This is a genomic window from Pseudomonas sp. LAIL14HWK12:I10 (assembly GCF_900184205.1).
Classification (GTDB): Bacteria; Pseudomonadota; Gammaproteobacteria; order Pseudomonadales; family Pseudomonadaceae; genus Aquipseudomonas; species Aquipseudomonas kermanshahensis.
In genome coordinates, this window is the sequence record NZ_FXWU01000008.1 from 57,672 (window position 1) to 112,424 (window position 54,753).

The 54,753-nt window shown below is 63.2% G+C and carries 55 protein-coding genes and 1 riboswitch (2 of these 56 running past the window's edge); of the genes, 25 read left to right on the forward strand and 30 right to left on the reverse strand.

Going from position 1 to position 54,753, the window contains the following annotated elements; all coding sequences use genetic code 11:
- Window positions 1-987: the 5' portion of a methyl-accepting chemotaxis protein McpP gene (gene mcpP / locus QOS90_RS18325; RefSeq protein WP_027594775.1), read on the reverse strand. The gene continues 648 nt to the left of window position 1, outside the view; only the first 987 of its 1,635 coding nucleotides appear in the window; its start codon is at window positions 985-987; its stop codon lies beyond the left edge, outside the window.
- A 296-nt stretch (window positions 988-1,283) separates the two neighbouring features.
- Between mcpP and QOS90_RS18330 the strand changes: the two genes are divergently transcribed.
- Window positions 1,284-2,114 carry an undecaprenyl-diphosphate phosphatase gene (locus QOS90_RS18330; RefSeq protein ID WP_027594776.1) on the forward strand — a complete coding sequence of 277 codons (831 nt, stop codon included), beginning with the start codon at window positions 1,284-1,286 and terminating at the stop codon, window positions 2,112-2,114.
- Window position 2,115: 1 nt separating this feature from the next.
- Window positions 2,116-2,520, forward strand: a complete 405-nt coding sequence (locus QOS90_RS18335) for a DUF1294 domain-containing protein (RefSeq protein ID WP_027594777.1) — start codon at window positions 2,116-2,118, stop codon at window positions 2,518-2,520.
- Between the two features lie 3 nt (window positions 2,521-2,523).
- On the opposite strand, the gene QOS90_RS18340 is transcribed toward QOS90_RS18335, so the two are convergent.
- Window positions 2,524-2,883 carry an MmcQ/YjbR family DNA-binding protein gene (locus QOS90_RS18340; protein WP_027594778.1) on the reverse strand — a complete coding sequence of 120 codons (360 nt, stop codon included), beginning with the start codon at window positions 2,881-2,883 and terminating at the stop codon, window positions 2,524-2,526.
- On the reverse strand, window positions 2,876-3,778 hold the full coding sequence (locus QOS90_RS18345) for a LysR substrate-binding domain-containing protein (protein WP_027594779.1): 903 nt from the start codon (window positions 3,776-3,778) through the stop codon (window positions 2,876-2,878). The genes QOS90_RS18340 and QOS90_RS18345 overlap by 8 nt, the downstream gene beginning before the upstream one ends.
- A 132-nt stretch (window positions 3,779-3,910) precedes the next feature.
- Between QOS90_RS18345 and QOS90_RS18350 the strand changes: the two genes are divergently transcribed.
- Window positions 3,911-4,522, forward strand: a complete 612-nt coding sequence (locus QOS90_RS18350; RefSeq protein WP_027594780.1) for an FMN-dependent NADH-azoreductase — start codon at window positions 3,911-3,913, stop codon at window positions 4,520-4,522.
- Between the two features lie 121 nt (window positions 4,523-4,643).
- On the opposite strand, the gene QOS90_RS18355 is transcribed toward QOS90_RS18350, so the two are convergent.
- The 4 genes from QOS90_RS18355 to QOS90_RS18370 all read right to left on the reverse strand — a co-directional run bounded on the left by QOS90_RS18355 (window position 4,644) and on the right by QOS90_RS18370 (window position 9,618).
- On the reverse strand, window positions 4,644-5,849 hold the full coding sequence (locus tag QOS90_RS18355; RefSeq protein WP_027594781.1) for an NAD(P)/FAD-dependent oxidoreductase: 1,206 nt from the start codon (window positions 5,847-5,849) through the stop codon (window positions 4,644-4,646).
- An 81-nt stretch (window positions 5,850-5,930) separates the two neighbouring features.
- Complete coding sequence (locus QOS90_RS18360; RefSeq protein ID WP_027594782.1) at window positions 5,931-6,986, reverse strand: GlxA family transcriptional regulator; 1,056 nt, start codon at window positions 6,984-6,986, stop codon at window positions 5,931-5,933.
- Between the two features lie 38 nt (window positions 6,987-7,024).
- The gene (locus QOS90_RS18365) at window positions 7,025-7,627 is read right to left on the reverse strand and encodes a cupin domain-containing protein (RefSeq protein WP_027594783.1); all 603 of its coding nucleotides are present in this window, start codon (window positions 7,625-7,627) and stop codon (window positions 7,025-7,027) included.
- 38 nt (window positions 7,628-7,665) lie between these two features.
- Complete coding sequence (locus QOS90_RS18370) at window positions 7,666-9,618, reverse strand: oxidoreductase (RefSeq protein ID WP_027594784.1); 1,953 nt, start codon at window positions 9,616-9,618, stop codon at window positions 7,666-7,668.
- A 177-nt stretch (window positions 9,619-9,795) separates the two neighbouring features.
- On the opposite strand from QOS90_RS18370, the gene QOS90_RS18375 reads away from it, so the two are divergent.
- From QOS90_RS18375 to QOS90_RS18400, 6 genes are all read left to right on the forward strand, one after another.
- Window positions 9,796-10,839, forward strand: coding sequence for an ABC transporter substrate-binding protein (locus tag QOS90_RS18375; RefSeq protein ID WP_085273495.1), 1,044 nt, complete (start codon window positions 9,796-9,798; stop codon window positions 10,837-10,839).
- Window positions 10,840-10,880: 41 nt separating this feature from the next.
- A complete protein-coding gene (locus QOS90_RS18380) occupies window positions 10,881-11,636 on the forward strand; it encodes a class II aldolase/adducin family protein (RefSeq protein ID WP_027594786.1) in 756 nt (251 codons plus the stop codon).
- A 141-nt stretch (window positions 11,637-11,777) separates the two neighbouring features.
- Complete coding sequence (locus QOS90_RS18385) at window positions 11,778-12,665, forward strand: EamA family transporter (RefSeq protein WP_085273494.1); 888 nt, start codon at window positions 11,778-11,780, stop codon at window positions 12,663-12,665.
- 61 nt (window positions 12,666-12,726) lie between these two features.
- Entirely contained in the window at window positions 12,727-13,047 is a 321-nt protein-coding gene (locus QOS90_RS18390) for a YbjQ family protein (RefSeq protein WP_027594788.1), read from the forward strand.
- A gap of 139 nt (window positions 13,048-13,186) precedes the next feature.
- Complete coding sequence (locus QOS90_RS18395; protein ID WP_027594789.1) at window positions 13,187-13,375, forward strand: hypothetical protein; 189 nt, start codon at window positions 13,187-13,189, stop codon at window positions 13,373-13,375.
- A gap of 144 nt (window positions 13,376-13,519) precedes the next feature.
- Complete coding sequence (locus QOS90_RS18400) at window positions 13,520-13,825, forward strand: hypothetical protein (RefSeq protein ID WP_027594790.1); 306 nt, start codon at window positions 13,520-13,522, stop codon at window positions 13,823-13,825.
- A gap of 46 nt (window positions 13,826-13,871) precedes the next feature.
- Here the strand turns inward: QOS90_RS18400 and QOS90_RS18405 are convergent, their stop codons facing one another.
- Both QOS90_RS18405 and ampC read right to left on the reverse strand, forming a co-directional pair.
- Window positions 13,872-14,204, reverse strand: coding sequence for a hypothetical protein (locus tag QOS90_RS18405; RefSeq protein WP_027594791.1), 333 nt, complete (start codon window positions 14,202-14,204; stop codon window positions 13,872-13,874).
- A gap of 324 nt (window positions 14,205-14,528) precedes the next feature.
- On the reverse strand, window positions 14,529-15,671 hold the full coding sequence (gene ampC, locus QOS90_RS18410) for a class C beta-lactamase (protein WP_085273493.1): 1,143 nt from the start codon (window positions 15,669-15,671) through the stop codon (window positions 14,529-14,531).
- Between the two features lie 119 nt (window positions 15,672-15,790).
- Between ampC and QOS90_RS18415 the strand changes: the two genes are divergently transcribed.
- Window positions 15,791-16,783 carry a bile acid:sodium symporter family protein gene (locus tag QOS90_RS18415; protein WP_027594793.1) on the forward strand — a complete coding sequence of 331 codons (993 nt, stop codon included), beginning with the start codon at window positions 15,791-15,793 and terminating at the stop codon, window positions 16,781-16,783.
- A 195-nt stretch (window positions 16,784-16,978) separates the two neighbouring features.
- Here the strand turns inward: QOS90_RS18415 and QOS90_RS18420 are convergent, their stop codons facing one another.
- Both QOS90_RS18420 and QOS90_RS18425 read right to left on the reverse strand, forming a co-directional pair.
- Window positions 16,979-17,572 (reverse strand): eCIS core domain-containing protein, encoded by a 594-nt coding sequence (locus tag QOS90_RS18420; protein ID WP_027594794.1) that lies wholly within the window; start codon window positions 17,570-17,572, stop codon window positions 16,979-16,981.
- Entirely contained in the window at window positions 17,559-18,122 is a 564-nt protein-coding gene (locus QOS90_RS18425) for a TetR/AcrR family transcriptional regulator (RefSeq protein WP_027594795.1), read from the reverse strand. Before QOS90_RS18425 ends, QOS90_RS18420 begins: the two co-directional genes overlap by 14 nt.
- Window positions 18,123-18,211: 89 nt before the next feature.
- Here QOS90_RS18425 and QOS90_RS18430 point away from each other — a divergent pair, with 89 nt between their 5' ends.
- Window positions 18,212-18,943 carry an SDR family oxidoreductase gene (locus QOS90_RS18430; protein ID WP_085273492.1) on the forward strand — a complete coding sequence of 244 codons (732 nt, stop codon included), beginning with the start codon at window positions 18,212-18,214 and terminating at the stop codon, window positions 18,941-18,943.
- 28 nt (window positions 18,944-18,971) lie between these two features.
- Window positions 18,972-19,586 carry a 2-hydroxychromene-2-carboxylate isomerase gene (locus QOS90_RS18435; RefSeq protein ID WP_085273491.1) on the forward strand — a complete coding sequence of 205 codons (615 nt, stop codon included), beginning with the start codon at window positions 18,972-18,974 and terminating at the stop codon, window positions 19,584-19,586.
- On the opposite strand, the gene QOS90_RS18440 is transcribed toward QOS90_RS18435, so the two are convergent.
- The 5 genes from QOS90_RS18440 to QOS90_RS18460 form a co-directional block, all read right to left on the reverse strand.
- Window positions 19,559-19,858 carry a DUF7693 family protein gene (locus tag QOS90_RS18440; protein WP_238214913.1) on the reverse strand — a complete coding sequence of 100 codons (300 nt, stop codon included), beginning with the start codon at window positions 19,856-19,858 and terminating at the stop codon, window positions 19,559-19,561. The two genes, QOS90_RS18435 and QOS90_RS18440, sit on opposite strands and share 28 nt — an antisense overlap.
- Window positions 19,859-19,860: 2 nt before the next feature.
- The gene (locus QOS90_RS18445; protein ID WP_027594799.1) at window positions 19,861-20,406 is read right to left on the reverse strand and encodes a cupin domain-containing protein; all 546 of its coding nucleotides are present in this window, start codon (window positions 20,404-20,406) and stop codon (window positions 19,861-19,863) included.
- Between the two features lie 79 nt (window positions 20,407-20,485).
- Window positions 20,486-21,691 carry an MFS transporter gene (locus QOS90_RS18450; protein ID WP_085273490.1) on the reverse strand — a complete coding sequence of 402 codons (1,206 nt, stop codon included), beginning with the start codon at window positions 21,689-21,691 and terminating at the stop codon, window positions 20,486-20,488.
- A gap of 85 nt (window positions 21,692-21,776) precedes the next feature.
- Window positions 21,777-22,310 (reverse strand): cytochrome b, encoded by a 534-nt coding sequence (locus QOS90_RS18455; protein WP_085273489.1) that lies wholly within the window; start codon window positions 22,308-22,310, stop codon window positions 21,777-21,779.
- Entirely contained in the window at window positions 22,307-23,359 is a 1,053-nt protein-coding gene (locus QOS90_RS18460; protein WP_085273488.1) for a catalase family peroxidase, read from the reverse strand. The genes QOS90_RS18455 and QOS90_RS18460 overlap by 4 nt, the downstream gene beginning before the upstream one ends.
- 124 nt (window positions 23,360-23,483) lie before the next feature.
- Here QOS90_RS18460 and QOS90_RS18465 point away from each other — a divergent pair, with 124 nt between their 5' ends.
- Together QOS90_RS18465 and QOS90_RS18470 are read left to right on the forward strand one after the other, a co-directional pair.
- Window positions 23,484-24,005 carry a sigma-70 family RNA polymerase sigma factor gene (locus QOS90_RS18465; RefSeq protein WP_027594803.1) on the forward strand — a complete coding sequence of 174 codons (522 nt, stop codon included), beginning with the start codon at window positions 23,484-23,486 and terminating at the stop codon, window positions 24,003-24,005.
- The gene (locus tag QOS90_RS18470) at window positions 24,002-24,754 is read left to right on the forward strand and encodes an anti-sigma factor family protein (RefSeq protein ID WP_027594804.1); all 753 of its coding nucleotides are present in this window, start codon (window positions 24,002-24,004) and stop codon (window positions 24,752-24,754) included. Before QOS90_RS18465 ends, QOS90_RS18470 begins: the two co-directional genes overlap by 4 nt.
- Before the next feature lie 331 nt (window positions 24,755-25,085).
- Here the strand turns inward: QOS90_RS18470 and xthA are convergent, their stop codons facing one another.
- Window positions 25,086-25,898: an exodeoxyribonuclease III gene (gene xthA / locus QOS90_RS18475; protein ID WP_027594805.1), complete on the reverse strand. Its 813-nt coding sequence runs from the start codon at window positions 25,896-25,898 to the stop codon at window positions 25,086-25,088.
- Window positions 25,899-26,061: 163 nt separating this feature from the next.
- On the opposite strand from xthA, the gene QOS90_RS18480 reads away from it, so the two are divergent.
- From QOS90_RS18480 to QOS90_RS18490, 3 genes are read left to right on the forward strand one after another with little or no spacing between them, the layout of a single operon-like run.
- Entirely contained in the window at window positions 26,062-26,712 is a 651-nt protein-coding gene (locus tag QOS90_RS18480) for a GNAT family N-acetyltransferase (RefSeq protein ID WP_085273487.1), read from the forward strand.
- A 51-nt stretch (window positions 26,713-26,763) separates the two neighbouring features.
- Complete coding sequence (locus QOS90_RS18485; protein ID WP_027594807.1) at window positions 26,764-28,506, forward strand: autotransporter assembly complex protein TamA; 1,743 nt, start codon at window positions 26,764-26,766, stop codon at window positions 28,504-28,506.
- Window positions 28,503-32,177, forward strand: coding sequence for a translocation/assembly module TamB domain-containing protein (locus QOS90_RS18490; protein WP_085273486.1), 3,675 nt, complete (start codon window positions 28,503-28,505; stop codon window positions 32,175-32,177). The genes QOS90_RS18485 and QOS90_RS18490 overlap by 4 nt, the downstream gene beginning before the upstream one ends.
- A gap of 9 nt (window positions 32,178-32,186) precedes the next feature.
- Here the strand turns inward: QOS90_RS18490 and QOS90_RS18495 are convergent, their stop codons facing one another.
- The 4 genes from QOS90_RS18495 to QOS90_RS18510 form a co-directional block, all read right to left on the reverse strand.
- Window positions 32,187-32,747 (reverse strand): DUF2589 domain-containing protein, encoded by a 561-nt coding sequence (locus tag QOS90_RS18495; RefSeq protein WP_027594809.1) that lies wholly within the window; start codon window positions 32,745-32,747, stop codon window positions 32,187-32,189.
- Window positions 32,748-32,807: 60 nt separating this feature from the next.
- Window positions 32,808-33,470 carry a DUF2589 domain-containing protein gene (locus QOS90_RS18500; RefSeq protein WP_085273485.1) on the reverse strand — a complete coding sequence of 221 codons (663 nt, stop codon included), beginning with the start codon at window positions 33,468-33,470 and terminating at the stop codon, window positions 32,808-32,810.
- A 40-nt stretch (window positions 33,471-33,510) separates the two neighbouring features.
- Window positions 33,511-33,918, reverse strand: a complete 408-nt coding sequence (locus QOS90_RS18505) for a Mor transcription activator family protein (RefSeq protein ID WP_027594810.1) — start codon at window positions 33,916-33,918, stop codon at window positions 33,511-33,513.
- A 249-nt stretch (window positions 33,919-34,167) separates the two neighbouring features.
- Window positions 34,168-34,626 (reverse strand): hypothetical protein, encoded by a 459-nt coding sequence (locus QOS90_RS18510; RefSeq protein ID WP_027594811.1) that lies wholly within the window; start codon window positions 34,624-34,626, stop codon window positions 34,168-34,170.
- 149 nt (window positions 34,627-34,775) lie between these two features.
- Between QOS90_RS18510 and QOS90_RS18515 the strand changes: the two genes are divergently transcribed.
- Window positions 34,776-34,964, forward strand: coding sequence for a hypothetical protein (locus QOS90_RS18515; protein ID WP_027594812.1), 189 nt, complete (start codon window positions 34,776-34,778; stop codon window positions 34,962-34,964).
- Window positions 34,965-35,000: 36 nt separating this feature from the next.
- Here the strand turns inward: QOS90_RS18515 and QOS90_RS18520 are convergent, their stop codons facing one another.
- The gene (locus QOS90_RS18520) at window positions 35,001-35,375 is read right to left on the reverse strand and encodes a fe2+ zn2+ uptake regulation protein (RefSeq protein WP_085273484.1); all 375 of its coding nucleotides are present in this window, start codon (window positions 35,373-35,375) and stop codon (window positions 35,001-35,003) included.
- 196 nt (window positions 35,376-35,571) lie between these two features.
- Between QOS90_RS18520 and pvdQ the strand changes: the two genes are divergently transcribed.
- Window positions 35,572-37,863, forward strand: a complete 2,292-nt coding sequence (pvdQ, locus tag QOS90_RS18525) for a bifunctional acylase PvdQ (protein WP_085273523.1) — start codon at window positions 35,572-35,574, stop codon at window positions 37,861-37,863.
- A 139-nt stretch (window positions 37,864-38,002) separates the two neighbouring features.
- On the opposite strand, the gene QOS90_RS18530 is transcribed toward pvdQ, so the two are convergent.
- Window positions 38,003-38,725: a UDP-2,3-diacylglucosamine diphosphatase gene (locus QOS90_RS18530; protein ID WP_085273483.1), complete on the reverse strand. Its 723-nt coding sequence runs from the start codon at window positions 38,723-38,725 to the stop codon at window positions 38,003-38,005.
- Window positions 38,722-39,225, reverse strand: a complete 504-nt coding sequence (locus QOS90_RS18535) for a peptidylprolyl isomerase (RefSeq protein WP_085273482.1) — start codon at window positions 39,223-39,225, stop codon at window positions 38,722-38,724. Before QOS90_RS18535 ends, QOS90_RS18530 begins: the two co-directional genes overlap by 4 nt.
- 249 nt (window positions 39,226-39,474) lie before the next feature.
- Here QOS90_RS18535 and QOS90_RS18540 point away from each other — a divergent pair, with 249 nt between their 5' ends.
- Together QOS90_RS18540 and cysS are read left to right on the forward strand one after the other, a co-directional pair.
- Window positions 39,475-41,178 (forward strand): glutamine--tRNA ligase/YqeY domain fusion protein, encoded by a 1,704-nt coding sequence (locus QOS90_RS18540; protein WP_027594817.1) that lies wholly within the window; start codon window positions 39,475-39,477, stop codon window positions 41,176-41,178.
- A gap of 9 nt (window positions 41,179-41,187) precedes the next feature.
- Window positions 41,188-42,570, forward strand: a complete 1,383-nt coding sequence (cysS, locus tag QOS90_RS18545; RefSeq protein WP_085273481.1) for a cysteine--tRNA ligase — start codon at window positions 41,188-41,190, stop codon at window positions 42,568-42,570.
- A gap of 45 nt (window positions 42,571-42,615) precedes the next feature.
- Here the strand turns inward: cysS and QOS90_RS18550 are convergent, their stop codons facing one another.
- A complete protein-coding gene (locus QOS90_RS18550; RefSeq protein ID WP_085273480.1) occupies window positions 42,616-43,503 on the reverse strand; it encodes an EamA family transporter in 888 nt (295 codons plus the stop codon).
- Window positions 43,504-43,616: 113 nt separating this feature from the next.
- Between QOS90_RS18550 and QOS90_RS18555 the strand changes: the two genes are divergently transcribed.
- Window positions 43,617-44,462: an AraC family transcriptional regulator gene (locus QOS90_RS18555; protein WP_085273479.1), complete on the forward strand. Its 846-nt coding sequence runs from the start codon at window positions 43,617-43,619 to the stop codon at window positions 44,460-44,462.
- On the opposite strand, the gene QOS90_RS18560 is transcribed toward QOS90_RS18555, so the two are convergent.
- The 5 genes from QOS90_RS18560 to QOS90_RS18580 form a co-directional block, all read right to left on the reverse strand.
- Window positions 44,375-45,766, reverse strand: a complete 1,392-nt coding sequence (locus QOS90_RS18560; protein WP_085273478.1) for a sensor histidine kinase — start codon at window positions 45,764-45,766, stop codon at window positions 44,375-44,377. The two genes, QOS90_RS18555 and QOS90_RS18560, sit on opposite strands and share 88 nt — an antisense overlap.
- On the reverse strand, window positions 45,744-46,424 hold the full coding sequence (locus QOS90_RS18565) for a response regulator transcription factor (RefSeq protein WP_027594822.1): 681 nt from the start codon (window positions 46,422-46,424) through the stop codon (window positions 45,744-45,746). The genes QOS90_RS18560 and QOS90_RS18565 overlap by 23 nt, the downstream gene beginning before the upstream one ends.
- 158 nt (window positions 46,425-46,582) lie before the next feature.
- Window positions 46,583-47,602, reverse strand: a complete 1,020-nt coding sequence (locus tag QOS90_RS18570) for a branched-chain amino acid aminotransferase (protein ID WP_085273477.1) — start codon at window positions 47,600-47,602, stop codon at window positions 46,583-46,585.
- 375 nt (window positions 47,603-47,977) lie between these two features.
- A complete protein-coding gene (locus tag QOS90_RS18575; RefSeq protein WP_085273476.1) occupies window positions 47,978-48,337 on the reverse strand; it encodes a hypothetical protein in 360 nt (119 codons plus the stop codon).
- Window positions 48,334-48,711 (reverse strand): glyoxalase superfamily protein, encoded by a 378-nt coding sequence (locus QOS90_RS18580; RefSeq protein WP_027594825.1) that lies wholly within the window; start codon window positions 48,709-48,711, stop codon window positions 48,334-48,336. Before QOS90_RS18580 ends, QOS90_RS18575 begins: the two co-directional genes overlap by 4 nt.
- Before the next feature lie 111 nt (window positions 48,712-48,822).
- Window positions 48,823-49,036: riboswitch (cobalamin riboswitch) on the forward strand.
- 100 nt (window positions 49,037-49,136) lie between these two features.
- On the opposite strand from QOS90_RS18580, the gene cobW reads away from it, so the two are divergent.
- The 3 genes in view from cobW to QOS90_RS18595 are tightly spaced (at most 3 nt apart) and all read left to right on the forward strand, a layout consistent with a single transcriptional unit that may run on beyond the window.
- The gene (cobW, locus tag QOS90_RS18585) at window positions 49,137-50,204 is read left to right on the forward strand and encodes a cobalamin biosynthesis protein CobW (protein WP_027594826.1); all 1,068 of its coding nucleotides are present in this window, start codon (window positions 49,137-49,139) and stop codon (window positions 50,202-50,204) included.
- A 3-nt stretch (window positions 50,205-50,207) separates the two neighbouring features.
- Window positions 50,208-53,969 (forward strand): cobaltochelatase subunit CobN, encoded by a 3,762-nt coding sequence (cobN, locus tag QOS90_RS18590; RefSeq protein WP_085273475.1) that lies wholly within the window; start codon window positions 50,208-50,210, stop codon window positions 53,967-53,969.
- A gap of 1 nt (window position 53,970) precedes the next feature.
- Window positions 53,971-54,753 carry the 5' portion of a magnesium chelatase ATPase subunit I gene (locus QOS90_RS18595; RefSeq protein ID WP_027594828.1) on the forward strand. The gene runs 228 nt beyond the window's last position, so only the first 783 of its 1,011 coding nucleotides appear in the window; the start codon lies at window positions 53,971-53,973; its stop codon lies beyond the right edge, outside the window.

Here is a 54,753-nt window from a genome sequence, read left to right on the forward strand (position 1 = left end):
CATTTCCCCGGCGGCCTGCTCGGCCGTCTTGGCCACATCCTGCACGGCGTAGGTGACTTCGTTGACGGCCGTGGCCACCTGCTCCATCTGTTGGGATTGCTGGGCACTGTGCTGTTGCGCTGCCCCGGCGTTGTCACCGACATGGCCGGCGGACCTGGCCAGGTCATGGGCGGCGCCCTGTAGCTGGCCGACCACGCCCTGAAGCTTGCCGTTGAAGCGGTTGAAGTGCTCGCCCAAGTGCGTGATTTCATCACGGCCGTGGGTGTCCAGGCGTCGGGTCAGGTCGCTTTCGCCACTGGCGATTGTGCCCATGGCCTGCACGGCCTCCTGCAAGGGGCGGGCGATACTGCGGGCAATCAGCATGACCACCAGCGCCATCAGCAGGGCAATGCCCAGGCCGACCAGCGAGGCGTCGCGCAATTGCCGGGCAAATTCGGCCTGCACGTCATCGATGTACACGCCTGAGCCGATAACCCAGCCCCACGGCTTGAACAGCTGTATATAGGAGGTTTTGGCCACCGGTTCACTGGCGCCGGGTTTGGGCCAGCGATAGTTGACCGGGCCGGCGCCCTGGCTGCGGGCCAGGTTGACCATTTCGTTGAACACGGCAAAGCCGTCGGGGTCGCGAATGGCAGACAGGTCCTGGCCGTCGAGCTTGGGGTTGGCCGGATGCATGATCATCTTCGGCCCCAGGTCGTTGATCCAGAAGTAGTCGTCGTGGTCATAACGCAGCGCGCGCACCACTTGCAACGCCTGTTGCTGGGCGGCATCGCGGCTCAGCGTGCCGGCCGCCTCCAGGCCTTGGTAATAGGCCAGCACACCGGCTGCGGTCTGCACCACGTGGCGGGTCTTTTCCGCCTTGGCGTGATACAGGTCGCCATGGATCTGGCGCAGCATCAGCAGGCCCAGTACTACCAGCATCGCCACTGCCACCAGCAGAATCAGCCACAGACGACGGCTGATCGACATCGATCTCAGGGTTTTCATCCAGGCACTCCCGCCTTGTTCTTGTTATTCAGGTGCATCCAAGCATGCTTTGCGACAAGCCCCCACTCGACTAATGGCTAAGTGCTAGTCTGGTCGTAGTCTGCAGCAACGGAGCAAGCCATTGCAAAGCGGCTTTGATAGGATTTCGGCCGCGCAAGATGAAACCTTTAGGGGGCGTGAACTTTTCCACTGGCGTTACGCCCAACAGTCGCTGTAAAACTGCCGGGCCGTGTGCGGCAACTTCAAGTAAATCAAGAACAAGGGGCCTGCAGCAGCAGCGCTCCATCGGGGGAATGATGGATTTTTGGACTGCCTTTCAGGCAATCATCTTAGGCGTGGTCGAAGGGTTGACGGAGTTCTTGCCGATCTCCAGCACCGGGCACCAGATCATCGTCGCCGACCTCATCGGCTTTGGTGGCGAACGGGCCATGGCGTTCAACATCATCATTCAGCTTGCCGCCATCCTGGCGGTGGTGTGGGAATTCCGACGCAAGATACTCGACGTGGTCTTTGGGCTCACCACCCAGCCTACGGCGCGGCGCTTTACGGGTAACCTGTTGCTGGCGTTCATGCCAGCGGTGGTGTTGGGCGTGCTGTTCGCCGACCTGATTCACGAATACCTGTTCAACCCGATCACCGTGGCTGCGGCCCTGGTGGTGGGCGGCGTGATCATGCTCTGGGCCGAGCGCCGTGAGCACCGCGTGGAGGTCGACCACGTTGACGAGATGCGCTGGAGCCATGCCTTGAAAATTGGTTTCGTCCAGTGCCTGGCCATGATTCCGGGTACCTCGCGTTCTGGCTCGACCATCATTGGTGGCCTGCTGTTCGGGCTGTCGCGCAAGGCCGCTACCGAGTTCTCGTTCTTCCTGGCGATGCCGACCATGGTCGGTGCAGCGGTGTACTCGGGCTACAAGTACCGTGACCTGTTCCAGCCAAGCGACTTGCCGGTGTTCGCCATCGGCTTCGTGACCTCGTTCATCTTCGCCATGATCGCTGTGCGCGCGTTGCTCAAGTTCATCGCCAACCACAGCTATGCGGCGTTCGCCTGGTACCGCATTGCCTTTGGCCTGTTGATCCTGGCGACCTGGCAGTTCGGTTGGGTCGATTGGTCGACGGCGCACGGTTGATATGGCCAAAGCTCAAAGCGAGGAGGGCGTACGTAATGTGCGCCTGAAACTGCTGGTGTTGGGCGTGCTGTGCCTGCTGCCGGGCCTGGGCGCGGCGCAGATGGCCTGGCGCGATCAGTCCTGGTTGCCGTTGGCGCTCTACCCGGCGGTAAGCCTGATCAGCCTGCTGCTGTACTGGCAGGACAAACAACAGGCACGCAGCCAGGCCTGGCGCACGCCAGAAAACGTGCTGCATGCCAGCGAGCTGTGTGGCGGCTGGCCGGGGGCGCTGGTTGCCCAGCAGATGTTCCGGCACAAGACGCGCAAGCTGTCGTATCAGCTGGTGTTCTGGGGGATTGTGTTGCTGCATCAGGTGTTCTGGGTGGACTACCTGTTTTTGGGGCGCCACCTGCTCTCCGCCATCTGATCATCAGATCAACAAGCCCACCTGCAACCGCTTCGCCAGCTTTCGCACCACCAATTGGTGCGAACGCTGCAGCAGGTCACACAGCTCGTCGCGCCCCATGGGGTAAGGCGGCGCCATGCTGACCCACCGCGCCCGGGCCAGGTAGGGCGCGGGCCGCACGCCGGGGCGGTCGCAGTAGCCCAGAAACAGCTCATCGGCGACCTTGAACGATAACCCTGCGCCCGCCAGGTCCAGCACCGCGAACATCTTGTTGCCTGCGACCGAAAACACCCGGATACCGCCCCATTTATAGTCCTCCCGCGCACCGGGCAGGCTCAGGCAAAAGTCCGCCACTTGGGCTTCGGTCATTTTCTGCTTAGACATAACGCTCCCCACAGGCCTCGAACGACGCTGCCAGATGATCAATCCATACCCGTACGGCCGGCAACACACCGCGCCGGTGAGGGTACACCGCCTGCAGATACCCCCCCGGCAATGACCAGTCCGGCAGCAGCCGCACCAGCTCGCCACGTTCCAGTTCCTCTTCGCAGAACATACTGGGTAGCGCAGTGAAGCCCAACCCGGCGCGGACCGCCGCATTGCGCACCACGAAATCATCAATGGCCAGGCGTGGCTCCAGGGCGATGTCCTGTTGGCGACCATTCGGGCCGAGCAGGCGAAAGTGTACCAGCCGGTCAGCTTCGGCCGCGCCCAGCACCGGCAATGAGGCCAGCTCGGCGGGCTCGCGAATGTGGTCGGCAAAGCCTGGAGCGGCGACCAGTTGCATTTGCGCCTGGCGCAGCCGGCGGGTAACCAGGGCCGGGTCCTCGTCGCCCAGGTCACGCACGCGCAGGGCTACGTCGATGCCTTCGGAAATCAGGTCGACCCGGCGGTTGAGCAGGACCATGTCCAGCTGTACCAGTGGGTACTGTGCAAGAAAACGGCTGATCACGTCCGGCAGAAACGCATGTGCCAGTGCTACCGGGCAGGACACCCGCAGCCGCCCGCGTGGTTCGCTGCTCATGCTAGCGACGGCCTCGTCGGCGGCTTCTGCCTCCAGCAGCATGGCCTGGCAGTGGTGCAGGTAGCGCTCGCCCACGGCGGTCAGCTTCAATTGCCGCGTGGTGCGCTGCAGCAGGCGTGTGCCCAGGCGCTCCTCCAGCTCGGCGATGCGCCGTGACAGGCGTGATTTAGGGATGCCCAGCTGGCGCCCGGCAGCGGCGAAACCGCCGGCTTCGACCACGCGTGCGAAGTAGAAGAGGTCGTTGAGGTCTTGCATGGGAATGTCTCACTGTTCCATCTGTGGGACAAACTAACGCATTTTTGCCTGCTTATCAGCTATTCGTCATCCCGGTAGGATTCTCCCCATCGTGATCGCCCAACGCCGCGGTCTTCATTACAGGAGAGTCCCATGAAACTGTTGCACATCGATTCGAGCATCCTGGGCGACAATTCCGCCTCCCGCCAGCTGAGCCGCGAAGTGGTCGAAGCCTGGAAAGCCACCGACCCAAGCCTGGAAGTGGTCTACCGGGACCTGGCTGCCGACGCCATCGCCCACTTCTCCGCTGCTACCTTGGTGGCCGCCGGTACCGCAGAAGACATGCGCGATGCGGCCCAGGCCTTCGAAGCCAAGCTGAGCGCCGAAACCCTGGAAGAATTCCTCGCCGCCGACGCCGTTGTGATCGGTGCGCCGATGTACAACTTCACCGTGCCGACCCAGCTCAAGGCCTGGATTGACCGCGTAGCCGTTGCCGGCAAGACCTTCCGCTACACCGAAGCCGGCCCTGAAGGCCTGTGCGGTAACAAGAAGGTGATCCTGGTATCCACCGCCGGTGGCCTGCACGCTGGCCAGCCGACGGGTGCCGGCCATGAAGACTTCCTCAAGGTGTTCCTGGGCTTTATCGGTGTCACCGACCTGGAAATCGTACGCGCCCATGGTCTGGCCTACGGCCCAGAGCACCGCAGCCAGGCCATCGATGCCGCACAGGCCCAGATTGCCAACGAGCTGTTCGCTGCTGCCTGATTGCAGTTAAAGGGGGCGCCTTGCGCCCCATCGCCGGCAAGCCGGCTCCCCACAGAGATAGCGCCAACCTCAGTTCTGGCGCTGTACCTGTGGGAGCCGGCTTGCCGGCGATTCGGCTGTGTCAGGCGACCGGGATCGTCGGGTCAGCCGCGGCCAGCGCCGCCGCACGATCGTTCGCGGCCGGTGGGTAGATCCAGACCGTGTTGATCTGCGATTTGAGCACCTTCGCCTCTGCCTTGTCTTCCGGTGGCGACACCTTGCGCTCCCAGCCTTCGGTATACACTGCGCCCCAGGCGCCCAGGTCGAGGCAGGTGACGTACTTGGGCTGGCTGTAGGTCATCGGTGCCACGCCGATCAATTCGGCCACGGCATTGTTGCCGGCGTAGCGGCCCAGCGGGATCGCATGCTGGCAAGACATCACCGCATAGTTGCCAACCTCGTCGCAGGCGGCATAAGCAACGTCGCCTGCCGCGTAGACCGCGTCGTTACCCTTGACCTTGAGGTTGCCGTCCACGTGCAGCCGGCCTTGGCGGTCCCGGTCACCGCTGATCTGCTCGGTCAATGGGTTGGCCTTGAACCCCACCGTCCAGATCACGGTATTGGCATTGATGCGCTGGCCGTTATCCAGCAGGACGCCGTCGGGGTCCACCGAGGCCACGGTTGCGCCGCAGATCCATTCCACCCCCAAAGCCTCGGATGCCTGCTCGATCGCGGGGCGAATGCCATCACCCAAGGCTGCGCCGATCCTGGCGCCACGGTCGATGACCAGCACACGCAGTGTGGCCTGCTCACCGAGGATGTTGCGCAAGCGCGCCGGCAACTCGGTGGCAGTCTCGATGCCGGTGAAGCCACCCCCGGCCACCACCACGGTGTTGCGGGCAGGTGTGTCCGGCAGGCTAGCCAGGGACTTGAGGTGCGCCTCCAGGCGCGCCGCACTGTCGATCTTGTCGACATCGAAAACATGCTCGATACCGACCATGTCCGGCCGGTTGAGCACACTGCCGCAGGCCATGATCAGGCGGTCATAACCCAGCTCGCACTCGGTACCGCTTTGCGTGCGATAGCGTACGCGCCTGGCAGCTTCATCGATGTGGAAGGCCGTGCCTTGCACAAAGCGCACGTTCACCGCCTCAAACAGCGCCTCCAGCGGCGCGGCCATCGTATGTACTTCAGGTTCGTAGAAGCGCGGGCGTACATGCAGTTCGGCCTGGGGCGCGAGCAGCGTCACCTCGACATCATTGCGACCGTTCAAGTCCAGCTGGCGAACAGCGCTCAGGGCGCTCCAGAGGCCGGCAAAGCCCGCGCCAATGATCAGGATATTCTTCATCGTTGTGCTCCTGGAATGTCCGGGTACTCAAGGTAGCCCGTGTTTGAGGAGACCGATGTTACGAGCGACGAGCGTAACGCCCTAGGTCAAAGAACCCTGAATTTCGGCCAACGAAACAGAGCGTGCAAAACGGGCGCGATAGTCACGCGGTGTTACCGCCAGATGACGCTGGAAGGCCAGGCGCATGCGTTCTTCGTTGCCGAAACCGCACTGGCGCGCGACCTGCTCGATAGGGCTTTCGACGCTTTCCAGCAGGCGCCGCGCGGCTTCCAGGCGGAACACTTCGATAGCTTTGGCCGGTGTGCGGCCGGTCTTGAGCTTGTACACCCGGGTGAAGTTACGCAGGCTCATGTGCGCCTGTTCGGCCAGGTGTTCGACGCTCAGCCGCGGGTCGCCAAGGTGTTCGTTGAGCCACAGGTGCAGGGCTTCGAACTCGCTGCAATCGCGGCCCTGCAGCTTGAGCAGCTCACTGAACTGCGCCTGGCCGCCAGGCCGTTTGAGAAAGACCACCAACTCGCGTGCCACCTGCATCGCCACTTCACGGCCGCAGTCCAGTTCGACCAGGGCGAGGGCCATGTCGATGCCGGCGCTGACCCCGGCCGAGGTCCACACCGCGCCGTGCTGAACGAAGATCGACTCGTGGTCTACCTGCACCGCTGGGAAGTCGCGGCGCAGTACCTCGCACATGGCCCAGTGGGTGGCGGCGCGGCGCCCATCGAGCAAACCGGCGCTGGCCAGCAGAAATGTGCCGCTGCACACCGAGGCTGTGCGCCTGGCCTGCACGGCGGCGCGGCGCAGCCAGGCCACCAGCGGCGCGTGGTCGGGGAGGGTGCGGATGATGTCCGGGGCGCCGGGTACGATCAGCGTGTCGACAACCTGTGCCATCACGGTGTCCAAGGTTTCTGTCGCCACCACCAGGCCTTCAGCGGTTTGCTGCAGGCCGCCGTCAAGGCTGGCGGTGTGTACCCGATAGCCTGGTCGGCCGCGTTCGGCCATGGCCTTGGTGGCGGCCCAGAACACCGTCTGGGCGCCCGTGAGGTCGAGCAGGCCCATGTGCGGATAGGCGACGAAGACCACGACGCGAGGGTGGTCGACCGGTTGCAGCGCAGGCTCAAGCTGGTGGGCGTGTTCAGTCATTGGCGGATGGCCTGATCAAAAGTGACCGCTTGGCGGGCTCAAAAGGTCGGTGGCGTGATCACCCAGATCACCACAGCATCCACGTCCCCTGGGTTGCCATAGCGATGCGGCTCCTGGCTGGAGTAGCTGAAACTGTCGCCTTCGCCCAGCTGAAAATAGCGCTCGCCCACCCACAGTTCAAAACTGCCGCTGAGAATATACCCTGCCTCTTCGCCGTCGTGGCTGTAGCTCTGCTGGCTGTAGGTGCCCGGTGGAAAGCGCGAGTGAAGCATCTCCAGCTCGCGGTTGGGCTGGGGTGTCAGCAGTTGGTCGACGATGCCGTCCTCATAATGCACGCTGAGGCGGCTGTTACGGCGTACCACGTAGCCTTGGTCCTCTGGCGCAGTGCTGGCCTCGCTGGCAAAGAACCACTGGATGGTCACACCCAGGCTGCGGGCGATGTTGAACAAAGCCGGGATCGACGGGTAAGAGAGGTTGCGCTCCAACTGGCTGATGTAGCCGGCCGTCAGCTCGCTCTGTGTGGCCAACTCCGCCAGGGTCATGCCGCGGCGCTTGCGCAAGCCGCGGATGCGGGTTCCCAGAAACTGCGGCGCGGCGCTGCCGTCGTCGGTGGCGGAGGGGGGCTGCGGGAGTTGGCTCATGCACGTCGGTCCGTCGGAAAACGGCAGTATGTACAGCCTCAGAGCGCCCAGGCAACCGTCAGGCCATCGTGAATTGCCTCCTCGGCGGTACGCGGTGCCAGGCAGTCGCCGATGCGCCGAACTTCGACCAGGCCGGCCAGCTCCGTCGCCAAGGTGTCGTTTGGCTGGTGGCCCAGGCACAGCACCAAGGTGTCGATGCCTTCGAAGATCATCGGTTCGCCGCTGGCCGTGTGCTGCAAGTACACGCTGTTGTCGTCGCAGCCATAGAGGCGGGCGTAGGGCGTGATGGGAATACCCAGGCGGTGCAGCTCGCCAGCCAGTTGATCGCGCACGTACAGCGGCAGGTTCTCGCCGCAGTGGGTGCCGTTCACCGCCAATTGCACCTGATGCCCTTCGCGCGTCAGGCGTTCGGCGATACCCGGGCCGATCCAGTCGCAACGCCAGTCGATGACCAGGACCGAGCGCCCTGGGGTGACCTCGTTGCGCAGGATTTGCCAGGCATCCACTACCTGCAGTTCGCCGGCGCGTTCGAATGCCGGCCAGTAGGGCGTGGCGCCGGTGGCGGCAATCACCAGGTCGGGCCGCTCGCGCTCGACCAGTGCGCGGTCGACCCGCGTGTTGCGCACCACCTCCACGCCGGCCAAGGCCATTTCCCGTTGCAGGTTGGTGCTGGCGCCGCCGAATTCGCTGCGCCGGGGTAGCAGTTGCGCCAGCAGCACCTGGCCACCCAGTTGTGGGCCGGCCTCATACAGGGTGACGTGGTGGCCGCGCGCGGCGGCGACGGCGGCCGCCTTCATGCCTGCGGGGCCGCCGCCTGCAACCAGGATGCGCTTGGGGGCTGGGGTGGGCGTCATCTGGCCGTACTGCAGTTCGCGGCCGGTTTCTGGGCGCTGAATGCAGGAAATCGCCAGGCCGCGGTGAAAATGCCCGATGCATGCCTGGTTGCAGGCAATGCAGGCGCGCACGTCCTCAACTCGGCCATGCTCGGTCTTGGTCGGCATCAGCGGGTCGCAGATCAGTGCGCGGGTCATGCCACACACGTCGGCCTGGCCACGCGCCAGGATCAGCTCGGCCTCTTGGGGTTGGTTGATGCGCCCAGTAACGAACAACGGAATGGCCAGGCGCTGCTTGAACGTGCCGGCTTCGCGCGCCAGGTAGGCCGGCTCGATGGCCATGGGCGGGACGATATGCACCGCGCCCCCCAGGGACGCCGAGGTGCCGGCGACGATGTGCAGGTAGTCGAGCTGGCTTTGCAACGCTTCGGCGGCCGCCAGCGACTCGTCTTCGCTCAGGCCTTCACTGTCACGCTCGTCGGCGCTGATGCGCAGGCCGACGATGAAGTGTTCGTCGGTCGCGGCGCGCACCGCCGCCAACACTTCGCGCAGAAACCTCAGGCGCTGCTCCAGGCCGCCGTTGTAACCATCGGTGCGCAGGTTGACCCGCGGATTGAGAAACTGCGCAGGCAGGTAACCATGGCTGGCGACCACTTCGACGCCATCCAGCCCCGCCTGGTGCAGGCGGCGGGCGGCGCTGGCATAGCCCTGGATGATGTCATCGATCATCGGCTGGTCCAGCGCGCGCGGCATCACCCGGAAGCGCTCGTTGGGCACCGACGAGGCCGAATAGGCCACTGCCAGCAAGCCGTCGGCAGATTCCATGATCTCCCGCCCTGGATGAAACAGCTGCGACAGCACCACGGTGCCGTGTTCATGGCAGGCCTCGGCCAGGCGGCGGTAGCCGTCGATGCAGGCATCGTCGGTGGCCATCAGCACGTGGGAGGTGTAGCGGGCGCTGTCATGCACACCGGCCACCTGCAGCACAATCAGGCCAACCCCACCGGCGGCGCGGTCACGCTGGTAAGCGATGAGCTTGTCGTTGACCAGGTTGTCGGTGGGCAGGCACGTGTCGTGGCCCGTGGACATGATGCGGTTCTTCAGCCGTTTGCCGCGAATCTGCAAGGCTTCGAACAGGTGGGGAAAGGCAGTTTGCATACGGGCGGCTCCGGTGCGGTGTTGTTCTTGTTTTGTTTATGAAAGTGTACCGCCAGTAAAAAATCAACTTGTTTTTTTACTGGTGCGCGGCTAGGTTTTCTTCACCCTCACTGGTGAGGGCGTGACCTCACAACAACAAGAAATCGGGCCCTTGGGCACCGGCAGGAGGCAACCTCGATGCATGCATTCCCTCGCACAACCCACCTTTGCGCAGCGCTTCTGGCCCTTGGCTTGGGCAGTGCGCACGCTGCGCCGCAGATGGTCGTGGTCGGCTATGGCGGCGCTGGTCAGAAAGCCCAGGACGAGGCGATCTTCAAGCCTTTCAGTGCCCAGGACGGCAGCAAGTTGATCCAGAGCGAATACAACGGCGAAATGGCCCGTATTCAGGTCATGGCCGATACCGGCAACGTCGATTGGGACGTGGTGCAGATCGAGGGGCCAGACCTGATGCGCGGCTGTGAGGAGGGCATCTATGAGCGGCTGGACTGGCAGCGCCTGGGCCATGCCGCCGAGCTGATTCCGGATGCCGCGCAGGACTGCGGTTCTGCCGCCCTGGTGTGGAGCGTGGCGATTGCCTATGACCGCAACAAGCTGGCTCAAGCCCCGGCTTCATGGGCCGACTTCTGGGACGTCAGCAAGTACCCAGGCAAACGTGGCCTGCGCAAGCGTGCGGTGTACAACCTGGAGTTCGCCTTGCTGGCTGATGGGGTCAAGGTCGAGGACGTGTACACGGTACTGTCAACGCCCGCCGGGGTTGACCGCGCGTTTGCCAAACTCACTGAGCTCAAGCCCTTTATCCAGTGGTGGGACGCGGGTGCCCAGCCGGCCCAGTGGCTGACTGCCGGCGATGTGGTGATGACGTCTACCTACAGCGGCCGCATCGCGGTGGCAGCGCAGCAGGGCAGCCCGCTGGCATTGGTCTGGCCGGGCAGCCTGTATGGCATGGACTATTGGGCGATCATCAAGGGCTCGCGGCATGTCGACCAGGCCAAGCGGCTGATCGCCTATGCCAACCAGCCTGATACCCAGGTGCGTTACGTCGAGCAGATCCCCTATGGGCCGACCAACACCCAGGCAGCGGCCAGGCTCGCCCCGGCGCTGGCCGGCTGGGTGCCAACCTCGCCACAGAACCTGCAGGGGGCGCTGGCGATGAACGTGGCGTTCTGGGTCGACCATGGCGAAGAGCTGGAGCAGCGATTCAATGCCTGGGCTACGAAATAGCCTAGTGTTCACAGCTGCTTTTCTAACAGGATGAACGAGAAATGACCCCTACCGAACAGACCCTGCGTCAGGAGCTGGCGGCCTGCTACCGCCTGGTCGCTCACTTTCGCATGAGCGACCTGATCTTCACGCACATCTCGCTGCGCGTGCCTGGGCCGGAGCACCACTTTCTGATCAACCCCTACGGCTTGCTGTTCGACGAGATCACAGCCTCCAGCCTGGTGAAGATCGACTTGCATGGGCAGCCAGTCGAGGCGACCCCACACCCGGTCAACCCGGCCGGGTTCGTCATCCACAGTGCTATTCATGCGGCTCGCGAAGACGCCCACTGCGTGCTGCACACCCACACCCGGGCCGGGTGTGCGGTGGCGGCACTGGAATGTGGCCTGCTGCCGGTCAACCAGATGTCCATGGAGTTTCATGGCAAGGTTGCCTACCACGATTACGAAGGCATCGCCCTGGACCTGGATGAGCAACAGCGCTTGGTGGCCGACCTGGGTGACCGGCCGGTGATGATCCTGCGTAATCATGGGTTGCTGACCACCGGGCGTTCTGTGGCCGAAGCCTTCCTGCGCATGTACTACCTGGAAAAAGCCTGCGAGATCCAGTTGGCGGCGCAGAGTGCCGGGCAATTGATCCTGCCGCCGGCCGCCGTGTGTGAGCGTACCGAGCAGCAGTTCAATGCGCCACTGAAGGGCTTGAAGCAGGGCGAACTGTCGGACCCGGATGCAGTGGGGCTGGCGTGGGGCGCGCTGCTGCGGATGCTGGGGCGGGTGGCGCCGGGTTACCGCGACTGATGGTTGAATGCCACGGCGTATGAAGACTGCAACAGTGACACTGTTGCGCAACCCTGCGCCCTAACTGTGCTGGTCCCTGGAAAAGGAATAGCCTTATGCTGTAACGAAATATGTCTAGAAAGCCTGAAGAAGGATGTCGCAATGCCGCTCAAGGACCTGCTGATCGCCCTGGTGGTGATTGTTGCGTGGGGAGTCAACTTCGTGGTCATCAAGGTCGGCCTGGATGGCCTGCCGCCGATGCTGCTGGGGGCGTTGCGCTTCTTGTTGGTGGCCTTCCCGGCGGTGTTGCTGGTAAAGCGGCCCAAGCTGCCCTGGCGCTGGTTGATCGCTTATGGCGCGACGATCTCCTTGGGGCAGTTCGCCTTCTTGTTCCAGGCCATGTACAGCGGTATGCCGCCGGGGTTGGCGTCGTTGATCCTGCAATCCCAGGCATTCTTCACCTTGGGTTTCGCTGCGTTGTTCCTGGGTGAGCGGTTGCGCCTTGCCAGCCTGCTGGGGCTGCTGGTGGCGGCCAGCGGGTTGGCGTTGATCGGCAGTGAAGACGGCGGCCATGTGCCTATGCTTGCGCTGTTGCTGACCCTATGCGCGGGCGCGATGTGGGGCGTGGGCAACATCATCACGCGGCGTTTCGGGTCGGTCGACCTGGTGGCACTGGTGATCTGGGGCGGGCTGATTCCACCGTTGCCATTCTTGGCTTTGTCGTGGTGGCTGGAAGGGCCTGAGCGCATCGGCCATGCCTTGGCCAACATCGGTTGGAACTCGGTACTGGCGTTGGCCTACCTGGCATTCGTCGCCACCATGCTCGGCTACAGCCTGTGGAGCAAGCTGTTGTCGCGCCACCCGGCGGGCAAGGTCGCGCCATTCTCGCTGCTGGTCCCCGTGATTGGCTTGAGCTCCTCGGCCTGGTTGCTGGGGGAACGCCTGACCATGTTGCAGGGGTGGGGCGCGTTGCTGGTGATGGTCGGGCTGCTGGTGAATGTGTTTGGCGCGAAGATCGGCCAGCGGTTACGTGCGGCCAGCGTCTCCTGACGCCGGGCTGCCAGTGCTCTGTTAGAATTGGCGCTTTTCGCCAGGCCAACGGAGCACTTTCATGATCATCTCCACTACCAGCCAGCTCGAAGGCCGTCCGATTGCCGACTACCTGGGCGTCGTCAGTTCTGAGTCCGTGCAGGGCATCAACTTTGTGCGGGATTTCTTCGCGCGTTTCCGCGACTTCTTCGGTGGCCGTTCACAAACCCTGGAGAGCGCACTGCGCGAGGCCCGCGAACAGGCTACCGAAGAGTTGAAAGCGCGCGCACGGCAGTTGAATGCTGATGCCGTAGTCGGTGTGGATTTCGAAATCAGCATGCCGTCGGTGCAGGGCGGCATGGTGGTGGTGTTCGCCACTGGCACGGCAGTCCGCCTGAAGTAAGGCGATGTGCCACTGGTCGGGGGTAAAGCGTTTGGCCGGGCAGTCTGCAAATGACCAGCTAGTCTCACTTTTACCGGCCGCGTTCACCTAGGCAATACATCTGCTTGCCGGCGCGACCACCACTGGAGGGAGACTGGGCATGAGCGAATCCTTTTTTGAAGACCTGAACGACGCATTCCCGATCAACAGCCAGGTGCGTTGCGGCCAGTCGGCATTCCGTCTGGGCTTCGCCAACATGACGCTGGATGATTCGGAACAGCTTCAGCCTGCACATCTGCAGCGCACCAAGAAGGGCCGCTTCATGCCGCGGGTTCCGCTGAAAAAGTGATCCCGCTCCAGCAACCCCGCCAAACGGCGGGGTTTTTATTGCCATTCGTTGACGCCGCTCATGGCATCGCTGGGTTGCGCTCGCAGGGCTTGCGAAGATGTGGTTTTCTGGCGCGGCATTTCAGCAAACGGAGATTGAACGCTCATGCGAGTCAGGGAAGAGACCTATTGGCAGTGGGCCGACGCTCAACTGCACAGCCGCAGCCACGATGAAGCACTCAGTGACGGCACCACGCTGGATGTGCAGGTGCGGTTGTCGCGCCTCGGCGCCACCCAGTTGTTCCTCGGTGTGTACGCCGGCAATGGCCGGGCAGTGCTGGAAGAGTATTACCCCTCGCGCCCTGGCGAGACCATGACCCGTGCGCTGGTCTGGGGTGTCGAGCGGGCCCGGGCACTGGCTACCGGCGCCTTGCCGCTGCCAGCCATGGCGCAACCGCGCAGGCGCGCATGAAAAAGCCCGGCCTTTTGGGGCCGGGCTTGAGGGTGCGGGTAGCCACTCAGTTGAGCGGTTCGATCACCTTGACTGCCTGCCGCTCACGGGCGGCGGGCCATTCTTGTTGCAGGGTCTGCAGCACGCGGCCAACGAACTCGGTGTCGGCAGCGGCCTTCTTGCCGACGTAGCCTTGGCCACGGCGGTAGACCTTGAAGCGTGCACGCATGCTGGGCAGGTGCTCTTCGAATTCAGCTTCGATGGTGTTCGGTGGCAGGCGGTCGAGACGCACCTCACCGGTCTGGCTGACCCACAGCAGATGGTCGTCGAGGCTGTCCTTGCGCACGGCGAACAGCTGGGCCAATTGGTCGATTGTGGGATTGTTGTTCAAGTTCATCATAAAGCCCCCATTACCCATTCGTAGGTGATTTTCACAGTTGGCGCTACCACGGTGTAGCGCACTACCAAGGCTGCTACAGCAGCATCGCAACAGGGGCTTTCACACGCTGCCTTTTGGACAGTTCCCTCTCCACGGACGGCCTGCGTTACCGCGCAAGCCGTCTGGAACACCCTTGCCACCGCTCCCGATCGGGGAGACGACTCAATCATGCCCAAGCGCGATGAATGGCGTCAACAGTTTTGTAGTGAATATTTTTAGGCACTACATTTTTGTCATGTTGTTCGACAATCCAGCGGCTGGCCGGCGTAAAACCGGCCGATGCCTTTACAGCCCCTCAAGAATCTGGAAGGCCGCACGCACGCGGGCTTCGTTGGGATAATTACGATTGGCCAGCAACACCACGGCCATGTTCTTGGCAGGAATAAAAGCGGCGTACGCGCCAAAACCACTGGTTGCGCCGGTCTTGTTGTACCAGGCCTCACGCAGGGCAGGGCTGGCAGGGACGAGGCGGGTGGTGGCCTGAGGCTCACGGATCAGGCGAGGGTTGTTGCCATCGATCAGGGTGCCTAGCGCAACCGGATAAGGGTAATGCTCCCAGCCAAGGCCCTGGGTCATGGCGCCGACCTGGAAGTAGCCCTTATGGGTGATCGCGATGGCGTTTTGCAGTGCAGCGGGCAGGCCGTCTGCTTTCATCTGCAGGCGCACGTAGCGCAGCATGTCGCTGGCGCTGGTCTTGATGCCATAGGCTTCATCGGCATAAGGGCCTGGGCTGACGCGTACCGGGCGGTCTTCTGCGTCGTAGCCTTGGGCATAAAGCCCTTGGGCGCTGGCGGGTACTTGCAGGTAGGTGTGTTTCAGGCCCAGTTGCACCAGCAGGCCCTGGCTCATCAGCTCCGCGAAGGGGCGCTGCTGCGCGCGTGCCGCCAAATCGCCGAACAGGCCCAGGCTTGGGTTGGAATAGCAGCGCTGGGTGCCCGGCGCGGCGCGAGGCTTCCAGTGGCGGAAGAAGTCCACGACCTGTTGCGGCGTCTGCACTTCATCGGGGAACTGCAACGGTAGGCAATCGGCGCTGTAGGCCCCCAGTTCCAGCACGCTGGCGTCTCCCAGTGGCACCCCGGCCAGTGCGGGCTGATAGCGTTTTGCCGGGGCCTGAAGGTCCAGTTTGCCTTCGGCGCTGGCCAGGGCAGCGAGGGTAGCCGTGTAGGTCTTGCTCAACGAGCCGACCTCGAACAGGGTGTCTTGGGTAACCGGCGTGCCCTCGGCCTTGCTGGCCACGCCATAGTTGAAATAGTGCGCCTGGCCGTGGGCGTACACCGCCACGGCCATGCCGGCGATGCCTTGCTCTTGCATCAGCGTGCGAATGAGGGGGTCGACGCGTGCTTGCAGCGTGTCGTCAGCCTGAGCGGCTGCGTGGCCCATGGCGAATGTGATGGCGGCAGCAAGTGCGGCCAGGCGAGGGAGCAACATGGGCAGGTCCTTTGTGGGATTGTGTCCGTTCATCGACACCTGTGGGGGTTCCGGCGTTAGCGAAGAAAAGCCGCAGACCTTATCGTCTGCCCTTGCACAATGACAAGACGGAACCTGTGATGAAGTATTTGCGGATGTTATTCGACAATTTCACCCTGGCGTTGCTCGGGGTGGTGCTGATCGCCACCGTGCTGCCCTGCTCGGGTGACGGTGCAGTGTATTTTGGCTGGCTGACCAACCTGGCCATCGGCCTGCTGTTCTTCCTGCACGGCGCCAAGTTGTCGCGCGAAGCGATCATCGCCGGGGCCGGGCACTGGCGCCTGCACGCGTTGGTGTTCTCCTGCACCTTTGTACTGTTCCCCTTGCTGGGGTTGGCGTTCAAGCCGCTGTTCGTGCCGCTGGTTGGCAACGAGCTGTACCTGGGCGTGCTGTACCTGTGTGCATTGCCGGCCACTGTGCAGTCAGCCATCGCGTTCACCTCCCTGGCCCGCGGCAACGTGCCGGCCGCCATTTGCAGCGCTGCCGCTTCGAGCCTGCTGGGCATCTTCCTCACGCCGCTGCTGGTGATGATGTTGCTCGGCGCCAGCGGTGACACCGGGTCGGGGTTGGATGCCGTACTGAAAATCACCCTGCAGCTGCTGGTGCCCTTCGTGGCCGGGCAGATCGCACGCCGCTGGATTGGTGCATGGGTCAAGCGCAACGCGCGCTGGCTCAAGGTCGTGGACCAGGGTTCGATCCTGCTGGTGGTGTATACCGCGTTCAGTGAAGCGGTGGTGACGGGCCTGTGGCACACGGTATCGCCACAGCATCTGGCGGGGCTGTTCGTGGTCTGCGGGATTTTGTTGGCGGTGGTGCTGTATGGCACCCGTTTCCTTGGCAAGGTGCTGGGCTTTGACCTTGAAGACCGCATCACCATTCTGTTCGCCGGTTCGAAGAAGAGCCTGGCGACCGGCGTGCCGATGGCTCAGGTGCTGTTCGTGGGCAGTGGCATTGGCGCGATGATTTTGCCGCTGATGCTGTTCCATCAGATCCAGCTGATGGTGTGCGCGGTGCTGGCGCAACGTTATGCCAGCCGTGAGGATGTGGGTGAGAAGGCCCCTCTATCGTCCTGATAGATAAGGGGTATACCTACCGCTGACTGTGTGAGAGCAACTGTTTTGTGGTGCGTGTTCCGGCCTCTTCGCGGGCAAGTCGGACCGCCGCACCGCCGCTCCTACAGGTAATTGCGCAGGCTCAGACCTTGTGTTCTCCAACAAATACCTGCTGAGTCAGGTAGTTATGTGCTGTTCTTGAGGTGCTTTATCACTTCACCGGGCCTGGCCGGAGCTGCGCGCTCTTAACGCCTTGGCAACCTCCGCCTCTATCTTGTAGGCCGGGCCTTCCAGCTCATTGAAGTCACGCGTGTAGCGCCGGGCGAACTCATCGACGCCTAATGCCTGGTACTGCTGCACGTGCTTGAGCTCGTGCGCCCACAGCGCCACATTGTCTTCAGCATCGCTGGCATGGCGGAAGATGATCGTGTCGATCAGTGTCACGGCATTCACATCGGGGTTTTGCAGCATCGCGTTGGCTGCGCTCATCTGCTGTTCATCGCCAACCCTGAAGCGCGCGGCATCGAGCACGGCAAAGTCATACCAGGGTTCGAGCTGGGCGCGGATGTGCAGCGGGATCGGCTCACTGCCGCTGGCGCTGGCTTCGTCGCGGGCCTGGCGCAACGCGTAGGCCAGGCTGGTTGAGGCCATGGTTTCGACGTCCTTGAGGATCTGCCCGGCCTGGCCTGGGTCGACCGGCGCACAGAAACAGCCCATCAGGCACACTTGGTACTGGCCCGGAGGGCAGGTCTGTTCAGCAAACACGGGCACGCTCAAAAACAAGCCAAGCAACAGGTTAACGGCTTTCATTCAAGGCCTTTTCGACGAAGCTGCGGCTGGCATCGAGTACTTCGGACTGCACGGCTTCGCTGGCGAGCATGCGCCCGATCAGCAACGCACCGACGCACTGGCTGATCAACACCCAGGCCAGTTGTTCATCCTCCAGTGTTGTGCTCCAGGCTTTGTGCAACTCGACCAGCCAATGTTCGGCCACCTCACGCACCGGTTGATCTGCCCGGGCGATTTCCACCCCAAGCGGCGGCAAGGGGCAGCCCCCTTCGGCATTGTGCAGGTGGGCCAGGCTCAAGTATTGCTGCAGACAACGGCCAAGGCGCTCGCGGCTGGCACCTTGATTGGCCAGGCGCGCCAGCGGGCTGTTGCACAGCTCCTGGCGAACGACTTCGGTGAACAGGTCATCTTTGGAAGGGAAGTGATTGTAAAAGGCACCGCCGGTCAGCCCGATGGCTTTCATCAGCCCGGCTACGCCAGTGCTGGTAAAACCGCCGCGTTTGGCCAGTGCACCGCTGGTGGCCAGCAGCTTTTCGCGGGTTTGTTGCTTGTGGTCGCTGGTATAGCGCATTCAATTGCCTCTGCGCACTTGGCTTGACGATGGGGGCGATCATAACATAGCGTTCGTTTACTAAACGATCATTCACCAAAGGGGCGCACATGACTCAACCACAAAAAGTAGTGCTGGTGATCGGCGCAGGGGATGCCACGGGGGGCGAGATCGCCAAGCGCTTCGCGCGGGAGGGCTACGTGGCCTGCGTCACTCGCCGTCAGGCGGACAAGCTGCAACCGCTGCTGGACGAGATCCGCGCCGAAGGTGGCCAGGCTCATGGCTTTGGCTCCGATGCGCGTAAGGAGGAAGAGGTGGCCGCGCTGGTTGAGACCATCGAGCGTGATATCGGCCCGATCGAGGCGTTTGTCTTCAATATCGGCGCCAATGTGCCTTGCAGCATTCTCGACGAAACGCCGCGCAAATACTTCAAGATTTGGGAGATGGCCTGTTTTGCCGGGTTTCTGACAGCGCAGGCGGTGGCTCGGCGCATGGTGGTGCGTGAGCGCGGCACGATTCTGTTCACAGGCGCTACTGCAGGTACCCGTGGCGCTGCTGGCTTTGCCGCATTCGCCGGTGCCAAGCACGGCCTGCGGGCGTTGGCCCAGAGCATGGCGCGTGAGCTGGGGCCGCGCAATATCCATGTCGCTCATGTAGTGGTGGATGGGGCAATCGATACCGCGTTCATCCGCGACAGTTTCCCCGAGCGCTACGCCCTCAAGGACCAGGATGGCATCCTTGCCCCGACCCATATAGCCGACAGCTACTGGTTCCTCCACGCCCAACCGCGAGATGCCTGGACATTCGAACTGGACCTGCGCCCCTGGATGGAACGCTGGTAAGCCCCCTCGTCGACCAAGGACCCTACCCATGACCAAGACCGTCGAATTTTTCTTTGACCTCGGCAGCCCCGCCAGTTACCTGGCGTGGACCCAGCTGCCGGGTATCTGTGACCGCCATGGCGCGGCGCTGCATTATCGGCCCATGCTGTTGGGTGGGGTATTCCAGGCCACCGGCAATGCCTCGCCGGCAATGATCCCAGCCAAGGGCCGCTACATGTTTACCGACCTTGCACGCTTCGCAGCGCGCTACGGTGTGCCGTTTGGGCTTCCACCGGGCTTCCCGATGAATACCCTGATGCTGATGCGCGGTGTAATTGGCACACAGTTGCAAGCACCGGAGCGCTTCGAGGCACTGTTGCGGGCATTGTTCAACGGCCTGTGGGCCGAGCGACGCAACCTGGGGGACGCGGCGGTGTTGCAGCAGACGCTGGAACAGGCCGGCTTTGACCTTGCCGCGCTCACTGCCCTGGCAAGCGACGCGCAGGTGAAGGCGGCCCTGAAGCAGGCGACCGAGGAAGCCGTTGCGCGCGGTGTATTTGGTGCGCCGACCTGCTTTGTCGGTGATGAGATGTTCTTTGGGCAAGACCGCCTGGATTTTGTCGAGGACGCGCTGCGTCAACCGGCCAGGCGTGCTTCCAGCTGAGTGCGTTCCCACAGGCTGAGCAGGTCGGTGGGGTTGGTGCCGTAGCGGTGCCAGTCTTCAAGGCCGGCCTGATCACCGTTGGGGGCCACGCACTGGACGCATTGAGCAAGGCCTTCGGCATCCACGGCCAGGGTCAACTGCCAGCCTTCGATCAGCACATCGACCAGCCCTTCGGCGCGCTGGGCGGTGATGTGCACGGGATGGACGCCCAGGGCTGCGTCACGCAAGCGCTGATACGCGGCCCGTGTGTTCACGGTGCCTGGGCGGTTCACGGTCAGAAGTTCGCCGGGGTGTTGGCGCTGATGATTTCGGCCTCATCCTGGCCAATGTTCTTGAAGCTGTGCGGCAGGGTAGTGGGGATGTAGTAGCCATCACCCGAATTGAGCACGCTGACCTGGCCATCGACCCACAACTCGACGGTGCCGCGGGTGACCAGGCCGCACTCTTCGCCTTCTGCATGCACGATCGGCTCGCCCGAATCGGCGCCCGGTGCGTACAGTTCACGCAGCATGCGCATCTGACGGGCCTCGACACTGGCACCTACCAACAGCATGCGCAGGCCGTTACGGCCCAAGTCTGGCTGCTCGCTGGCGCGGAACACGAAGCGCTCTTCCCGCACCGGCTCGTCGAAGCTGAAAAACTCCGCCAAGCTCATCGGGATCCCTTCGAGCAGTTTTTTCAGGGAGCTGACCGAAGGGCTGACGCGGTTCTGTTCGATCTGCGAGATCGTCGAGTTAGTCAGCCCGCTGCGGCGGGCCAGTTCCCGTTGGGAGAGGTTGTTGCGTTCACGCACCAGTTTGAGTCGCGTCCCCGTGTCCATAGCCGCCTTGTAATCAGAGGTGTCAAAAATAATGAGCGACGCATTAAAACACACTCTGCACGCTTGCGCGCTGTGCTTATCAGGCACGTGGTTCGCGTGGCATCGGCCATAGCCCGACCAGCAGCAACAGCGCGGCTACCGCCAGGAACGGCAAGCGTGGGTCAAGGGCATACACCAGGGTGCCGGCCAGTGGCCCAATTACTGCGCCCATGCCTTGGGCGGCGCCGATCGAGCCCGCTGTGGCGCCTTGTTCCGAGGCCTGCATGGCATTGGCCGCCAGCGCCGAAAACGCCGGGAACACAAAGCCCATGCCGGCCGCAGCGACGAAGAAGCACGCCCACAGCCAGGGCGCGGTGGTCGCCAGTGCACCGCAGGCAAAGCCCACGGCCGACACGCTGGCGCCCACCCGGATCATCTTCAGCGGCGGCCATTCCAGTTGGCGCAGCACAACTTGGGCCAGGATTAGCGCCACACCGACCGTGGTCAGGGCAATGCCGGCGACCTGAGCCGCGTCAGCCGGGCCCAACTGCAAGCGGTCCAGGGCGAAGAACCCGACAATGATCTGTGACACGGTGACGCTAAGCATGGCGCTGAAGGCCACCAGCAAAGGCCGGCGCAGCCGGGGGTCGCTCAGTTGCACAGGGCTGGGCGCATGGGTGTGCGCCAGCGCTTGTGGCTTGAGTGTGAACAGCAACACGAAGAACGCGGTGGCCGGCAGCAGCGACATGAGGTGAAACGGCAGGCTCAGGCTGTAGCGCGCGAGCAGGGCGGCCAGTGCCGGGCCCAGCACCAGGCCGACCGCGTTTGCCGCGCCCAGTGAGGCCATGGCGCGGGCTCGGCGCTGCGGTTCGACATGGTCGGCGATCAGTGCATTGCAAGCCACTGGGATGGCGGCGTAGAAGGCGCCGATGCAGCCGCGTGCGAGCATGAGGCCGACAAAGGCCAGGGTTGCGCCCGGCATCCAGCGCAGCGCGCCTTCGACGAACACGCACAACAGCCAGTAGGCCACGGTGAAGCCTGCGCTTCCCAGCAGCAGCACGCGGCGGCGGCCTAGCCGGTCAGCGGCGCGGCCCCACGGGCGTGCCAGCAGCACCCAGACCACCCCGGCGACGGTAACAGCGGCACCGGCCTGCCAGGTGGCCATGCCGAGTTGGCGGGCGATTGGGCCTATGAGGGCAACGAAGGCCATCATCGACATGGTGCAGGCCATATTGGCCAGCAGCAGTGGGCGTAAGTCCAGCGTGCTGGCAGGCACGAGAGTGGCAGGATCCTTTGCGACGTTCATGGGCAGTCCAGAGAAGTTCAGCGATAAGTGCGCCGATCTTAGTAAGCATTATTATCGATTGTCGAACGCCCTGAACCGCACCGGCTTATTCGCTGCGACGCAGGGGGCCAGGCCACATGCTACGCAAGACGCCGTCGCGGCGCACCAAGGCGTGCATCAGCGCTGCGCCCAGGTGCACCAGGATCGTCGCGAACAGCAGGTAGCCAGCCCAGCCGTGGGCTTGTCGCAGCACGGCATACAGCTGCAGGTCGTGGGGGGCGATTGCCGGCAATTGCAGGGGCCGCGGGTAGCCGCCGGCCGACAGCATGGCCCAGCCCAGCAGTGGCATGGCCAGCATCAGGCCATAGAGCAGCACATGCGAGGCACCGGCGGCGAACCGCTGCAGCGGTGGCAGGTCGCGTGGCAGCGGTGGGTGTGGCAAGGCCAAACGCAGGCCGATACGCAACACCACCAGTACCAGCAAGGCCAGGCCAGTGGCCTTGTGCAGGCTGAGCAATACGGGGTGGCGCAGTGACAGGTCGCTGACCATGCTCACACCAATGAACAGCATGGCCACAATCAACACCGCCATCAGCCAGTGCAGCAGGCGGGCGAGGGGGTGGAAGGCTTCAGGTTTCATGGGCGGGCTCCAGTGCCGAGCGATTCACGGCTGCGGCGGTTGAACGATTCCGAATAGGCGGCGGATCGGGCGGCCAAAATCGGGTCGGCAGAGGCTTCGATGCCGTGGGGCAGGATCAGCGGGTCGAAATTAATGTCGCGACAAGCACCTTGCTCAGGCGCGTCGACTTGTTCGAGCACAAGCGTGCCGGCGTCTACGCTGCGCCGTTGCGCAGGCCATGGGCTGGCCGGGTTGTCCACGGCGTCGCCAGGCTCGGCCAGGATCAGGCGCAGGGTCCAGCGCAGCGGCCCTTGGGCCAGGCGCTGTTGCAGGTCGTGCTGCAAGTATTGTTTGTCGTCCACCTGGCCTGGCAGGGCGGTAAACGGGGTTTGCGGCTCCAGTTGCCAACGTACCGGCTGTGCCGCGCCGGCGGCGTCGATCAGGCGGAAGGCATTGATGCTGTGATACTGGGTACTGGCGAAACTGTTGCTTGGCTTGTAGCTCGCCGCCCACTGGCGGAACGCCGCGCTTTCGGGGTGGGCGGCAAAAAACGCTTGTTGCCTGGCCGGGTCCGGTTTGCCAGTGGCAGCGTCTGGCGTACTGGCCAGGACTTGTTCATAGAACGCCTGCGGCGTACCCACCGCCAGCACCGGCGGGTTGTTCATGCCGGTACGCCAGACTTGCCCATCGTCAGTGCTGAGCTGAAGCGCCAGGCTGCGCACCGGGATTGCCGTGTCCGGCGCGAACGGGTTGGCGCCGCCAATGGCAAAACGGCCGATAACCGGCACGCGTGCCTGGCTGAACACGCGGGCCGTGGACAGGCTGGCAGCCTGCCCGCTGGCCTGGAAGTAGCCCGAGACACAGAGGCCTTTTGCGTGGTTCTTGCGGTAGCCTGGGTAGTGCCCGGCCTGGGCCTCGAAGGTGTCGATGATGCGCTTTGGTGTCAGTTCAGGTGCGCCGATCCAGCCGGCGGCATAGGCAAAGCCTGCGCCGGCAGCCAGCATGACAGCGCCGATGGCTGCCAGGCGCAGGGCCTTGGCGGGGCCGTGCAAAGGTGAGTTCATGATCATCGTCCGGTTCTGTGAAGGTGCCGGTACGACGCTGCAGGGAAAAACTTATTCCCTCGACGGGAATAGATTTTGTTACCGGGCGTCTGCCTCTTACACTGACAACCCCAGAGGCCGGGACATAGCCATGCACGATCTGGACGAACACCAGTGGCGCGAGCTGCTGGCACGTTTGCGCCGCTTTGCCTTGTGGTTGACGCGCGAATCGGGCAGCGCCGACGACCTGGTGCAGGCCACCGTCGAGCGAGCCTTGAGCCGCCAGGGCCAGCAACGTGAAGCTGAGGCGCTGCGCGCCTGGCTGTTCACCATCCTTTATCGGCTGTTTCTTGACGGCAAACGCCGCGACCGCCTGCATGCCCGTTGGCTGTCCTGGTTCGGCCGCGCCGAGGTGGAAAGCGAGCCCGTTGGCGGCAATATCGAAGACATCGTGCTGGCCCAGGCCGACCTGCGTGCCTTCGCTCGGCTGTCGGCCGAGCAGCGTGCTTTGCTGCTGCTGGTGAGCATCGAAGGTTTGAGTTACAAAGAGGCCGCCCAGGCCTTGGGCATCCCTATCGGTACCGTGATGTCGCGCTTGTCGCGCGCCCGCAATGCCTTGCGCGAACTGACCGAGGGCAACCCTCAACCCCCGGCCTTGCGGAGACTGAAATGACACGCCTGATCCCCACTGAAGATGAGTTGCATGCCTATATCGATGAGCGCCTGACGCCTGCCCGCCGGGCAGAGGTAAAGGTTTGGCTGGCGGCCAACCCGCAGGAAGCGGCGAGGGTCGAGGGCTGGCGCAGCGATGCGCGGCGGCTGCGTGTGGCACTCGCCGGCCTGGGTGAACAGCCGGGAGCTGCGCAGCTGGATCTGGGCCAATTAAAGCAGCGGCTGCGCCAGCGTCGTCAACGGCGTTGGGCATCGGCGGCAGTGCTCGTGCTGGCGATTGGTGTGGGTGGTTTGGGCGGTTGGCAGGCGCGGGATGCGATGTTGGCCAGGGTCGATCTGCCCATGGCCGATGCGGTCCAGGCTCATCGGCTGTTTGCCGGTAGCGAGGCGCTGGATATCCAGGCCAGCGACCCGACTCAATTGCGTGACTGGTTGGGGCGTCATTTCAGCCGGGTAGGCCAGTTGCCGGACCTGGCGGGTTACGGTTTCAGGCCGGTGGGCGCGCGGTTGCTCAGCAACGAGCAAGGGCCTGCGGCGCTCCTGGTGTTTCAGGATGGCAAAGGGGAACGCATCAGCCTGTTTCTGCGCTCGCCGGGTGAGCGTTATGAACGCATGCCCGAGGGGCAGCGGGTTGATGGGCAACTGGAGGCACGGTACTGGTCGCATGGGGCGTATAACTTTGCGTTGGTCAGTGCGGCGGACGATACGCGTGGGGCGGGGGTAGGGGAGGCGTTGCGGTTGGGGTTGTAGGGTGATGGTGATGATTTGGTTGAGTGGGTGTGGGCAGCCAGGTGTAGGGCATTGGATTTACAGCGCCTGTGAGATCGAGCGCCGCCCGCGCGGCGCTTCGCAGTACAAGGCTGCTCCCACATCTGTTTCGGGCCAATCAGTCCTGAGACAGAGGCGCGCGGCCGTTTGGCGCCCACCTCGATATCGTGTGGAACAAACAAGGCGGTCGCGCGCGTTGCTACAGGCGTTACTGGCCCGAAACAGATGGAGCAGCCTTGTGCTGCGAAGCGCCGCGCGGGCGGCGCTCGATCCCACAGGCGCTACAACTCAAATGCCTTACACCAGACCCGCGTCAGCTCAACTCCAGCCAGATCGGTGCATGGTCCGACGGCTTTTCCATCCCGCGCAACTCATAGTCCACACCCGCCGCCTTGATCCGTGGCACCAGGTGCTGCGACGCCATGATCAGGTCGATGCGCAGGCCACGCTTGGGTTCATCCTCGAAACCGCGGCTGCGGTAGTCGAACCAGCTGAAGCGGTCGGCCACGTCCGGGTGCAGGTGGCGGAAACTGTCGACCAGGCCCCAGCCTTTAAGGCGCTCCATCCATTCGCGCTCTTCCGGCAGGAAGCTGCATTTACCGGTCTTGAGCCAACGTTTGGCGTTGTCCGGGCCGATGCCGATGTCGCAGTCCTGGGGCGAGATGTTCATGTCGCCCATCACCAGCACCGGCTGGTCGTTGCGGAACTGGTTTTCGAGCAGGGCCTGCAGGTCGCTGTAGAAGCGCTGCTTGGCCGGGAATTTGGTGGGGTGGTCGCGGCTTTCACCCTGGGGGAAGTAGCCGTTCATGATGGTGATCGGGTTGCCGTCGGCATCGGCGAAGGTGCCCCAGATGAAGCGGCGCTGGGCGTCTTCCTCATCGGTGGCAAAGCCCTTGTGCAGGCTCAGCGGTGCCTGGCGCGACAGCAAGGCGACGCCATAGTGGCCTTTTTGGCCGTGGTAATGCACGTGGTAGCCCAGTGCCTGGACATCGGCCAGAGGGAACTGATCGTCGCTGACCTTGGTTTCCTGCAGGCCGATCACGTCAGGCTGATGCTTGTCGATCAGCGCCGCCAGCTGATGCGGGCGCGCTCGCAGGCCGTTGATGTTGAAACAGACGATCTTCATGGAAAGACAATCCCGGTAAAAGCCGCGATGCTAGCCGACATCGCGCGTCATCACCAGCATGGCGGGTTCGGGGTGCTGCTGCTAACGTGCTGTAGGGGCTGAACGATGCGTGGTGGAGCACACTCCAAGGCATTGCAAGCCCATTCCAGGAGGACTGCCCGCAATGCCCGAAACCACTGCCACGCCGGCGCGTATCTGCCAACTTGACGACGGCTACAGCCGTGAGGCACGTTCGCTGCTGTACAACGCCTACCGCCATGAACCTACCTTTGCTTACATTTTCGAGGCGCAGCGCCCAGGCTATGAGCGCCGCCTGCGCGTGATGGTGCGTGAATGGGTCCGCCAGCACTTTTACCTGCAACTGCCGGCCATTGGCCTGTTGCTGGATGACCGTTTGATTGCCCTGGCCCTGATCGTGCCGCCGCTGCGCAGGCTGGGGGTGGCCGACAGCTGGGCCTGGCGTTTGCGCATGATGCTGGGTACCGGCCTGCGCTGCACGCGACGCTACATGGACTACCAGGCGGCATTGGCCAGTTGCTTGCCTACAGACCAGGTGCACGTCTTGCCTCTACTGGGCGTGCACCCACAATTTCAGGGGCGCCAGTACGGTGAGCAATTGTTACAAGCTGTGCATGACTGGTGCGCGGAAGACCCCAGCACCCAGGGTGTCGTGCTGGACACCGGTAATGAGCACTACCTGGCGTTCTACCAGCGTCAGGGCTATGAGGAAATTGGCGAGGTTGCCGTAGGGCCGATCCGAGAAAGGGTGTTCTTCCATCCCAACCCCGTGTCTTCAACTACCGCTTTTGCCTGACAAGCCGCCAGACGGCTCCCTTGAGCGCCCGGCTCTGGTAGCATGCCCCGCATGACGTATTCAGGAAGATTAACCTGGGGCCTGGTTTTCTGGGTCGCCAGTTTCGCAGCATGGGGCCAGAGCGAGTTGCTGGTGAAGGTAAAACCAGCCAACAAAGCGCTCAAGGCCAATGTCGAAGGCTATATCGGCAACTTGGGTGACCGCGATGAAGAAGCGCTGCTGCGCTTCAGTCGCGGGGCTCAGGAGCAGGCGCGCAAAGCCGCGCAGGCACTTGGCTACTATCAAGCCCAGATCGATACCGAGGTCAAGCCTCCCGCCAAAGCCGACCAAGCCCCACAATTGATAATCCAGATCGCCCCCGGCGAGCCTGTGCGCCTGCGCAACGTGACGGTGCGCATCGAAGGGCCTGCCAGTGAGATGAAGGCGTTTCGGGTGCCCGACAGCAAGGCACTGCGCGCTGGCGAGCAGCTTAACCATGGGCTTTACGAAGATGCCAAACGGCTGATCCAGAACCAGGCTTCACGCTATGGCTTCTTCGCCGGCCGCTTCAGCCGCCAACGCCTGGCGGTCGACCCCCAGGCCGGCGTGGCCGACATCGAACTGGTCTACCAAAGCGGCCCTCGCTATCGCCTGGGCGCGGTCAAGTTTGGCGGTGACACACCGCTGGATGAAGACCTGCTGCAGCGCATGGTCTCGTTCAAGCCAGGCACGCCCTATGACTCCGAGCTGATTGCCGAACTCAACAACGACCTGCAATCGAGTGGCTACTTCGAAGGTGTGCGGGTAGACGCCGCGCCGACTGCCGCCGTGGGCGAGGACATCCCGGTGGAGGTCCGCCTGGAAACCCGCAAACCACGCACCATGGGCCTGGGCCTGGGCTTCTCGACTGACGTCGGCCCCCGTGGCAAGGCCAACTGGACGCGACACTGGGTCAACCCTCAGGGCCACAGCTACGGCTGGGAAACCGAACTGTCGGCACCTCGGCAGAACGTCGGCCTGTGGTATGACGTGCCGCTCGACCCGCCGCTGACCGACAAACTGCGCTTTGCCGGTGGTTACCAGAACGAGGAACTCGCCGGTACCGACACCCTCAGCAAGCTGCTCACCGTCGGGCCAGAATGGCACAGCAAGTTGCCCAGTGGCTGGCAGCGGGTCATCTCGCTCAAGTACCAGCGTGAAGAGTACCGCCTGGGCGATGACTCGGGGCTGAGCAACTTGCTGATGCCGGGCGTCAGCTTCTCGTACCTGCGCAGCGACAACCGCATTGACCCGCACAATGGCTACCGCCTGCAGTTCGATACCCAGGTGGCGAAGGAAGGCCTGGTCTCCGACACCAACCTGCTGCACGGCAACGTGCTGCTCAAGGGCCTGACCACGCTTGGCCATAACCATCGCTTCCTCGGCCGGGTGCAATTTGGCGGCAGCGCCACCAACGGCTACAAGAACAACATCCCGCCTTCGCTGCGCTTCTTCGCCGGTGGCGACCAGAGCGTGCGTGGCTATGACTACCAGACCTTGTCGCCGAAAAACAGCGACGGCGACCGCATCGGTGGCCGCTACCTGGTGGCTGGCAGCGTCGAGTACCAGTACTCACTGACTGAAAAGTGGCGCGTGGCAACCTTTGTCGATCAGGGCAACTCGTTCAACACCTTCGAGCTGCCAAGCCTCAAGACCGGGGTGGGCATTGGTGTGCGTTGGGTTTCACCGGTCGGGCCATTGCGCTTGGACCTGGCCAAGGCCCTCGATGACGAGGGCGGTATTCGCCTGCACTTCTCCATGGGGCCTGAGCTGTGACACGTGTGTTCAAATTCGTACTGCTGGGCGTGCTCGGCGGGGTAGTGGCCGTGGGCCTGGCGCTGGGCGTGCTGGTGGGGACCGAAAGCGGCAGCCGCTGGGCACTGGCCAGGGTGCCGGGGTTGCAGGTCGCTGACTTCCAAGGGCGCCTGGCGGGCAGTTGGCAAGCCAGCCAGCTGAGCTGGGTGGAGGGCGGTAATCGGGTCGAGGTGCAGGCACCGCTGTTGACATGGTCGCCCGGGTGCCTGCTGCGTGCCACCTTGTGTATCGATCAACTGCAGGCGCAGCGCATCGACATGGCGTTTGCACCCAGCGATGCACCGGCTGAAAGCGGCCCGCTGCAACTCCCGGCCCTGCGCTTGCCGGTCGCCATCGAGCTGGGCGAGGTCAAGATCGGCCAACTGCGACTCGACGGCAGCGACCTGCTGGGTGATGTGCAACTGGCCGCCCACTGGACCCAAACGGGCATGCGCATCGACCGCCTGCATCTGCAGCGCGATGACCTGCGCCTGGACCTGCAAGGCGACCTGCAACCTGAGGGCGATTGGCCGCTGCAGCTGCAAGGGCAAGTTCAGCTGCCTTCGGTAGAGGGTAAAAGCTGGCAACTGGCGTTGACCGCGCAAGGCGAGCTGCAGAAAATCCTCACTCTCGAAGGCACCAGCTCGGGTTACCTCGATGCACGGCTGAACGGTGAGCTACAAGCGTTGGCCGAGCACCTGCCGGCAACGCTGCAGATCCGTTCCGACGCTTTCAAACCAACCGGGTCGCTGCCGGACACCCTGCAGTTCAATCAGCTTGAGCTCAATGCCAAAGGTGATTTGCTCAAGGGCTATAAATTGTCAGGCTCGGCCAGTTTGCCGGCTGAGCAGTCACCGATTGCCTTGGTCCTGTCCGGGCGGGTGGATAGCAAAGGGGCCAAGGTCGATGCCCTGGACCTCAACGCCAGCGATAACCAGCGGCTGAAGCTGCAGGCCAGTGCCGACTGGCAACAGGGCCTGACAGCCGATGCCCAGCTCGATTGGCTGGACTTCCCGTGGTTGCGCCTGTACCCGCTGGAGACGCCGCCTGACGTCACGCTCAAGCAATTCAATGCCCAGGTCCACTACCGCGATGGCAACTATCAAGGCACCTTCAAGGGTGATCTCGACGGCCCGGCGGGGGCGTTTTCCCTGGCCAGCCCGTTCGAAGGTGATTTGAACCAGGTGAAACTGCCGCAGCTGGCGCTTAGCGCTGGGCAAGGCAAGGCCGAAGGCAGCGTCGCGGTGCGCTTCGCCGATACACTGGCGTGGGATGTCGACCTGCAGCTCTCGGCGCTCGACCCTGCGTATTGGCTTGCCGAACTGCCCGGCACCCTGGCCGGGCCGCTGCGCAGCAAAGGTGAAATGAAGGGGGATGCACTCAAGCTCGATGCCCAGCTCGACCTTAAAGGCCGCCTGCGCGGGCAGCCGGCAGTGCTCAAGGTCGAAGCCCAAGGGGCAGGGGAAAGCTGGACGCTCGGAGCCCTGGCTATCCAGCTGGGTGACAACCGCATCAATGGCAGTGGCAGCCTGCAACAGCGGCTGGCCGGGCGCGTGGATCTCGACTTGCCGCGCTTGGGGCAGCTATGGCCCAGGCTGCAAGGGCAGGTCAAGGGCCGGCTGGACGTTGCCGGAACCTTGAAGGCGCCACAAGGTACGCTCACCTTGCAGGGCCAGCAGCTGGCGCAGGCCGAAAACCGTATTCAGCGCCTGGACCTGGACGCACGCCTGGACAGCGCCCAGCGTGGTGTGATCGACCTCAAAGCCGGCGGCATTCACCTCGGTGACACGGCACTGGGCACCTTGCAGGCCAATGGCAAAGGCGACATTCGCCAGCAAGCCCTGACCCTGGCGCTCGACGGCCCGCAGCTCAAGCTGGACCTGGGCCTGGACGGCCAGTTGAGCAAAGGCGATTGGCGTGGTCGCCTTGCCAGTGGCCGAATCCAGGCCGGAGGCCAGGATTGGCAGTTGCAGGCGCCGGCACGCCTGCAGCGATTGGCCAGCGGCCAGCTGGATTTTGGCGCCCATTGCTGGCGTTCCGGCCAGGCCAGCCTGTGTGGTGATGACCAGCGCCTGGCGCCTGAGCCGCGCTTGCGCTACCACCTTAAACAGTTCCCGCTGGACAGCCTGGCCCAGTGGCTGCCAAAGGACTTTGCCTGGCAGGGCCTGCTGAATGCCGACGTCAACTTGGATATCCCGGCCAGCGGCCCGAAAGGCAACATTGTTGTCGACGCCAGTGGCGGCACCTTGCGCGTGCGCGACAAGGGGCGCTGGATCGATTTCCCTTATCAGGCGCTGCGCCTGGACAGTACCCTGGCACCTCGCCGCATCGACACCCGCTTGAATTTCCGGGGTGAGCGCCTGGGCGAACTGAGCCTGAATGCCCGCCTCGACCCGTTGGGCAAGAACAAGCCATTGTCGGGCGATTTCCGCCTGGCGGGCCTGGACCTGTCCGTCGCCCGACCGTTCGTGCCCATGGTCGAACGCCTGGCCGGGCAGTTGAATGGCAGCGGAAATTTGTCGGGTACGCTGCTGGCACCGCAGGTCAACGGCAACCTGGTACTGAGCCAGGGCGAGGTCAGTGGCGCCGAACTGCCGGTTAGCCTCCAAGACCTCTCGCTGCAGGCTACGATCGCGGGTGAACAGGTCCAGCTCAACGGCGGTTGGCGCAGCGGCGAAGCGGGGCGCGGCCAACTGTCCGGTAATCTGACTTGGGGCCAGGCCTTGGGCATGGACCTGCGTTTGCAGGGGCAACAATTGCCGGTGACGGTTGAGCCCTATGCGACGCTGGAAGTCGCCCCGGACCTGAACTTGCGCCTGGTCGACGACAAGCTGGCGATAACCGGCAAGGTGCAGGTGCCCAAAGGCAAGATCACGGTGCGCGAGCTGCCGCCCTCGACGGTGAAGGTGTCTGATGACACCGTTATCGTTGGCCATCAGACCGAGGAGGGCAAGCCGCCCATGGCGATGGCCATGGACATCGATGTCGATGTCGGGCGCGAAAAGCTGTCGTTCAAAGGCTTTGGCCTCACGGCCAACCTGTTGGGCCACGTGCATATCGGCGACAACCTCGATACCCGCGGTGAACTGAGCCTGGCCGATGGTCGTTACCGCGCCTACGGGCAGCGCCTGACCATACGCCGGGCGCGCTTGCTGTTTGCCGGCCCGCTCGACCAGCCGTACCTGGACATCGAAGCGATTCGCAAAGTCGATGACGTGATTGCCGGTATTCGCTTGAGCGGCAGTGCCGAGCAGCCCACCACGCAGGTGTTCTCCGAGCCTGCCATGAGCCAGGAGCAGGCCCTGTCGTACCTGGTGCTGGGTCGCCCTTTGGGCACGTCGGGTGAGGACAACAACATGCTCGCCGAGGCCGCGTTGGGCTTGGGCTTGGCAGGCAGTGCCGGCATTACCGGCAGCCTGGCATCGAGCCTGGGTATCGATGATTTCCAGTTGGATACCGAAGGCTCGGGTAACACCACCAGTGTGGTCGCCAGCGGCAACCTGACCGAGAAGCTGAGCTTGCGTTACGGGGTGGGGGTGTTCGAGCCTGCCAACACTATCGCGTTGCGCTACAAGTTGAGCCGGATGGTTTACCTGGAGGCGGCTAGCGGGTTGGCGAGCTCGCTGGATATCTTCTACAAACGGGACTTCTGATCGCCGCGGTCAACGGACCGTGGCAGCTTCGACGAATTCATTGGTATCGGGTGTGGACGGGGGGGTGGGTTTGGCTATGCGCACCGGTGTGATCAGGCTGGTGTATTCCTCAATCAGCCGGTTAAGCGCTTCAGGCGGCTCACTGGCCTGGAACTGCATGCGGATCTGCACCTCGTCAGGGTCGCGACTGTCGCCCTGACGGCCCTGGCTACCAATGGTCACCTTGAAATTGGCGGCGTTCGTCGCGCTGGCCGCCTGCAGCGCTTGCTGCGCCTCGGTGCCCTTGACGCGGACCGACAGGTCAACCTGCATGCGCTCAAGTGCCAGGCCCTTGGGCGACACTAGCGCAAACAAGGGCACACGCATGATGTGCTGCTCATCCATGGCGACTTCGACCATCTTGGCCTTCATGGGCGCACCCAGTGCTTCGGTGTCGCAGTCGAAGAATTGATCGAACAGATTGATGTACTGCTGAGCTATCAGGCTGTTGGTGGCGCTGGCGGCTTCTTGCAGGCCGCGTGTGATCTCGCGCAGGTCGATGGATGTCATGGGGGCGGGGGACTTGTCCAAACGTTCGGCTCCTGGGTTCAGGGGGTGCCCCCTGTTGCGAGGGGGCGATCGTTACCGACTTCAGTTAGCCGCAGGTGCCCCAGGCGTTGATTTGCTGCCGTTCGCGAGGCCGTTGAGCGTGTCGGCTTGCGAGATCATGTCCGGGCTATTCAGCTTTGCGGACTTGACGACAGTGGGTTTGGTGGCAGCCTCGGTCAGGAAATCGATGACCCTCATCAACGCTTCAGGCGGGTCTTGGCGCTTCAGGGTCGTGCTGAAAGCGTAGCGGGCGCGGGTGTCGGTCTTGCGGGTTTGCGTGGACTTGTGGCTGATGCTGCCCTTGACGTTGAGCTTGAATGGCCCCCAACCCAGCGACCCGGTTGCCGTTGCGGCCAGGTTCTTGTCGGTCACGTCTTCCGACATCTGGTTGATGGTAAGTTCGAACTCGACATTACCTTCCTCGATGGCGATGTTCGGGTGGGTGATCGCCGCTACCAGCGGCACTTTCATGGTTTTGCTGACGACGCCTTGGTACTCACCCTGTTCATCGACGATGGTTTCGTCGTAGTCGAATTGGATGGCGACCGCCTTGCCTTCCTGAACGCACACTTGCATCAGGAAGTCGGCGTAGGACTTGCTTGCGGTAACTTGTGCCTGAACCACGGCTTGCAGGGGGCCTGCGATCATGCGGTCCATCGGCAAGGCATTGATGACGGATCCGATGAGGCTGTTGTCTAGGGACATAGCTGGATTCTCTTTTTAATGGGTGCTGCAAACCTGGCCGTCAGTGGCGACCACTAGGGTTATCGACCAGCGAACATAGGGGGTCTTGTCGGCGGATATTGCCGATCTGCCGCAGGCTCAGGCCGTACTTGTCGGCCAGCAGGCTACGTGACAAGCCCTCGGCGCTTTCCTGCTGAATCTGCAGGTTGCGCAACTGGCGCATGAAGTGGTCGGCCTTGGGGATTTCCAGGGCCACACCAGCGAAGCGCTTGATCAGCGCATCGAGCGCGTCGGCCGGGAGCACATCGGCGAGCTTGGTGCGCTCGCGGTGTTTGGGGATGTATTTGGGTCTGCCGCCATAGGCGCAGGTGAGCTGGAATGCATTGTCGATACCGATGCAGTCGATCAGCGCTTGCAGTGAGTGGGGTAACTGGCTGATGTCTATCCGGGTAAGGTCTGGTAACTCCATAAGACGCTCCTTCGTTCGGTGTAGATGCGGTAAGCGATCACCTGCGGCGTTGTGTCGAAGGTGTGACCGAATTCTCAGGTAGAGCCAAGGTGCGTCGCTAGGCGCCATATAGGCTTGGGTTTGTAGCCTCGTTGAACAGTGTTTGCAGGCAGTGATTTCCCTTCTTGTAGGACATGCCTTCAACTATTCGCTGCAGCCGGTGAATTCCCGCTGTGACACGCCATGGCTTACCTGCTGGGTCAGTGACCCTCAGTCGCACGGATAGAGGCTCAACAGGCTTGCGCTTCTCAGGTATGCCTTGGGGGTCGTGCTCATGCCTTGGGGCAGGGCGCGCCAGTCGACCAGCAGGCACAGCGCGTTGAACGCATGCTCGGCGCGTTTTCCTACAATGCGATCGGGAAAATTTCGGCGATAAAGTGCCCGGGTCTGCTTCACTGCGTGCACCTGGTCGGCCTGTGCCAGTGTTTGTCGGGCCAACTCCGGTAACAGGGTTGCCGGCACGGTGAAGTGCACCTGGAAGGCATGAGCCTGCAGGTAACCCGCTTCGCGAACGCTGTACCAGAGTTGCTGCCATTGGCTGGACCCGGCGTTGGTCGCCAGTTCACTGCCTAGCTTGAGCAACTGTTCGGGGGGTGTCTGGCGCGTGTCCAGCGCGTAAAGAGGTAAGGGCGTCACAGCAAGGGATGCGAGCAGCAGGGATTTGTACATAGTGCCTCCGGCACGGGCGATGAGGGCCCATGCTTTCAGGCGAGTGGCACCACACTAAGCAGGAAATGCAGCGCCAGTGCGGGTGGGCGTTGTATCATTGCCGCGGCTCGTTGCGAGCCTTTTGCCCCTGATGTTGCAAGGAACTTTCAATGACACACGTGCAGCGCCTCAAATATTCACTTCTGATCATACTGGTAGTACTGGGCCTCATGGTTGGCCTGTCCCACCTGCAAAAGCAGGGCACGATCAGTGAGCAGACCTTCCAGTTGCTGGCGATCGCCATTGCGGTGGTCGTGGTAGTCATCAACGGCATTCTGCGGCGCAAGGTCAAGCCCTGACCTGTGCGGGCCGGCCAGGCGTGGCCGGCCGTACGCTCAGCGCGGGGACGCTTGATCCAGCACGGCGCGGGCCTGGGGGTTGAGGCTGTAGCATTTGTCGCTGCCCAGGTTGATGACGCCTTCAGCGCACAGCCGCTTGAGCACTTCACGCACGCTCAGGAACGACAGTGGAATGTCCAGTTGTTCCAGTTGTGCGTGCACGCCACGCACGCCAATGCTGCGGCCATTACGGTCGGCCGCATGCAGCGCATCGATGACCTTCAAGCGGATCAGGCTGGTGCGCAAGCCAAAGGTGCGTAAAAGTTCGCGAATCTGTTCGTTACCGACACGTTCTTCGGCGAAAACGTCCTGTCCCTTGGGCGCTTTGCCGGGTACGCGTGCAGCCTGCATTGAGGGTTGCGGGTTGTACATGTGAATGCTCCTTTTCGTGGACGAACCCGAAATGTGGTTGCCTCACTTACTAGGACGAATGAGAACGGAAAATCTGCAGCCCGCTCGAAAAAAAATCTGCCTTTCCTGTTCAAGACGTTCTATCGCCTTGTAATACGTAAAATTTTCATTCAGCCATTCGTCTGATCGGGATGACCCCTGGATCCGAGGTGTGCCCGTGTTCTCAATTTCTCGTCCCATGACCAGCGCAGGCCTTGCGGCTGCGCTGGTCGCCTTCAGCACTGCCGCGCTGGCGCAGCCCGCCAGCACGGATGCCAGTGCCCAGATCCGGCGTACCAGCTACGGAGTGCCGCACATTGTGGCCAAGGATGAGCGCGGCCTTGGGTATGGCATCGGCTATGCCTACGCACAGGACAACCTGTGCCTGTTGGCTAACGAAGTGCTGACGGTCAGCGGCGAGCGATCGCGGCACTTCGGTGCCAAGGCCAAGACCGTCGAGCAACGGGACAACCTTGCCAGCGACCTGTTCTTCACCTGGCTCAATACGCCGAGCGCTGTGGGGGCATTTCTGCAGGCACAACCGGCACCGGTGCGTGACCTGCTCGATGGCTATGCACGCGGCTTCAACCGTGCCCTCGCCGAGCGCCGCAGCCAAGGCCTGCCGGCAGAGTGCGGGAAGGGTGACTGGGTGCGGCCGATCACCAGCGAAGACTTGATCAAGTTGACCCGTCGACTGTTGGCTGAGGGGGGCGTAGGACAATTCGCCGAAGCGTTGGCAGGGGCACAGCCCCCCTCATTGACCAGCCAGCGCGAGGCCACAGGCTTTGCCACGGCGTTGGCCCGGCAGGAGCGTTTTGCCTCGGAGCGCGGCAGCAACGCGGTGGCCGTCGGTTCGCAGCGCTCGGCCAATGGCCGTGGCCTGCTGCTGGCTAATCCGCACTTTCCCTGGATGGGCGGCATGCGCTTCTACCAGATGCAACTGACCATACCGGGCCAGCTGGATGTGATGGGGGCGGCACTACCGGGCTTGCCTGTGGTGAACATCGGTTTCAACCGGCATCTGGCGTGGACGCATACGGTCGACACGTCAAACCATTTCACCCTTTATCGCCTTCAGCTCGACCCGAAGGACCCGACCCGCTACATGCTCGATGGCAAGTCACTGCCGTTGATGCGGCAGGCTGTCAGCGTTACGGTCAAGGCCGAGGATGGCACCTTGAGCCAGGTAGAACGCCAGGTCTACAGCTCGGAATTCGGGCCAGTGGTGCAATGGCCTGGGCGCCTGGATTGGGACGCGCACGCGGCCTACAGCCTGCGCGACGCCAACCAGGGCAACACGCGGGTGCTGCAGCAGTGGTACCGCATCAACCGCGCCGACAGCTTGGACGCGTTGAAGGGTTCGGTGCAGCAGTTGCAGGGCATTCCCTGGGTTAACACGCTTGCTGTCGATGAGGGGGGCGGGGCGCTGTACCTGAACCAGTCGGTGGTGCCGTACGTCGACCAGCAACTGCTGAGTGAGTGCGGCAACCCCAAGGCGCAAGGGCGCATGGTGGTGCTCGATGGCTCGCGCAGTGCGTGCCAGTGGAAGGTCGACGCGCAGGCGGCGCAGCCCGGCATCTTCCCCGCACGATTGCTGCCGAGCCTCGAGCGCAAGGACTTCGTGCAGAACTCCAACGACCCTGCCTGGATGGCCAACCCGGCTCAGCCGTTGACCGGGTTTTCGCCGCTGGTCAGCCGCGATGACCAGCCGCTCGGCATGCGTGGGCGGTTTGCCCTGCAGCGCCTGCAAGGCACGGCCAAGTTCGGTGTGGACGACCTGCAGCGCATGGTGATGGATGATGAGGTCTACCTCGCGAGCCTGCTGCTGCCGGACCTGCTGGCGTGGTGCAAGGGTGCTGAGGCAGATGTGCAGCCTGTCTGTGCCAGCCTGGTCGCCTGGAATGGCAAGGCAGACCTGGACAGCGGCGTTGGCCTGGTGCATTTCGAAAACATGCTTGAGGCCCTGATGGCTCACCCTGAAAGCTGGCGGGTAGCGTTCAACCCGGCCGACCCGCAGCATACGCCGCGTGGCCTGGCGGTCGAGCAGGCGGCAGTGCGCAAGCTGCTGCACCAGGCGGCGCTGGCGTCCCAGCAGCAAGTGGCCAAAAGCGGGGTAGGGGGCGATAGCCGTTGGGGGCAGGTGCAGCAGGCTATCGATGGTACGCCGGTGCCTGGCGGGCCGCAGGGGCTTGGGGTGTACAACGCGATCCACAGTGTGCCGCATGGGCCGGGCAAGCGCCTGGTGGTCAGTGGTACCAGCTACCTGCAACTGGTCAGCTTTACCGAACAGGGGCCGCAGGCGCGCGGGCTGCTGGCGTTTTCACAGTCAAGCGAGGCGGGCTCGGCACATGCGCATGACCAGACCAAGGCGTTCTCGGCCAAGCAGTTGGCAGTGATTCCGTTTACCGAGGCGCAGATAAAGGCAGATCCTGAGTATCGCGAGACAGTGATCAGCGAAGGGGATAGATAAGTGAATCTGGGGCTGCTTCGCAGCCCATCGCAGGCAAGCCAGCTCCTACAGGTACAGCGTATTCCCAGGGATTCGCACATACCTGTAGGAGCTGGCTTGCCTGCGATGGGCTGCAAAGCGGCCCCAGATTTCCGGGTAGTCAGGAAAACTCGAACGGCGTTAACTGAAAGCCCTGCTCGTCGACCTGCAGGGTCCAGCCCCGGCGGTCCCAGTCCCCCAGCACAATGCGCCGTGCCGGTTGCCCGTCCACCACCAGCTTGTGAATCGCCGGCCGGTGGGTGTGACCGTGAACCAGTGTCCTGACACCGTGCGCCGCCATCACCTTGGGCACTTCCTCTGGCGTGACGTCGACGATTTCCGTGGCCTTCATGCGCGTTTGCGTGCGGCTTTCACTGCGTAGCTTGCGCGCCAGCTTGTGCCGCGTGGACAGCGGCAGGTGCCGCAGAATCCAAAGGCTCAACGGGTTGCGCAGGTAACGACGCAGCTTCATGTAGGCCACGTCCCGCGTGCACAGCGTGTCACCATGCATCAGCAGCACCTGCTCACCGCCCAGTTCGACAACGCTCGGGTCGGCCAGCAAGGTGCAGCCCGCGGCATCGCAAAAGTCCTGACCAATCAGGAAATCACGGTTGCCATGCATCAGGTAGACCGCCGTACCGCTGTCGCTCAACTGGCGCATGGCCTGGCAGATCGATTGCTGGAACGGCGTCATGGCATCGTCGCCGATCCACGCTTCGAAGAAGTCGCCCAGGATGTACAGCGCTTTGGCATGCCGCGCACGGCCATCGAGCAGATCAAGAAACGCCCGGGTGATATCCGGGCGTTCTTCTTGCAGGTGCAGATCGGAGATCAGCAGTATCACCCAATGATCTCGGCTTTCTCGATGATCACGTCTTCTTTCGGTACGTCCTGGTGGCCCGCTTTCGAACCGGTGGCGACTTTTTCGATAGCGTCGACGATTTCACGGCCTTCGATCACTTCGCCGAATACTGCGTAGCCCCAACCCTGCACGTTCTTGCCGCTGTGGTTGAGGAAGTCGTTGTTGGAGGCGTTGATGAAGAACTGCGCCGAGGCCGAGTGCGGCTCCATGGTGCGGGCCATGGCGATGGTGTACTTGTCGTTCTTCAGGCCGTTGTCGGCTTCGTTCTGGATGCTGGCACGCTTGTCACGCTTTTCGTTCATGCCTGGCTCGAAACCGCCGCCCTGGATCATGAAGCCCTTGATCACACGGTGGAACACGGTGTTCGAGTAGTGACCGGCTTCAACGTATGCCAGGAAGTTGGCAACGGTCAGCGGGGCTTTTTCGGCGTTCAGTTCCAGGACGATGTCGCCGTGGTTGGTGGTCAGTTTAACTTTGGACATGCTGAAATTCGCTCTTTCAAGGCATTAAGGAATTAGGGTGCGCAGTGCGCGGGTTATCACCTGACGCAGTATCAGGCGATCGCGACACAATGGCGCGCACAGGCCATTTTGCCAGCCTGGGGCAAAAAGCCGTGATAAATCACGCCAGTTTGTCCGAGCCCGGCTGTCAGCAGCTTGACTGCTTCGGCTATGATAGGCCCTTTGATTCAATCGGCCTACCCAGGCCGGACACGTGCATTCAAGGATCCTATGAGCAAGCCCACTGCCGACAACGCGCCCAACGCCGCTGCCAAAGGCGCCCCCGCTGTCCCTGCGAACTTCCTGCGGCCGATCATCCAGGCCGACCTGGACTCGGGCAAGCACAGCAGCATCGTCACCCGCTTCCCGCCGGAGCCCAACGGTTACCTGCACATTGGTCACGCCAAGTCGATCTGCGTGAACTTTGGCCTGGCCAAAGAATTCGGTGGCGTCTGCCACCTGCGATTCGACGATACCAACCCGGCCAAGGAAGACCAGGAATACATCGACGCCATCCAAAGCGACGTCAAGTGGCTGGGCTTCGACTGGGCCGGCGACGTGCGCTATGCCTCCAACTACTTCGACCAGTTGCACGATTGGGCGGTCGAGCTGATCAAGCGTGGCAAGGCCTATGTCTGCGACCTGACCCCTGATCAGGCCAAGGAATACCGCGGCAACCTCAAGGAGCCTGGCAAGAACAGCCCGTTCCGCGAGCGCAGCGTCGAAGAAAACCTCGACCTGTTCGCACGCATGAAGGCCGGCGAGTTCAAGGACGGGGAGCGCGTGCTGCGGGCCAAGATCGACATGGCGTCGCCGAACATGAACCTGCGCGACCCGATTCTTTACCGCATCCGTCATGCCCACCACCACCAGACCGGTGACAAGTGGTGCATCTACCCGAACTACGACTTCACCCACGGCCAGTCGGACGCCATCGAGGGCATTACCCACTCGATCTGCACCCTGGAGTTCGAAGGCCACCGTCCGCTGTACGACTGGTTCCTCGACAACCTGCCGGTGCCGGCGCACCCACGTCAGTACGAGTTCAGCCGCCTGAACCTGAACTACACCATCACCTCCAAGCGCAAGCTCAAGCAGCTGGTCGACGAGAAACATGTCGACGCTTGGGATGACCCGCGCATGTCGACCCTGTCCGGCTTCCGCCGCCGCGGTTACACGCCGGCGTCCATCCGCAATTTCTGCGAGATGATCGGTACCAACCGTTCCGACGGCGTGGTCGACATGTCGATGCTTGAGTTCAGCATCCGTGACGACCTCGATCGCACCGCGCCACGTGCCATGTGCGTACTGCGCCCGCTGAAAGTGGTCATCACCAACTACCCGGAAGGCCAGGTCGAGCAGCTCGAACTGCCGCGCCACCCGAAGGAAGACATGGGGGTACGGGTACTGCCGTTCGCCCGCGAGCTGTACATCGACCGCGACGACTTCATGGAAGAACCGCCAAAGGGCTACAAGCGCCTGGAGCCTGCCGGTGAGGTGCGCCTGCGTGGCAGCTACGTGATCCGCGCTGATGAAGCTATCAAGGATGCCGACGGCAACATCGTCGAACTGCGCTGCTCGTACGACCCGGACACCCTGGGCAAAAACCCGGAAGGCCGCAAGGTCAAGGGTGTGATCCACTGGGTGCCGGCCGCAGGCAGCGTCGAGTGTGAAGTGCGCCTGTACGACCGCCTGTTCCGCTCGCCAAACCCGGAAAAGACCGAGGACGGCGGCAGCTTCCTGGACAACATCAACCCAGATTCGCTGCAAGTGCTGACCGGCTGCCGCGCCGAACCGTCGCTGGGCCAGGCACAGCCTGAAGACCGCTTCCAGTTCGAGCGCGAAGGCTACTTCTGCGCCGACCTCAAGGACAGCCAGCCGGGTCGCCCGGTGTTCAACCGCACCGTCACCCTGCGTGACTCCTGGGGCAGCTAAGGAACCGTCGTGCTTAACATCTACAACACGCTGAGCAAAACCAAGGAAGCCTTCAAGCCGCTGGATGGCAACAAGGTGCGCATGTACGTGTGCGGCATGACCGTGTACGACTACTGCCACCTTGGCCACGGCCGCAGCATGGTGGCCTTCGACCTGGTCACCCGTTGGCTGCGCAAGAGCGGCTACGAGCTGACCTATGTGCGCAACATCACCGACATCGACGACAAGATCATCAACCGGGCCAACGAGAACGGCGAGACCTTCGACGCGCTGACCGCCCGCATGATCGACGCGATGCACGAAGACGAGCGCCGCCTCAACATCCTGCCGCCGGACCAGGAACCACGTGCCACCGATCACATCGCGGGCATGCACGCCATGATCCAGACGCTGATCGACAAGGGCTACGCCTACGCGCCGGGTAACGGCGACGTGTACTACCGTGTAGGCAAGTTCGTCGGCTACGGCAAGCTGTCGCGCAAGAAGATCGAAGACCTGCGCATCGGTGCCCGCATCGAGGTCGACGAGGCCAAGCAAGACCCGCTGGACTTCGTGCTGTGGAAGGGCGTCAAGCCGGGCGAGCCGAGCTGGGAATCGCCGTGGGGCCCGGGCCGTCCGGGCTGGCACATCGAGTGCTCGGTGATGTCCACCTGCTGCCTGGGCGAGAGCTTCGACATTCACGGTGGCGGTAGCGACCTGGAGTTTCCGCACCACGAGAACGAGATCGCCCAGAGCGAAGCGGCCACCGGCAAGCAGTACGCCAATGCCTGGATGCACTGCGGCATGATCCGTATCAACGGCGAGAAGATGTCCAAGTCGTTGAACAACTTCTTCACCATCCGTGACGTGCTCGAGAAGTACCACCCGGAGGTAGTGCGCTACCTGCTGGTGGCCAGCCACTACCGCAGTGCCATCAACTACTCCGAAGACAGCCTGCGCGATGCAAAAGGCGCGTTGGAGCGCTTCTACCACGCCCTGCGCGGCTTGCCACGGGTGGCGGCCAAGGGTGGCGAGGCGTTTGTCGAGCGCTTCAGCATGGCGATGAACGACGACTTCGGCACCCCCGAAGCCTGCGCCGTGCTGTTTGACCTGGTGCGCGAGATCAATCGCCTGCGCGACAGCGATCTCGACGCGGCAGCGGGCCTTGCTGGCCGCCTGCGTGAGCTGGGCGATGTGCTGGGTGTGCTGCAGCTGGAGGCCGACGACTTCCTGCGTGCAGGCGCAGAAGGCAAGGTCGATGCGGCTGAAGTGGAAGCGTTGATCCAGGCGCGCCTGCAGGCGCGTGCAGACAAGAACTGGGCGGAATCCGACCGTGTTCGTGACCAGCTGACCGCCATGGGCGTGGTGCTGGAAGACGGCAAGGGCGGGACTACCTGGCGCTTGGCCGACTGATCAATGGCGCGAGGGGCTGCCACGCAGCCCTTTCGCGACACGCCACTAAACAGCAGGCAGCGGTTTTCTCCCCAGCACCGCTCGCCCTTTTTTCATGCCAACCGCCAGCGCTGACAAGATCAGGGCAATACACAGCCACTCCCAGCCGCTAGGCACCTCATCCACGATCAAGGCTGAGCTGACGATGCCGAATACCGGAATCAGCAGCGACAGCGGCGCTACCGTGGACACCGGGTATTCGCGCAACAGGTAATTCCATCCCCAATAGCAGAAGTGCGTCGCGGCATACACCTGGAAGACCAGGGAAAAGACCACGATGGCATTCGTCTGCGCTGCCAGTGCCACGAACGGGGTTGCGCCATGCAGCCACCACGTGAGCGACAGCAAGGGTATTGGTGCAAATAGGCTGGCCCATACCACGAAGGCAAAGATCTCCTTCACCTTTGACAGCTTGATGATGACGTTGCCGATGCTCCAGGCCAGGGCACTGATCAAGACCAGCAGCAACCCTGTTGTCGTGGTTTTGCACGGGCTTGCTGCGAGGATGCCAACCAAGCCGGTCGCCGCTAGCACGATGCCGACCAGTTGCGGGCCGGTCAGGGGCTCGCGAAACAGCAAGCAGCCCCACGCCAGGGTAAAGAATGCACTGAACTGAATCAGTAGCGAGGCGCTGCCTGGTGGCACACCCATGGCGATGCCGAGATTGATCAATGCCCACATGGCTACGCCGAAGATCAGACCATAGGCACCTAACCAGCGGACGGCAACCTTGGGGCGCTTGACGAAAAACACCCACGGCAATGCGCACAGCGCGAAGCGTAAGCCGGTGAGCAGCAGGGGGTCGACTTGGGCCAAGCCCAGTTTGGTGATAGGGAAGTTGAGGCCCCATAGGGCTGTGACCAGGACGGCAAGGGTCAGGTGTTTTCTGTGCATGGTTTGGCAATCTTCTGAGGTCGCGGCAGTGCGCCTTGACGCTTCAGTCACTATGCCGCGGTAACGGTTTGGCCCGCTTTCAATTCAAGGTCGAATCCAATTAAAATCAGGCCATGACCTACGTTGAAGATACGCTGTACGACGACACGCCGTGTGATGTGGTGGTGACGAGAAAGGCCTTTGCGGATGGCGAACTGTTCCCGATGCATCGCCATGGTCGAGGCCAGTTTGCCTTTGCCGCTTGCGGGGTGATCACGGTTGCAACCGAATCAGGTAATTGGGCCGTGCCGCCCTTACGGGCCATCTGGGTGCCTGCACAAGTGGCCCATGCCATGCAAATGCGCGGCCCGGTGACCATGCTCAATGCCTATATTTGCCCGCAGGCCGCCGAGCGGGTTGGGTTGCCTGGGCATTGCCAGGTGTTTGCGGTTTCCCCTTTGGTGCAGCAGCTGCTTGAAAAGGCGATCGAAGTGCCTGCGCAATACCCCTTGCAGGGGCGTGATGCCTGCTTGATGGGCTTGCTGCTGCATGAAATTGCCGACATGCCGGCGCTGTCGCTGAATGCGCCGATCCCCGAGGAGCCGCGCCTTGCGCGGGCATGCCGAGCGTTTCTGGCGGCGCCTTCGCTGCAAACAGGCATCGATGGCATGGCGGACTGGGCCTGCATGAGCCGGCGCACGTTCACGCGCCAGTTTCGCGTGTACACCGGGATCAGCTTCATTGAATGGCGCCAGCAGGCATGCTTGCTGGACGCCGTGGTGCGGCTTGGCAAAGGAGAGCCGGTCACCCGCGTCGCGCTGGCGCTTGGCTACAGCAGCCCGAGCGCCTTTGCGACCGTGTTCAAGCGCTTGCTGGGCGAGGCGCCCAGCCGCTACTTCGATGCCCCCGTCAATGGGCAATGCAGTACCAGCCTGGCGCCGCCCAGTTCGCTGGCGCCTACCTCCAGCCCAAACCCATGAAGGTCGACGATCGCGGCAACGATCGACAGGCCCAGCCCGAAGCCTGGGTGCCGGTGACCTTCCTCGCTGCGATAAAACCGCTTGAGTACCGCCGTACGTTCCTCTTCAGGAATCCCCGGGCCGCTGTCCTCAATGGCGATGTGCAGGCCTTGGTCGTCCTGCGTCGCCAGCACGCGCACGCGGCCACCCTCTGGGGTGAACTTGATAGCGTTGCCCACCAGATTGGCCAATGCCTCGAACAGCAGTTCGCGGTCGCCGTGCAGCGCCGGTAGCTGCGCGGGCTGCTCAAGCTCCAGGCGAATGCCGCCATCCTCGGCCAATGGCAGGTAGAAGTCGTGCAGCTCTACCAGCAGATCGTGCGGGTCGAGTTGTACAAAACCCGCACGCCGCTGACGGTCCTCCAGTTCACTGATGCGCAACAAGCCGCGAAAGCGCGCCATCAAGGTATCGGTTTCGCCAATCGCCTGGTCCAGCGCCTCGGCCTGCGCCGAGTCGGTGGCACTCTGCTGGCGAATTCGGTACAGCTGCGCGCGCAGGCGGGTCAGCGGCGTGCGCAGGTCGTGGGCAATGTTGTCGCACACCCCCTTGACCTCGTGCATCAACCGCTCGATGCGGTCGAGCATGGCATTGACGATGGCGGCAAGCATGTCCAGCTCGTCGCGACGGGCTGACAGCGGCAGCCGGTGGGTGAGGTCGCCGGCGACGATCAACTCGGCCTGGGCCTGAATCGCGCGGATGCGCTTGAGCGGCCTGCGGCGCAGCAGGTACCAGCCGGCAAACCCGGGGATCAAGGTCAGGGAAATACCCCAGAGCAGGGCATGCAGGATGATCCGCGTGACCACGAACAACGAGCCATTGTCCCGTACCAGCACCAGCCAACGGCCATCCTGCACTTTGATGGCCACGGCGTCGCAGCTGTCGCGTGGCATGTGCGGGTCATCGGCGTCCAGGCAGCGTTTGAGCTCATGCACCTTGCCGTCCAAGCCTAGCTCTGAAGGCAGCGTGCGCAGGCGGCCGCCAAGCGGGTTGAGCTGGGCATCGAACAGGCCGTAGGCATCGAAGCTGCGTTCTTCGAAGGCCTGGCTGGCGATCAAGGCGTCGTCCAGTTGCTTGCCGCTCATGTGTGCGAACAGGTGCTGGCGCTGCAGCATGGAATGGCGGGTCAGTTTGTTCAGGTAGCTGGAGACCTCGAAGTACAGCACCCCCATCAGGATGCTGCTCCAGGCCACGAACAGAAAGCTGTACAGCGCCAGCAAGCGGCTGGTTGACGAGCTCCAGCCCTTAGACGGGTTCAGCAATGGCATAGCCGGAGCCCCGTACCGTACGGATCAGCGGCGATTGGCCGGGCGAGTCGATCTTCTTGCGCAAGCGGCCGATGTGGACGTCGATGAGGTTGGTGCCCGGGTCGAAGTGATAGCCCCAGACTTCTTCGAAGATCATCATCCGCGTGATCACCTGGCCGCTGTGGCGCATCAGGTATTCGAGCAGTTTGTACTCGGTCGGCAGCAGGTTGAGGGTGTGCTCGCCGCGGCGTGCTTCGTGGCTGATCAGGTCCAGCTGCAGGTCGGCGACTTGCAGGCGGGTCTGGGTCATCGGCACGCTGTTGCGGCGCAGCAGCACCTCGACACGGGCGGCCATTTCGTCCGAGGCGAACGGCTTGGTCAAGTAGTCATCCCCCCCGGCACGCAGGCCACGCACGCGTTCGTCAACGTCGGACAGGGCGCTGATCATCAGGATCGGCGTGGCGATTTTCAGGTTGCGCAAGGTCGTGACGATGGTCAAGCCATCGACTTCGGGCAGCATGCGGTCCAGGGTAATCAGGTCGTAGCCACCGGCAATCGCCTTGGCCAGGCCTTCCCGGCCATTGTCGGCCCAATCCACGTCCAGGCCGTGGCTGGAGAGTTCGGCGACGATTTCCTGGCCGGTGACGGCGTCGTCTTCGATGGTCAGTACGCGTGGCATGCTGGTTCCTGGGCGGCGAATAGAGGCTTGATTGTGCCAAAGAATAGACAAACGGCGATTTAAGAAAAATTCATCTGGCGGTTCGGGCCCGACCCAGCAGCCAAAAAAAAGGGCATGCCATCATCTGGCATGCCCCTTTGTCAGGCTTGCAAAGCGCCTCAGGCGACCTTGACGATCCAGCCTGCTGGTGCTTCGACGTCACCGCTCTGGATGCCGGTCAGCTCGTTGTAGAGCTTTTGGGTTACCGGGCCGACTTTTTCCAGGTCATGGAAGACGTGCAGCTTGCCGTTGTACTCGATGCCACCGATCGGGGTGATTACCGCAGCGGTACCGCAAGCGCCTGCTTCGATGAAACGGTCGAGGTGGTTGATCTCTACATCGCCTTCGATCACTTTCAGGCCCAGGCGCGAGGACGCCAGTTCCATCAGCGACAGGCGGGTGATGCCTGGCAGCACGGAGGCCGATTTCGGAGTTACGAACTCGTTGTTGGCGGTGATGCCGAAGAAGTTGGCCGAACCGACTTCCTCGATCTTGGTGTGAGTCAGCGGATCGAGGTAGATGGCGTCGGCGAAGTTGTTTTTCTTGGCTTCAGCGCCCGGCTGCAAGCTGGCGGCATAGTTGCCACCGACCTTGGCCGCGCCGGTGCCTTGTGGGGCGGCACGGTCGAAGCTGGAGATCTGGAAGTTGTGCGGCTTCATGCCGCCTTTGAAGTACGAGCCAACCGGGATGGCGAAGACCGAGAAGATGAACTCGGGGGCGGTGCGCACGCCGATGTTGTCACCGGTGCCGATTACGAACGGGCGCAGGTACAGGGCGCCTTTGCCATGGGGCGGCACGAAACGCTCGTTGGCCTTGACCACTTGCTTGCACGCCTCGATGAACACATCGGTCGGCACGTGTGGCATCAGCAGGCGGGCGCAGCTGCGCTGCATGCGTGCGGCGTTCTGGTCCGGGCGGAACAGGTTGATCGAGCCGTCCTTGCAACGGTAGGCCTTCAGGCCCTCGAAGCACTGTTGGCCGTAGTGCAGGGCAGTGGAGCCTTCACTGATGTGCAGTACGTTGTCTTCGGTCAGGGTGCCCTTGTCCCACTCGCCATTGCGCCATACGGACAGGTAGCGTTTATCGGTCTTGATGTAGTCGAAACCCAGCTTGTCCCAGTTAATGCTCTCGTTACTCATGACACCCTCGATTGTCTTGCAGATGCCCGATCGCTCGGGCTGCTGTTATATGCGCACCACGCCACGATAATACATCCGTCGCGGATCGGGAACGGCCAGTCACGAAACAGCGTGCGATTGGGTGGGGGGAGGGCGTATGTCTGGGGTTTTGCGCCGCCCTTGAGATCGAGCGCCGCCCGCGCGGCGCTTCGCAGCACAAGGCTGCTCCTACAGTCAGTTTCGGGCCAATTATTCCTGAGGCATTGACGCCCGCCTCGATACTGGCCCGAAACAGACTGTAGGAGCAGCCTTGTGCTGCGAAGCCCCGCGCAGGCGGGGCTCGATCTCGAGTGCGCCGAAGACCCTCCGCCATACACCCGGGCCACTACTTCTATCTCAGCGCCCCCGCAACCGCTTACCCCAATCCCCGCCGTGGCTCCGACTACAAGCCTCTTCACTGTCAAACCGCACATGCCAGGCCGGGTGATCCAGCCGTATCCCCACTTCATCAAGCGCCTGACAGGTCAACGCCAGCATCCGCGCTTTAGCCACCCCAGCCAGCGCTGCAGCCTTGTCTGCCTCGCGCTCGAATACCCAGGTAATGCGCAGGCTGGCAGGAAAACTGTCGGGGTCAAGGTGATGGGTAAGCCAGGTGAACCCGACAATCTCTGCCTTGGCCGTTTCGCAGGCTTCCGTCAGGCAAACCACCAGCTCACGCTCCACACGGGCCATTTCGCGCTTGCCCATGGCCTTCATTGCGCGGCCTCATCATCGATCTGCTGGCAGAAGCGCAGGCGGTTGCCAAACGGGTCATGGACCTGCATCTGCAGGCCCCAGTCCAGGCGTTCGGCTTCGGGCCGGGCGTAGCCGTAGCGTTTGGCCTGCAGTTCGCGCTCGAGGGCGCGCAGGTCGTCGAGGCGGGCGAACACGGTCGAACCCGGGGTGGCATCGCCGTGGTGTTCGCTTAGGTGCAGGATCAGCCCGTCGCGGTGGATTTGCGCGTACAGGGGCAGGTCCGGGCTGAAGCGGTGTTCCCAGTCCAGGCTGAAGCCGAGGAAGTCGAGGTAGAACTCTTTGGCTTTTTCGACCGAGAAAATACGCAGTACCGGGATGGCGGGGGCGAGCGGCATAGGGCGTCCTTGGCCGTTGATGAAGGTGCAACTGTAGCGCAGATGCGCCAATGCCTGTGCGTCTGTCGCGCAATGGCCGACGGCAATGGTTGACCACCTGCCAGCCACTGCGTAGCCTTGCCACTTCGAGGTTCTTCGGCCAGGCCGAAGCTAAGACGGGAACGCGGTACAAGCCGCGGCTGCCCCCGCAACTGTAAGCACCGACAACGGGCCGACACAGCCACTGCGCAAGCGCGCGGGAAGGCGTCGCGCCCTCCAGCCCTGCTATTCAAAGCATGGCAGGTACGGTGCGAGCCAGGAGACCTGCCTCGAGGCGATTTCGACTTTCAACCGGGCGGGGTGATCCGGTGGCGAACAAGCCCGGCCGACCTGGCCCGTGGCTTTCGTCCTGCATGCCCGCGCCATCTTGCCAAGGGCATCGCGACATGAAAACACTGGCCAAACTCCCCGTCACCATCGTTACCGGCTTCCTCGGTTCCGGCAAGACCACCTTGCTTCGCCACATGCTCGACAACGCCCAAGGCCGCCGTATCGCGGTGATCGTCAATGAATTTGGCGAACTGGGCATTGATGGCGAGATCCTCAAACAGTGCAGCATCGGTTGCACCGAAGAAGAGGCCAGCGGCCGCGTGTACGAGCTGGCCAATGGCTGCCTGTGCTGCACCGTTCAGGAAGAGTTCTTCCCAGTCATGCGCGAGTTGGTCGCACGCCGTGGCGACCTTGACCACATCCTCATCGAAACCAGTGGCCTGGCGCTGCCAAAGCCGTTGGTACAGGCCTTCCAGTGGCCAGAAATCCGTAACGCCTGCACCGTCGATGCGGTCATTACCGTGGTCGACAGCCCGGCTGTGGCGGCCGGTACCTTTGCCGCCTACCCAGACCAGGTGGACGCACAGCGCAAGCTGGACCCGAACCTGGACCACGAGTCGCCGCTGCACGAACTGTTCGCTGACCAGTTGGCCAGTGCCGACCTGGTGGTGCTGAACAAGGCCGACCTGATCGACGCCGAAGGCCTGGCCAAGGTCCGCGCCGAGGTGGCCGAAGAGCTGCCGCCCGCGGTCAAGGTGATCGAGGCCAGCAGCGGCCGTCTGCCACTGGACGTACTGCTGGGCGTGGGCGCCGAGTCCGAGGTGCACATCGATGGCCGCCGTACCCACCACGATTCGCACCACGATGGCGATGATCACGACGATCATGACCACGACGCCTTCGATTCGATCTCCATCGACTTGCCAGAAGCCGACGAAAGCCTGTTGCTCGATGCCCTGACCCAGTTGGTGGTCGAGTTCGGCATCCTGCGCGCCAAAGGTTTCGCCGCCATCCCGGGCAAGCCGATGCGCCTGCTGGTGCAAGGCGTGGGTACCCGCTTCGACAAGCACTTCGACCGCGCCTGGCGCGCCGACGAGCCGCGTATCACGCGCCTGGTGCTGATCGGTCAGGACCTGGATGCCGTGCAGCTCGAAGCGCGTTTGCGCCAGACCTTGGGCGCCTGACCCATGCACCTGCTGCGGACCCAGCCCGGCGGCTTCGTGCCGGATGACAGCATTGCCGACCTCGGCCAGACACCCGCCGAACTGGTGATCCTCTGCAGCGGCGATTCACACCTGGCATTGCTCGCCGATACCGCCGAGCAATTGCCCGAGGACTATCCTAGCCTGCGCCTGGCCAACCCGATGCAGGTGCAGAACCACGCCTCGGTCGACCTGTATGTCGACGAGGTGTTGCGCCATGCCAAGGTCATTTTGGTGTCGTTGCACGGGGGCGTTGGCTACTGGCGCTATGGCGTCGAGCAACTGGTCGCCCTGGCGGCCCGCGGCGTGCAGTTGATCCTGGTGCCGGGCGATGACCGCCCGGACCCTGAGCTGACCGGCCTGGGCACCGTGACCGGCGATCAGGCCGAACGCCTCTGGCACTACCTGCGCCAGGGCGGCAAGGCCAACGCCCTCAACCTGTTCAACTGCCTGGCCAACCAATGGCTGGGCCGTGACTATGGCTGGGACGAGCCGCAGCCACTGCCACGCACCTCGGTGTATCACCCGGCCAAAGGCAATGCGCTGCTTGAGGACTGGTACGCGCAATGGCACCCGGAGCATCCGGTGGCACCGTTGCTGTTCTACCGGTCACACCTGCAAGCGGCCAACACCGCGTTCATCGACGTCTTCTGCGAGCGTTTGCTGGCGGCGGGGCTCAACCCCTTGCCGATTGCCGTGGCCAGCCTCAAGGAAAGCGCCTGCTTCGAACAGGTCGAAGCCTGGCTGGACGAAGTCGGCGCCGAGGTCTTGATCAATACCACGGGGTTTGCCTTGTCCAGCCCCGAACGCCCCAACCTGCGCCCGTTCCGCCGCGACATCCCGGTGTTGCAGGCAATTTGCGCGCAGGACAACCAACCGGCGTGGGAAGCCAGCGAGCAGGGCCTGGGCGCGCGTGACCTGGCCATGCACATCGTTTTGCCGGAGCTGGACGGGCGGATCATCACCCGCCCGGTCAGTTTCAAGGACATGGCCTGGCGCAGTGAGCGCAGCCAGTCCGACGTAGTCTGTTACCGCGCCCACCCCGAGCGCATGGATTTTGTCGCCGAGCTCGCTCGGCGCTGGGTAGAGCTGGCCCGGTTAGCCAATGGTCAGAAGCGCGTAGCGCTGGTGCTGGCCAACTACCCGACCCGTGACGGTCGGATCGGCAACGGGGTGGGGCTGGATACGCCGGCAGCGGCCTTGAATATCCTCAAGGCACTGCAGGCCGAAGGGTATCCGTTGGCGGGCCTGCCAGGCACTGGCACGCAGTTGATCCAGCAGTTGCTGGGCGGTGTGACCAATGACCTCGATCACCTGGACCAACGCCCGTGCGCGCAAAGCCTGAGCCTGGATGACTACCAGGCTGCGTTTTCCCGCCTGCCTGAAGCCAACCGCCAGGCAGTGCTGGAGCGTTGGGGGTCGCCGGAGCAAGACCCGATGTATCGCAGTGGCCGCTTGATGGTTGCGGGCTTGCGCTACGGCCTGACCTTCGTCGGCATCCAGCCGGCGCGGGGCTATCAGGTCGATCAGAGTGCGGTGTATCACGACCCTGACCTGGTGCCGCCACATGCGTACTTGGCGTTTCACTTCTGGCTGCGCCATGCCTTTGCCGCCGACGCGGTGATCCATGTCGGCAAGCACGGCAACCTGGAGTGGCTGCCTGGCAAGGGGGTAGGGTTGTCTGCGCAATGCTGGCCTGACGCGCTGCTGGGCCCGCTGCCGAACATCTACCCGTTCATCGTCAACGACCCGGGTGAAGGCGCCCAGGCCAAGCGCCGGACCCAGGCGGTGATCATCGACCACCTGATGCCGCCGCTGACCCGCGCCGAAACCTATGGCCCGCTGCGTCACCTGGAACAACTGGCCGACGAATTCTACGAGGCGCAGCTGCTTGACCCGCGGCGTGCCCGCGAGCTGCAACGCGACATTCTTGAACTGGTCAAGGCCAACCACATCGACCGGGAGCTGCAACTGGAAGGGCAGCTGGACGATGCCGCTGTGTGGCTGCCGCGTCTGGACACCTACCTGTGTGACCTCAAGGAATCGCAGATTCGCGATGGCTTGCACGTGTTTGGCCAGTCGCCCGAGGGCCGGCTGCGTTTGGACACCCTGTTGGCCTTGCTGCGTGTGGAGCGGGGTGACGGCCGGGGTGGCAATGCCAGCCTGTTGCGTGCACTGGCCAAGGCGCTGGTGCCGGGCTTCGACCCGCTCGATTGCGACCTTGGGCAGCCGTGGCAGGGGCTGCGGCCCGGGCCTTTGCAGGCGATCAGCGACGCGCCATGGCGCACCTGTGGCGATACCCGCGAGCGCCTAGAACTGCTGGCCTTGCAGGTGATAGAGCAGGCGCTTGGCGGCACGCTGGTACTGCCGGCCCTGAGCGAGTGGCAACCGGTACGTGATGTGGTGCAGGCATTGTGTGACGCGGTGGCGCCGAGCCTGGATGCTTGTGGTGCGGCCGAGATCAACGGCCTGCTGGCGGCCCTGGCCGGCCGTTTCGTGCCGGCCGGCCCGAGTGGCGCGCCAAGCCGCGGGCGCCTGGATGTACTGCCGACCGGGCGCAACTTCTATACCGTGGATGTACGCAACCTGCCCACCACCACGGCCTGGCGCCTGGGTTTTGCCTCGGCGAGCCTGATTCTCGAGCGCCATTTACAAGACCATGGCGACCACCTGCGCCAGTTGGGCCTGTCGGTATGGGGCACCGCGACCATGCGCACCGGCGGCGACGATATCGCCCAGGCCATGGCCCTGATGGGGGTACGCCCGGTGTGGGCCACCGGTAGCCAGCGGGTCGACGATTTCGAAATCTTGCCGCTGAGCCTGCTCGACCGCCCGCGGGTGGACGTAACCTTGCGGGTGTCTGGGTTCTTCCGCGACGCGTTCGGCAACTTGATCCGCCTGTTCGATGCTGCAGTTCAGGCGGTGGCGGCGCTGGATGAGCCTGATGACCTCAACCCGCTGGCAGCGCGCGTGCGCAGCGAGCGTGAGGCTCTGCAGGCGCAGGGCGTGGAAGCCGAGCAAGCGGCGCGCCAGGCCGGCTGGCGGGTATTCGGGGCCAAGCCCGGTGCCTACGGTGCCGGGGTGCAGAATGCGATCGATGGCCGCTTGTGGCACAGCCGTGACGACTTGGCTGAGGTCTACCTCAACCATGGCGGCTACGCCTATGGTGGCAGTGATGAAGGCACCCCGGCCCGTGAGCAGTTCGCCCGCCGCCTGGGGCAGGTCCAGGCGGTCCTGCAGAACCAGGATAACCACGAGCATGACCTGCTCGATTCCAACGACTACTACCAGTTCCAGGGTGGCATGCTGGCCGCCTCGGAAACCTTGTCTGGCGTGTCGGTGGCCAGCTACCACGGCGACCACAGCCAGGTCGATCGGCCGCGCATCCGCACCCTCAAGGAGGAGCTCAACCGGGTCATTCGTGCCCGTGCGCTCAACCCCAAGTGGATCGACGGGGTAAAGCGCCATGGCTACAAGGGTGCCTTCGAGATGGCGGCAACGGTAGACAACCTGTTCGCCTTCGATGCCACCACGCACCTGATCGACGACCATCATTATCAGTCGCTGGCCGATGCCTACGTGCTCGACCCGGCGACCCGCGATTTCATGCGCGAGCACAACCCCGAGGCGCTGCGCGACCTCACCGAACGCCTGCTGGAGGCCCAGCAACGCGGCCTATGGGAGGCGCCCGGCGATTACCGCGAAGCCCTTGAGGCGCAACTGCTCGACGGCGAGGAACAGGCTTGAAATGAGTGAACCCGTACAATTTCCGCTGGCCGCCGTGGTCGGTGCTGACGCGCTGAAACTGGCCCTGTGCCTGACCGCCATCGACCCGAAGATCGGTGGCGTGCTGATTGAAGGCCCGCGCGGTATGGCCAAGAGTACTTTGGCCCGTGGCCTCGCCGACCTGCTCGGCGAAGGGCCGTTCGTCACGCTGCCATTGGGCGCCAGTGAAGAGCGCCTGGTCGGCACCCTCGACCTGGACGCTGCGTTGGGGCAGGGCAAGGCCCAGTTTTCACCCGGTGTGCTGGCCCAGGCCGATGGCGGCGTGCTGTACGTGGACGAGGTCAACCTGTTGCCCGATACCCTCGTCGACCTGTTGCTCGACGTAGCCGCCAGCGGCACCAACCGCATCGAACGTGATGGCATCTCGCACCGGCACAGCGCGCGTTTTGTGCTGATTGGCACCATGAACCCGGAAGAGGGCGAGTTGCGACCGCAGCTGCTTGACCGTTTTGGCTTGAATGTGGCCCTCGAAGGCTTGCCGGAGCCCCAGGCGCGCCAGCAGATCATCCGCCGCCGCCTGGCGTTCGACAGCGACCCCCAGGCCTTCTGCGCGCAATGGGCAACTGCCCAGGCGCAACTGCGCGAGCGCTGCCAGCAGGCGCGCCACGACCTCGCCCAGATTGCTCTGGACGACCAGGCCCTGGCCTGGATCACCGAGCGCTGCTACGCCGCCGGGGTCGATGGCCTGCGGGCGGACCTGGTCTGGCTGCGCGCAGCACGCGCGCACTGTGCCTGGCGCGGCGGC

Excerpts from the sequence above, each read along its gene's own strand:
- QOS90_RS18330 (WP_027594776.1), top strand. The coding sequence starts at position 1,284 with ATGGATTTTTGGACTGCCTTTCAGGCAATCATCTTAGGCGTGGTCGAA.
- QOS90_RS18335 (WP_027594777.1), top strand. The coding sequence starts at position 2,116 with ATGGCCAAAGCTCAAAGCGAGGAGGGCGTACGTAATGTGCGCCTGAAA.
- QOS90_RS18340 (WP_027594778.1), bottom strand. The coding sequence starts at position 2,883 with ATGTCTAAGCAGAAAATGACCGAAGCCCAAGTGGCGGACTTTTGCCTG.
- QOS90_RS18345 (WP_027594779.1), bottom strand. The coding sequence starts at position 3,778 with ATGCAAGACCTCAACGACCTCTTCTACTTCGCACGCGTGGTCGAAGCC.
- QOS90_RS18350 (WP_027594780.1), top strand. The coding sequence starts at position 3,911 with ATGAAACTGTTGCACATCGATTCGAGCATCCTGGGCGACAATTCCGCC.
- QOS90_RS18355 (WP_027594781.1), bottom strand. The coding sequence starts at position 5,849 with ATGAAGAATATCCTGATCATTGGCGCGGGCTTTGCCGGCCTCTGGAGC.
- QOS90_RS18360 (WP_027594782.1), bottom strand. The coding sequence starts at position 6,986 with ATGACTGAACACGCCCACCAGCTTGAGCCTGCGCTGCAACCGGTCGAC.
- QOS90_RS18365 (WP_027594783.1), bottom strand. The coding sequence starts at position 7,627 with ATGAGCCAACTCCCGCAGCCCCCCTCCGCCACCGACGACGGCAGCGCC.
- QOS90_RS18370 (WP_027594784.1), bottom strand. The coding sequence starts at position 9,618 with ATGCAAACTGCCTTTCCCCACCTGTTCGAAGCCTTGCAGATTCGCGGC.
- QOS90_RS18375 (WP_085273495.1), top strand. The coding sequence starts at position 9,796 with ATGCATGCATTCCCTCGCACAACCCACCTTTGCGCAGCGCTTCTGGCC.
- QOS90_RS18380 (WP_027594786.1), top strand. The coding sequence starts at position 10,881 with ATGACCCCTACCGAACAGACCCTGCGTCAGGAGCTGGCGGCCTGCTAC.
- QOS90_RS18385 (WP_085273494.1), top strand. The coding sequence starts at position 11,778 with ATGCCGCTCAAGGACCTGCTGATCGCCCTGGTGGTGATTGTTGCGTGG.
- QOS90_RS18390 (WP_027594788.1), top strand. The coding sequence starts at position 12,727 with ATGATCATCTCCACTACCAGCCAGCTCGAAGGCCGTCCGATTGCCGAC.
- QOS90_RS18395 (WP_027594789.1), top strand. The coding sequence starts at position 13,187 with ATGAGCGAATCCTTTTTTGAAGACCTGAACGACGCATTCCCGATCAAC.
- QOS90_RS18400 (WP_027594790.1), top strand. The coding sequence starts at position 13,520 with ATGCGAGTCAGGGAAGAGACCTATTGGCAGTGGGCCGACGCTCAACTG.
- QOS90_RS18405 (WP_027594791.1), bottom strand. The coding sequence starts at position 14,204 with ATGATGAACTTGAACAACAATCCCACAATCGACCAATTGGCCCAGCTG.
- ampC (WP_085273493.1), bottom strand. The coding sequence starts at position 15,671 with ATGTTGCTCCCTCGCCTGGCCGCACTTGCTGCCGCCATCACATTCGCC.
- QOS90_RS18415 (WP_027594793.1), top strand. The coding sequence starts at position 15,791 with ATGAAGTATTTGCGGATGTTATTCGACAATTTCACCCTGGCGTTGCTC.
- QOS90_RS18420 (WP_027594794.1), bottom strand. The coding sequence starts at position 17,572 with ATGAAAGCCGTTAACCTGTTGCTTGGCTTGTTTTTGAGCGTGCCCGTG.
- QOS90_RS18425 (WP_027594795.1), bottom strand. The coding sequence starts at position 18,122 with ATGCGCTATACCAGCGACCACAAGCAACAAACCCGCGAAAAGCTGCTG.
- QOS90_RS18430 (WP_085273492.1), top strand. The coding sequence starts at position 18,212 with ATGACTCAACCACAAAAAGTAGTGCTGGTGATCGGCGCAGGGGATGCC.
- QOS90_RS18435 (WP_085273491.1), top strand. The coding sequence starts at position 18,972 with ATGACCAAGACCGTCGAATTTTTCTTTGACCTCGGCAGCCCCGCCAGT.
- QOS90_RS18445 (WP_027594799.1), bottom strand. The coding sequence starts at position 20,406 with ATGGACACGGGGACGCGACTCAAACTGGTGCGTGAACGCAACAACCTC.
- QOS90_RS18450 (WP_085273490.1), bottom strand. The coding sequence starts at position 21,691 with ATGAACGTCGCAAAGGATCCTGCCACTCTCGTGCCTGCCAGCACGCTG.
- QOS90_RS18455 (WP_085273489.1), bottom strand. The coding sequence starts at position 22,310 with ATGAAACCTGAAGCCTTCCACCCCCTCGCCCGCCTGCTGCACTGGCTG.
- QOS90_RS18460 (WP_085273488.1), bottom strand. The coding sequence starts at position 23,359 with ATGATCATGAACTCACCTTTGCACGGCCCCGCCAAGGCCCTGCGCCTG.
- QOS90_RS18465 (WP_027594803.1), top strand. The coding sequence starts at position 23,484 with ATGCACGATCTGGACGAACACCAGTGGCGCGAGCTGCTGGCACGTTTG.
- QOS90_RS18470 (WP_027594804.1), top strand. The coding sequence starts at position 24,002 with ATGACACGCCTGATCCCCACTGAAGATGAGTTGCATGCCTATATCGAT.
- xthA (WP_027594805.1), bottom strand. The coding sequence starts at position 25,898 with ATGAAGATCGTCTGTTTCAACATCAACGGCCTGCGAGCGCGCCCGCAT.
- QOS90_RS18480 (WP_085273487.1), top strand. The coding sequence starts at position 26,062 with ATGCCCGAAACCACTGCCACGCCGGCGCGTATCTGCCAACTTGACGAC.
- QOS90_RS18485 (WP_027594807.1), top strand. The coding sequence starts at position 26,764 with ATGACGTATTCAGGAAGATTAACCTGGGGCCTGGTTTTCTGGGTCGCC.
- QOS90_RS18500 (WP_085273485.1), bottom strand. The coding sequence starts at position 33,470 with ATGTCCCTAGACAACAGCCTCATCGGATCCGTCATCAATGCCTTGCCG.
- QOS90_RS18505 (WP_027594810.1), bottom strand. The coding sequence starts at position 33,918 with ATGGAGTTACCAGACCTTACCCGGATAGACATCAGCCAGTTACCCCAC.
- QOS90_RS18510 (WP_027594811.1), bottom strand. The coding sequence starts at position 34,626 with ATGTACAAATCCCTGCTGCTCGCATCCCTTGCTGTGACGCCCTTACCT.
- QOS90_RS18515 (WP_027594812.1), top strand. The coding sequence starts at position 34,776 with ATGACACACGTGCAGCGCCTCAAATATTCACTTCTGATCATACTGGTA.
- QOS90_RS18520 (WP_085273484.1), bottom strand. The coding sequence starts at position 35,375 with ATGTACAACCCGCAACCCTCAATGCAGGCTGCACGCGTACCCGGCAAA.
- QOS90_RS18535 (WP_085273482.1), bottom strand. The coding sequence starts at position 39,225 with ATGTCCAAAGTTAAACTGACCACCAACCACGGCGACATCGTCCTGGAA.
- QOS90_RS18540 (WP_027594817.1), top strand. The coding sequence starts at position 39,475 with ATGAGCAAGCCCACTGCCGACAACGCGCCCAACGCCGCTGCCAAAGGC.
- QOS90_RS18550 (WP_085273480.1), bottom strand. The coding sequence starts at position 43,503 with ATGCACAGAAAACACCTGACCCTTGCCGTCCTGGTCACAGCCCTATGG.
- QOS90_RS18555 (WP_085273479.1), top strand. The coding sequence starts at position 43,617 with ATGACCTACGTTGAAGATACGCTGTACGACGACACGCCGTGTGATGTG.
- QOS90_RS18560 (WP_085273478.1), bottom strand. The coding sequence starts at position 45,766 with ATGCCATTGCTGAACCCGTCTAAGGGCTGGAGCTCGTCAACCAGCCGC.
- QOS90_RS18565 (WP_027594822.1), bottom strand. The coding sequence starts at position 46,424 with ATGCCACGCGTACTGACCATCGAAGACGACGCCGTCACCGGCCAGGAA.
- QOS90_RS18570 (WP_085273477.1), bottom strand. The coding sequence starts at position 47,602 with ATGAGTAACGAGAGCATTAACTGGGACAAGCTGGGTTTCGACTACATC.
- QOS90_RS18575 (WP_085273476.1), bottom strand. The coding sequence starts at position 48,337 with ATGAAGGCCATGGGCAAGCGCGAAATGGCCCGTGTGGAGCGTGAGCTG.
- QOS90_RS18580 (WP_027594825.1), bottom strand. The coding sequence starts at position 48,711 with ATGCCGCTCGCCCCCGCCATCCCGGTACTGCGTATTTTCTCGGTCGAA.
- cobW (WP_027594826.1), top strand. The coding sequence starts at position 49,137 with ATGAAAACACTGGCCAAACTCCCCGTCACCATCGTTACCGGCTTCCTC.
- cobN (WP_085273475.1), top strand. The coding sequence starts at position 50,208 with ATGCACCTGCTGCGGACCCAGCCCGGCGGCTTCGTGCCGGATGACAGC.